The 43,694-nt window shown below is 36.3% G+C and carries 45 protein-coding genes, 1 pseudogene and 2 riboswitches; of the genes and pseudogenes, 38 read left to right on the plus strand and 8 right to left on the minus strand.

Annotation, left to right across the window (positions count from 1 at the left end; all coding sequences use genetic code 11):
- Nucleotides 1-94 precede the first annotated feature (94 nt).
- The 5 genes from RCH56_RS02960 to thiT all read left to right on the plus strand — a co-directional run bounded on the left by RCH56_RS02960 (nucleotide 95) and on the right by thiT (nucleotide 5,099).
- Nucleotides 95-451, plus strand: coding sequence for a DUF2089 domain-containing protein (locus RCH56_RS02960; protein ID WP_105301289.1), 357 nt, complete (start codon nucleotides 95-97; stop codon nucleotides 449-451).
- Nucleotides 444-1,496, plus strand: coding sequence for a DUF4097 family beta strand repeat-containing protein (locus RCH56_RS02965; RefSeq protein WP_306483513.1), 1,053 nt, complete (start codon nucleotides 444-446; stop codon nucleotides 1,494-1,496). The genes RCH56_RS02960 and RCH56_RS02965 overlap by 8 nt, the downstream gene beginning before the upstream one ends.
- A 305-nt stretch (nucleotides 1,497-1,801) precedes the next feature.
- The gene (locus RCH56_RS02970; RefSeq protein WP_306483514.1) at nucleotides 1,802-2,923 is read left to right on the plus strand and encodes an EpsG family protein; all 1,122 of its coding nucleotides are present in this window, start codon (nucleotides 1,802-1,804) and stop codon (nucleotides 2,921-2,923) included.
- An 11-nt stretch (nucleotides 2,924-2,934) separates the two neighbouring features.
- Entirely contained in the window at nucleotides 2,935-4,095 is a 1,161-nt protein-coding gene (locus RCH56_RS02975) for a YveK family protein (RefSeq protein ID WP_306483515.1), read from the plus strand.
- Between the two features lie 342 nt (nucleotides 4,096-4,437).
- A riboswitch (TPP riboswitch) is annotated at nucleotides 4,438-4,527 on the plus strand.
- Between the two features lie 26 nt (nucleotides 4,528-4,553).
- Complete coding sequence (gene thiT, locus RCH56_RS02980; RefSeq protein ID WP_306483516.1) at nucleotides 4,554-5,099, plus strand: energy-coupled thiamine transporter ThiT; 546 nt, start codon at nucleotides 4,554-4,556, stop codon at nucleotides 5,097-5,099.
- Between the two features lie 942 nt (nucleotides 5,100-6,041).
- Here thiT and RCH56_RS02985 read toward each other — a convergent pair.
- A complete protein-coding gene (locus RCH56_RS02985; RefSeq protein ID WP_306483517.1) occupies nucleotides 6,042-6,236 on the minus strand; it encodes a hypothetical protein in 195 nt (64 codons plus the stop codon).
- 325 nt (nucleotides 6,237-6,561) lie between these two features.
- Between RCH56_RS02985 and RCH56_RS02990 the strand changes: the two genes are divergently transcribed.
- A complete protein-coding gene (locus RCH56_RS02990) occupies nucleotides 6,562-6,876 on the plus strand; it encodes a hypothetical protein (protein ID WP_306483518.1) in 315 nt (104 codons plus the stop codon).
- 82 nt (nucleotides 6,877-6,958) lie between these two features.
- Here the strand turns inward: RCH56_RS02990 and RCH56_RS02995 are convergent, their stop codons facing one another.
- From RCH56_RS02995 to RCH56_RS03005, 3 genes are read right to left on the minus strand one after another with little or no spacing between them, the layout of a single operon-like run.
- The gene (locus RCH56_RS02995) at nucleotides 6,959-8,035 is read right to left on the minus strand and encodes a hypothetical protein (RefSeq protein WP_306483519.1); all 1,077 of its coding nucleotides are present in this window, start codon (nucleotides 8,033-8,035) and stop codon (nucleotides 6,959-6,961) included.
- Nucleotides 7,974-8,594: a hypothetical protein gene (locus RCH56_RS03000; RefSeq protein ID WP_306483520.1), complete on the minus strand. Its 621-nt coding sequence runs from the start codon at nucleotides 8,592-8,594 to the stop codon at nucleotides 7,974-7,976. The genes RCH56_RS02995 and RCH56_RS03000 overlap by 62 nt, the downstream gene beginning before the upstream one ends.
- A complete protein-coding gene (locus RCH56_RS03005; protein ID WP_306483521.1) occupies nucleotides 8,578-9,339 on the minus strand; it encodes an ATP-binding cassette domain-containing protein in 762 nt (253 codons plus the stop codon). The genes RCH56_RS03000 and RCH56_RS03005 overlap by 17 nt, the downstream gene beginning before the upstream one ends.
- Before the next feature lie 131 nt (nucleotides 9,340-9,470).
- Here RCH56_RS03005 and RCH56_RS03010 point away from each other — a divergent pair, with 131 nt between their 5' ends.
- From RCH56_RS03010 to fni, 22 genes are all read left to right on the plus strand, one after another.
- Nucleotides 9,471-9,842, plus strand: a complete 372-nt coding sequence (locus RCH56_RS03010) for a GntR family transcriptional regulator (RefSeq protein ID WP_306483522.1) — start codon at nucleotides 9,471-9,473, stop codon at nucleotides 9,840-9,842.
- A complete protein-coding gene (locus RCH56_RS03015) occupies nucleotides 9,829-10,512 on the plus strand; it encodes an ABC transporter ATP-binding protein (protein WP_306483523.1) in 684 nt (227 codons plus the stop codon). Before RCH56_RS03010 ends, RCH56_RS03015 begins: the two co-directional genes overlap by 14 nt.
- On the plus strand, nucleotides 10,513-11,277 hold the full coding sequence (locus tag RCH56_RS03020; RefSeq protein ID WP_306483524.1) for a hypothetical protein: 765 nt from the start codon (nucleotides 10,513-10,515) through the stop codon (nucleotides 11,275-11,277).
- Between the two features lie 164 nt (nucleotides 11,278-11,441).
- Complete coding sequence (locus RCH56_RS03025; protein WP_306483525.1) at nucleotides 11,442-12,335, plus strand: diacylglycerol kinase family protein; 894 nt, start codon at nucleotides 11,442-11,444, stop codon at nucleotides 12,333-12,335.
- Between the two features lie 98 nt (nucleotides 12,336-12,433).
- Complete coding sequence (locus RCH56_RS03030) at nucleotides 12,434-12,913, plus strand: CarD family transcriptional regulator (RefSeq protein WP_306483526.1); 480 nt, start codon at nucleotides 12,434-12,436, stop codon at nucleotides 12,911-12,913.
- 10 nt (nucleotides 12,914-12,923) lie between these two features.
- Nucleotides 12,924-14,027 carry a PIN/TRAM domain-containing protein gene (locus RCH56_RS03035; protein ID WP_306483527.1) on the plus strand — a complete coding sequence of 368 codons (1,104 nt, stop codon included), beginning with the start codon at nucleotides 12,924-12,926 and terminating at the stop codon, nucleotides 14,025-14,027.
- Nucleotides 14,020-14,724 carry a 2-C-methyl-D-erythritol 4-phosphate cytidylyltransferase gene (gene ispD / locus RCH56_RS03040; protein ID WP_306483528.1) on the plus strand — a complete coding sequence of 235 codons (705 nt, stop codon included), beginning with the start codon at nucleotides 14,020-14,022 and terminating at the stop codon, nucleotides 14,722-14,724. The genes RCH56_RS03035 and ispD overlap by 8 nt, the downstream gene beginning before the upstream one ends.
- Nucleotides 14,724-15,200: a 2-C-methyl-D-erythritol 2,4-cyclodiphosphate synthase gene (gene ispF, locus RCH56_RS03045; protein WP_306483529.1), complete on the plus strand. Its 477-nt coding sequence runs from the start codon at nucleotides 14,724-14,726 to the stop codon at nucleotides 15,198-15,200. Before ispD ends, ispF begins: the two co-directional genes overlap by 1 nt.
- On the plus strand, nucleotides 15,200-16,369 hold the full coding sequence (metK, locus tag RCH56_RS03050) for a methionine adenosyltransferase (RefSeq protein WP_306483530.1): 1,170 nt from the start codon (nucleotides 15,200-15,202) through the stop codon (nucleotides 16,367-16,369). The genes ispF and metK overlap by 1 nt, the downstream gene beginning before the upstream one ends.
- Nucleotides 16,370-16,377: 8 nt before the next feature.
- Nucleotides 16,378-17,427 (plus strand): rod shape-determining protein, encoded by a 1,050-nt coding sequence (locus tag RCH56_RS03055; RefSeq protein WP_306483531.1) that lies wholly within the window; start codon nucleotides 16,378-16,380, stop codon nucleotides 17,425-17,427.
- Nucleotides 17,427-18,116 carry a 2,3-diphosphoglycerate-dependent phosphoglycerate mutase gene (gene gpmA / locus RCH56_RS03060; RefSeq protein WP_306483532.1) on the plus strand — a complete coding sequence of 230 codons (690 nt, stop codon included), beginning with the start codon at nucleotides 17,427-17,429 and terminating at the stop codon, nucleotides 18,114-18,116. Before RCH56_RS03055 ends, gpmA begins: the two co-directional genes overlap by 1 nt.
- 254 nt (nucleotides 18,117-18,370) lie before the next feature.
- Nucleotides 18,371-19,030: a winged helix-turn-helix domain-containing protein gene (locus RCH56_RS03065; protein ID WP_306483533.1), complete on the plus strand. Its 660-nt coding sequence runs from the start codon at nucleotides 18,371-18,373 to the stop codon at nucleotides 19,028-19,030.
- 70 nt (nucleotides 19,031-19,100) lie between these two features.
- Nucleotides 19,101-19,216, plus strand: a riboswitch (FMN riboswitch).
- A 59-nt stretch (nucleotides 19,217-19,275) separates the two neighbouring features.
- The gene (locus tag RCH56_RS03070) at nucleotides 19,276-19,872 is read left to right on the plus strand and encodes an ECF transporter S component (RefSeq protein ID WP_306483534.1); all 597 of its coding nucleotides are present in this window, start codon (nucleotides 19,276-19,278) and stop codon (nucleotides 19,870-19,872) included.
- Nucleotides 19,873-19,953: 81 nt separating this feature from the next.
- Nucleotides 19,954-20,400 (plus strand): tRNA (adenosine(37)-N6)-threonylcarbamoyltransferase complex ATPase subunit type 1 TsaE, encoded by a 447-nt coding sequence (tsaE, locus tag RCH56_RS03075; RefSeq protein ID WP_306483535.1) that lies wholly within the window; start codon nucleotides 19,954-19,956, stop codon nucleotides 20,398-20,400.
- Nucleotides 20,381-21,073: a tRNA (adenosine(37)-N6)-threonylcarbamoyltransferase complex dimerization subunit type 1 TsaB gene (gene tsaB, locus RCH56_RS03080; protein ID WP_306483536.1), complete on the plus strand. Its 693-nt coding sequence runs from the start codon at nucleotides 20,381-20,383 to the stop codon at nucleotides 21,071-21,073. The genes tsaE and tsaB overlap by 20 nt, the downstream gene beginning before the upstream one ends.
- Nucleotides 21,039-21,479: a ribosomal protein S18-alanine N-acetyltransferase gene (rimI, locus tag RCH56_RS03085; protein WP_306483537.1), complete on the plus strand. Its 441-nt coding sequence runs from the start codon at nucleotides 21,039-21,041 to the stop codon at nucleotides 21,477-21,479. Before tsaB ends, rimI begins: the two co-directional genes overlap by 35 nt.
- Nucleotides 21,472-22,482 (plus strand): tRNA (adenosine(37)-N6)-threonylcarbamoyltransferase complex transferase subunit TsaD, encoded by a 1,011-nt coding sequence (tsaD, locus tag RCH56_RS03090; RefSeq protein WP_306483538.1) that lies wholly within the window; start codon nucleotides 21,472-21,474, stop codon nucleotides 22,480-22,482. The genes rimI and tsaD overlap by 8 nt, the downstream gene beginning before the upstream one ends.
- A gap of 1 nt (nucleotide 22,483) precedes the next feature.
- Nucleotides 22,484-22,837, plus strand: coding sequence for a hypothetical protein (locus RCH56_RS03095; protein WP_297378195.1), 354 nt, complete (start codon nucleotides 22,484-22,486; stop codon nucleotides 22,835-22,837).
- Nucleotides 22,830-24,230 (plus strand): S41 family peptidase, encoded by a 1,401-nt coding sequence (locus RCH56_RS03100; protein WP_306483539.1) that lies wholly within the window; start codon nucleotides 22,830-22,832, stop codon nucleotides 24,228-24,230. Before RCH56_RS03095 ends, RCH56_RS03100 begins: the two co-directional genes overlap by 8 nt.
- A 111-nt stretch (nucleotides 24,231-24,341) precedes the next feature.
- Nucleotides 24,342-25,613: a Glu/Leu/Phe/Val dehydrogenase gene (locus tag RCH56_RS03105; RefSeq protein WP_306483540.1), complete on the plus strand. Its 1,272-nt coding sequence runs from the start codon at nucleotides 24,342-24,344 to the stop codon at nucleotides 25,611-25,613.
- A 125-nt stretch (nucleotides 25,614-25,738) separates the two neighbouring features.
- Complete coding sequence (locus RCH56_RS03110) at nucleotides 25,739-26,959, plus strand: LCP family protein (protein ID WP_306483541.1); 1,221 nt, start codon at nucleotides 25,739-25,741, stop codon at nucleotides 26,957-26,959.
- Nucleotides 26,960-26,969: 10 nt separating this feature from the next.
- Nucleotides 26,970-27,980 (plus strand): type 2 isopentenyl-diphosphate Delta-isomerase, encoded by a 1,011-nt coding sequence (fni, locus tag RCH56_RS03115; RefSeq protein WP_306483542.1) that lies wholly within the window; start codon nucleotides 26,970-26,972, stop codon nucleotides 27,978-27,980.
- 55 nt (nucleotides 27,981-28,035) lie between these two features.
- On the opposite strand, the gene RCH56_RS03120 is transcribed toward fni, so the two are convergent.
- The 4 genes from RCH56_RS03120 to RCH56_RS03135 all read right to left on the minus strand — a co-directional run bounded on the left by RCH56_RS03120 (nucleotide 28,036) and on the right by RCH56_RS03135 (nucleotide 33,488).
- Complete coding sequence (locus RCH56_RS03120; RefSeq protein WP_015777160.1) at nucleotides 28,036-28,296, minus strand: hypothetical protein; 261 nt, start codon at nucleotides 28,294-28,296, stop codon at nucleotides 28,036-28,038.
- Nucleotides 28,297-28,305: 9 nt separating this feature from the next.
- Nucleotides 28,306-29,409: a toxic anion resistance protein gene (locus tag RCH56_RS03125; protein ID WP_306483543.1), complete on the minus strand. Its 1,104-nt coding sequence runs from the start codon at nucleotides 29,407-29,409 to the stop codon at nucleotides 28,306-28,308.
- A 1-nt stretch (nucleotide 29,410) separates the two neighbouring features.
- Entirely contained in the window at nucleotides 29,411-30,547 is a 1,137-nt protein-coding gene (locus RCH56_RS03130; RefSeq protein WP_306483544.1) for a 5-bromo-4-chloroindolyl phosphate hydrolysis family protein, read from the minus strand.
- Nucleotides 30,548-30,638: 91 nt separating this feature from the next.
- The gene (locus RCH56_RS03135; protein WP_306483545.1) at nucleotides 30,639-33,488 is read right to left on the minus strand and encodes an insulinase family protein; all 2,850 of its coding nucleotides are present in this window, start codon (nucleotides 33,486-33,488) and stop codon (nucleotides 30,639-30,641) included.
- A 168-nt stretch (nucleotides 33,489-33,656) separates the two neighbouring features.
- Between RCH56_RS03135 and RCH56_RS03140 the strand changes: the two genes are divergently transcribed.
- The 10 genes and pseudogenes from RCH56_RS03140 (at nucleotide 33,657) to RCH56_RS03185 (ending at nucleotide 43,635) form a co-directional block, all read left to right on the plus strand.
- A complete protein-coding gene (locus RCH56_RS03140) occupies nucleotides 33,657-34,643 on the plus strand; it encodes a Gfo/Idh/MocA family protein (RefSeq protein WP_306483546.1) in 987 nt (328 codons plus the stop codon).
- A gap of 77 nt (nucleotides 34,644-34,720) precedes the next feature.
- Nucleotides 34,721-35,710, plus strand: a complete 990-nt coding sequence (locus RCH56_RS03145; protein ID WP_306483547.1) for a PTS sugar transporter subunit IIB — start codon at nucleotides 34,721-34,723, stop codon at nucleotides 35,708-35,710.
- 11 nt (nucleotides 35,711-35,721) lie between these two features.
- Nucleotides 35,722-36,537 (plus strand): annotated as a pseudogene (locus RCH56_RS03150) (PTS mannose/fructose/sorbose transporter subunit IIC).
- A 12-nt stretch (nucleotides 36,538-36,549) separates the two neighbouring features.
- On the plus strand, nucleotides 36,550-37,488 hold the full coding sequence (locus RCH56_RS03155; protein WP_105301249.1) for a PTS system mannose/fructose/sorbose family transporter subunit IID: 939 nt from the start codon (nucleotides 36,550-36,552) through the stop codon (nucleotides 37,486-37,488).
- Complete coding sequence (locus RCH56_RS03160) at nucleotides 37,488-37,835, plus strand: DUF956 family protein (RefSeq protein ID WP_297378248.1); 348 nt, start codon at nucleotides 37,488-37,490, stop codon at nucleotides 37,833-37,835. Before RCH56_RS03155 ends, RCH56_RS03160 begins: the two co-directional genes overlap by 1 nt.
- 158 nt (nucleotides 37,836-37,993) lie before the next feature.
- On the plus strand, nucleotides 37,994-40,042 hold the full coding sequence (gene fusA, locus RCH56_RS03165) for an elongation factor G (protein WP_306483548.1): 2,049 nt from the start codon (nucleotides 37,994-37,996) through the stop codon (nucleotides 40,040-40,042).
- A gap of 28 nt (nucleotides 40,043-40,070) precedes the next feature.
- Complete coding sequence (locus RCH56_RS03170; protein ID WP_306483549.1) at nucleotides 40,071-42,059, plus strand: alpha-amylase family glycosyl hydrolase; 1,989 nt, start codon at nucleotides 40,071-40,073, stop codon at nucleotides 42,057-42,059.
- A complete protein-coding gene (locus tag RCH56_RS03175) occupies nucleotides 42,056-42,577 on the plus strand; it encodes a GDSL-type esterase/lipase family protein (RefSeq protein WP_306483550.1) in 522 nt (173 codons plus the stop codon). The genes RCH56_RS03170 and RCH56_RS03175 overlap by 4 nt, the downstream gene beginning before the upstream one ends.
- On the plus strand, nucleotides 42,570-43,421 hold the full coding sequence (locus RCH56_RS03180) for a mechanosensitive ion channel family protein (protein WP_306483551.1): 852 nt from the start codon (nucleotides 42,570-42,572) through the stop codon (nucleotides 43,419-43,421). The genes RCH56_RS03175 and RCH56_RS03180 overlap by 8 nt, the downstream gene beginning before the upstream one ends.
- Complete coding sequence (locus RCH56_RS03185) at nucleotides 43,408-43,635, plus strand: DUF951 domain-containing protein (RefSeq protein WP_015777174.1); 228 nt, start codon at nucleotides 43,408-43,410, stop codon at nucleotides 43,633-43,635. The genes RCH56_RS03180 and RCH56_RS03185 overlap by 14 nt, the downstream gene beginning before the upstream one ends.
- The last annotated feature ends 59 nt before the right edge of the window (nucleotides 43,636-43,694 follow it).

Genomic DNA, 43,694 nt, shown 5'->3' on the forward strand with positions numbered 1-43,694 from the left:
CATATTCAATAAATAAATTTAAGAAATTAAAATAATCAAACTTTACTTTACAAATATCAAAGAGCTAGTATAATTTTATCAAAAGGGAGGTTCTATGATTAATAAATGTCCAAATTGCGGTGATGAAATGGTGATCACCTCTTATAGATGCAATTCATGCTACACAGAAGTTACAGGTGAATTTGAAATTGATAAGTTTCAAAGATTAGATAAAGAAGATAAAGAATTTATTGAGTTATTTTTACAAAAAAGAGGTTCTATAAAGGATGTTGGAGAGGAGATTGGAATTTCTTACCCAACAGTAAGAAATAGAATTGATAGAATAGTCTCAAAACTTGGAGGAACTGTAGATAAGAAGGCAGGCAGGATTGATATCCTAAACATGTTAGATAATGGAGAAATTACTGCAGAAAAGGCTAAGAGCCTACTAGAGGAGCTTAAAGATGAATGATGAAAAACAAATGATTTTAAATATGCTCAAAGAAGGAAAAATCACTGTAGAAGAAGCAAGTGACCTCATAGAAGCATTAGGCAAAAATAACAGAAAAAACGATAATTTAACAGATAAAATTTCAGGTGCAGTTGATAATATAATAAAAAGAGCTACCGATACAATCCAATCTATCGACCTTGACCAAACTCTTGACTTAAGTCAATTTAATATTAAGGGAGATTACAACACCCAAAAGGAAACTAGAATCGATGATGAGATCAAACATATCGAAATTGACATAGTAAATGGTGATATAGAAATCGATAGATCTGATGATAATACAATTGTTATAAGTCAAAGTATCTGGGCTAAGAAGGCTGATCTTAATGATTTTCTAGATATTGAGGTCAAGGATGACCTACTTACAATCTCAATTAATGATAATTACAAAAACATACAAGCAAGTTCAGATATTAGGCTAAGCCTTGGAAGTAACTTATATGATTCCCTAGATATCAACCAAGTAAACGGCAAGGTCGACATATCAGATGTTGATTTTAATAATCTTGACTTGAACAATGTAAACGGCAAAGTTCTTTTGATAAATATCAAAGGCTCTGTCAATGTAAATAACGTAAACGGCAAGATTGATGTCAAAAATATATTTGGTCCAGTAGATATAGAAAATGTAAATGGACCAATCTACCTATACAACATTTCTGGAGAATATGCTGATGTTTCAACTGTAAATGGAAATATCAGAGTAGATGGACTATCCTCAGATAAACTTAAGGCAAAATCAAACGCAGGAAATATTAGAGTATTTAATATCAAAAATACCAAAGACATAGACCTAGATTCAGGATTTGGTAACATGGTAGTTGATACAACAGACTTTGATGGAGTTATTAGAGCCAACGTTGAAAGTAAGGCAATAAATATTACAGAAAAATTTGCCAACAAGATACAAGATGGCAAGGGCTATGAGATAAGCACAAGCACCGGGGAGCCTGACCTTAGGATAAAGATTGATTCTTCATTTGGAAAGATTTCTCTAAGATAGATAAATAAAACAAAAGACCCGCGGCAAGCGGGTTTTCTTATGCCTATTTTCCCGATTAGCGAAGGAAGATAAGCAAGAAGCAAAACTGAGGGTTAAGTTTTGCTTGCGGAAAATAGAGCCATAATTTAAGGAAGAGTACGTCTGTAATGAAAATTAATTTGTTTACTCTATCTTCTCTATATCTATAATAGAATAGCTTTGTTTCTTTACTTATAAATCCATGTAAAGTTTATGTAAAAAATTATATTAAAATTAATAGAGTTTTAGCTTTTTCATGTTATAATAAAGCTAAGAGAGAATATATTATGGGATTTGCCTTATTTACGACAATCGAGCTTTTGATTTTTCTAATCGGCCAAGCTATCGATTTCAAAAACAAAAAACAATTAAATATTCTAGCAGGACTGATGTTTCTTATCATGTTTGTCTTCGCAGGAGTTAGAGGCTCCGGTGATGCGGACTATTATAATTACTTGTGGTTTGTGAAAGACTTGGGAATAGACTACACAAGGCTTTTTGATTTTACATATCCTGTGGAGTTTGCCTTTAGGTTCTTTGCCCTTCTGGTAAACACCTTGGGTCTATCCAGGCAGTGGGTCATAGTAATAATGAACCTATGTTCGATTCTTCCTATAGCCTATATTTCAATCAAAGAGTCAGCTAACCCCTTCCTTTCGGCTATAATATTTTTGCCGATCTTTATCCAATTTGATATGCAAACATCAAGGACAGCCTCAGCCATAGGACTAGGATTTTTGGCAAGTTACTTTGTTTCTGAAAAAAAATACCTCAGGTCAATCCTATTTTTTATCTTTTCACTTGCCTTTCACAAGTCAGCAATGATAATGCTTCCCTTCTTGATTTTGCTTAACTTTAGGATAGGAAACTTATTTAAGATAATTACAGAAGGGTTTGGACTTTTCGTGAGTCTTTTCTCCCTAAGAGTCTTTAGTCTAGTAGCTATAATCGTATCCAAGGTGGGTCTTGGGGTTATCTCTAGAAAGATTGACACCTATGTATTTTCGGGAGGTATGTTTGCCTTTCCGATGAAGTTATATGATCCTAGGATTATCTTTGGCCTAATGCTTTTTGCTTTTTCTTTGATGTATTTTAACAAATACAGTTTTAAGAAAAATTCAATGATAGAGATAAGCTCCAAGGCTATGTGGTTTGGTCTAATAGTATTTCTAGTCTTTAGGTCATCTACGGCAGTAGCCTTTAGATTTGGGAACTTTTTTACAGTTTATCAAATGATATTTATTCCTGAGATAATTAAGGAAGCAAAAAAGGACGATAGGCTGGGGCTTGTGATTATTGCTCTATCTATAATACTTTTCGTCCTACCATATGCAGGATTTTTGATGATGAAGGCTCCTTCATACGACTTTTTCTTTACTAATCTTAATGCGATACATTCACTAAAATAAAAGAGGAAATTATGAGAAAAATTACTACAGAACATTTACTTAAACAAGCAAAACGAAATATCTTACTTATTATAATTCCAGCCCTTCTTGTATTTGGCCTGGTTTTGACGAAGACTTTGATCAAGGATTCCAAAAACTTTGAGGCTACATCCATGCTCATGGTCACTGGAGAAAGTAAAGATGATGCCATAAGTTATAACAACATAATATTAAATGAGAAGCTTGCCAATATCTACAGCAATTTCCTAGAATCAACCGATTTATATGAAGCCGTAAGCAAAAAGCTTGGCCAAGATTATAATCCGGAAGATATAAAATCAAATCTTGATTATGAGGTAAATCCTCAAGGTGGGGTAATATCTTTTACCTACATAGATACAAACAAAGACAGGGCAAGCGACACCCTAACTTTAATTACAGAAGAATTTAGGACCTATGCTCTAAATTTCTTGAATATGGATAATATTGAATACCTTCAAAAGACCAAGGTTGACGCTCCTTCAAAGATTAAGGGAATAATATTTTCCATCTTGGGTCTTGTCGCTGGAGCTCTTTTGGGAATTCTTCTAACCATAATAAAGGAGATTCTTACAGATAGGATAAGAGATGCGGAAGATATAGAAAATTTGGGTATTAGGGTTTTGGGAGACCTTACCAAGGATTCTAAGGCTGCGATTTATAAGACTAAGGCAAGTATAGACTATCTTACAGAAAACTCAGTTATTGGAATAACTTCCCTAAATCCTAAGAAGTCCACCTATGACTTCACTGAGAAACTAGCCCTTGCTATGTCTACATCCTTTGGCCTTTGCCTTATCGATTCTCTGGCAGAAAATAAGGTGGTGGACAAAAAGTATGAGTCAAGCGAAGAAGATATCAAATTAATCAGATACAAGGGAGTAGACTTTATCAAACTAAGAGAGAAATCTCTAGATATCCTAGATTCTTATGTATTTGAAGATAAGATTTACGAACTAAGAGATACCTATAACTATGTTTTAATCAGTGAATCAAGCCTTGATAGCTTGGAAGCTATGGTAGGCTTAAGATATGAGGATTATAGGATAGTTGTTGCTAACGATCCACATATGGGAAGGGAAGAATTAGTAAGAAAGATCAATTCCATAGAAGATATGGGATGTAAGGTTTTGGGAGTGGTTTACGATAAATAAAAAATTAATACTAGGGTTTAGCCTGATACTCATTACTTCTTGTAAGCATGATAAGCCCTACCAAAAACAAGATATAGAGATTAGACAAAGAACTTATAGAGAGAAAGAAAAAGAGTTAAGTCCAGAGCTTAGTTATCTAGTAAATGAAGACTCCAATATCTATGAGGATAAAGATGGTGAAGTTATAGTTGACACGCTAGATAAGGGATCTGTCGTAAAGATGATCGATCCAACAGACGAGAATTTTGCCTTAATTGATTTTAATGGCAATATTTCCTATATCGAAAAGTCTAAGCTTTCGGACTTTTGATTTGCAAATAAATATAAAAATGATATTATATAGATAAACACTAGGGGTGCCCCAAAGGCTGAGATAAAACCCTTAACCTGATCCAGGTAATGCTGGCGTAGGAAAGCTGTTATACCTCGCTGACATTGTGTTAAGGAGGTATTTTTTAATGAAGAAAAATTGGACAGTAAAGATGTTAGTAGAAGGTGGACTTTGTATAGCCCTTTCCTTCGTATTAGGATATATCAAGATATTTTCAATGCCACAAGGAGGCTCTGTCACAGCAGGTGAGATGATTCCTATAATCATATTTGCCCTAAGACATGGATCTCTTCCAGGTATTGTCGTAGGAGCCTTGTATGGTTTGGTTCAAATGCTATTTGGTGGATCAATCTTTCACCCAATCCAAGCTATCTTGGATTACCCAGTAGCCTTTGGAGTCTTGGGACTTGCTGGTATATTTTCAGCTGAGTTTGAGAAAAATAAAAGCATTAAACCAGTTCTTGCAGGAGCAAGCTTAGGAATAATCCTAAGGATGATTGCTCACACCCTAACTGGTGGAATATTTTTCGCATCCTATGCTCCAGAAGGACAAAATCCTTGGGTGTACTCTATAATCTACAACGCAAGCTACCTAGTAGTAGAGTTTATTATCACTGTAATAATTATCTATCTACTCAGAAATGTAATAACAAAAGATCTACAAAGAATATAATATTTAAAGTGAAAGCCCCTCAATTCTTCCTATGAATTGCGTGGCTTTTGTCTTTGTTCACATTAGTGATTTAAGCGAACGAAAGAGAGCGAAACAATAAAGGTAGTTGCAGAATTAATAAATCGTACCGTTATCGTTAGAAGAATCTTCGCGGAAATTTTGCCTTCATCAGCCGCTATAAATTACCTAAGAGAACATTCTAACGATGATACGATGATTATTCATAGTTTTGCACCAGCCCTTTTTGATTTGCAGATATTAGTTTACAGGTTCTATTTTACTTTGTTTATTTGTTTTACTTCTGGATGTTCCTTTTTCAACCACTTAGAAAATCTGCTATATTGTCTTTTATATCCTTCCTACGTGGATGTACTATAAATTCTGTTTTTTGTCGCCAATGGCGGATCTTAGTCTTTGTTTCTAGATTTCCCTTTTCCTTTGCTTTTTTGATGCATTATTAAAATGTTTTTATATATATCATTATCTATAGTATTTTGCTGTATTTTCTTACCCCATTGAGAGGCAATATTTTCTAAATATTCATCCATTTCTTTTTTCGTAAGTTCCTTAAATACTTTGTTTAGATTAGTTTTTGCTAAATCAATTTAACTTTTGTATTGATTATATTTTGAATATCTTCTGTGTTTGTAGAATGTAATTGGGCCTTTTGTTCCTCCTAGTTGTTTTTGTGGTTAAAAACATTGTATTAGTTTTGTTTTCAAATGACCTTTTTCTTTTAACACAATTATACGGACTCTATCATATAATGTATATATATAAATAAAAAACAACTTATTATAGGGTTTTTTAGTGTATTACCCACATAAGTGGCGATTAACTCTAACAAAAAACCACTAAAACGTGGGAATAAAAAACAACGCCCTAATTCGCATTTTAAGCGATTTTAAGAGCGTTGATTATATGTTTATTACTATGTTATATTTATTCTTCGTTGTTCTTTTTATTAAAATCTCTACTAAAAAAATAACAAAATGAAAAGAAAAACATTAAAGATACTACAAATCCTGGATAGGAAAATAATTTTTCGACATAATTACTCATAAATTTATTTCCTGAAAAAAATGATAGTATGGCTAAGCCTATATATAATAATATTTTTTTATTTTTTTTATTCATAATTACCTCCTATAAAAGTCTTTGTTATATGTATACCCTAAATTGGTTATATATATAAATAGAAGTGGAATATAAATAGAAATGGAGGATATAAAATGAAAAGAAAATTAAGAAAAATGTCAGCTTTATTATTAAGAATTGTTTTTTAGTTTCTCCTGTGGCTGAAGCTAAAGCATCATCAAAATAAACAACAATTGAGGATAAAGCAAATTATAATAAAGTAGAGTTCAATGATGGAACTCTATATTCTATTGATGATATATTTCCTAACTTAGATCAAAAAACAAAAGATAAAATTTTAGAGGAAACTCCAGAATATGTAGAATTGAAAAACAAAAACAGAATAAGCACATTCAGTGTAGATGATGGAAATAAGCTTAAAACTGAAATGGGTGAATTATCACCTCAAGAAGTTAGAGATTTAAAAGACCGTACAGATACTGCAAAAGAATCAGCTAATCTTATTGTCGGAATGATCAATTCTGAAGCTGGAGTTGCATTAACAATAGCTAATATGATATTTGGTAGCCCGATTGGTACTGCTGCTAAAAATTGTTGGGGATTAAAAATATATTTTGTAGCAGATAAATATAATCCAACAAGTTCAGGAATGAGATGGGAATACGAATATGTAAAGTAATTCAGGGGCTTTGAAGAGATACAAAAGCAAATTGATGAAATTTTTGGGTAATCAAAACTACCAGCTAGGCTGGTGGTTTTGATTAGTTTCTAACCTTAAAGGTCCTTGGGGCGAGTTTGTATACTAGGATTTGGCTTATTATTACAAAACAAATTATAAAGATGGAGACACTTATGAGAAAGACTCCGTAAGAAATCTTGCTTGTAACTTGGGGAAGGATAAAAAACACAGCTGCATAGATTAGATAATCTATTAGGATAACAGCCTTGCCTGTCTTCTGACCTTCCTGGTTGAAGGGTTTTAGAAGATAGTATTCCATAAGGGGAAGACTTACGAAAAACAAGGTCAGAAGAGCGATATATAGAAGGCTTAAAGCTTTTTGCCTAAGACTAAGAGTTCCATCAAAACTTGCAAGTATTATATAGCTAACTCCCAGAGCTAGGCTTGGGAGGGTCATGATTTTAAGAAGGGACTTAAATCTTTCCTTGTACATGGCAAGGACATTTTTACCTTCTCTATAGAAGCCGTAGGGCATAAGGCCCTTATCACAATTAAGATACATGCTTCTTAGGATATTATCTTGTTTTAGGAGTATATACATAGCTAGTGGGATGAGGAAGGTAGAAATATCATCCATATTTCCGTATAAATCGAAGCCCTTTACATACATATAGGCTGAAATAACCAGGCTTATTAGCAAAAGAATCGTACTTTTAATAAGAATCGGCTTTCTAATAATTCTCCTGTGTCTTAGGAAAAATACTTGGTTGAGATAGGCGAAGCTTTCTCCTTTTACTTTTCTCTTTCCTATATCTTTTTCCTTAATTTTTAGGGAATTTTCTTGATAGTCCGCCACCTCATCTAGGGCTATTTGATATTTTCTTGCTGCTTTTTCTATGATTTTCCCGTAAGAATTGAAACTTTTCATATAATTGTAGGCTGGTATAAAGGCTATCACAGATAGGGTGAGGAAGCCAAAGGAAGTTAGCCTACTAGGAATCTTAAAATAGCTTACACAGACATACAAGATAAGGCTTAGGATAAGGCCTATAGCTACTTGGATAAAGCCATTATCTAGGATTGACTTTTCCTTATCCTTAAGATAACTTAGCCAAAATATCGATGCGGCAAGCTCTGTCATAAGTATGGCAAGAGACATGGCGAGTGTATGTATCTATGATAGACACATCAGCCAAAAACTTAAAGGCAAATACAAAGACCAAGCTTCTTCCTACAAATCTTAAAATAGGTATGTAATAGAGATGGGCCTTGGCGATTTCCTTGGCGTCAAAGGCAAAATTTGTAAATAGCTCATAGATGGAATTCCCATTATCCACTATCATATTTCTAAAAATAGCAAAGGATAGGTAGATAAAACAAGGAACTAATAAGGATGCTGTATACTGATTCAAGCTCAAGGCGCCGATTTTACCAGCTAATAATTCTTCAGCATTAAATACTTTCCCAAAGAGTTTATTTGCATAGATCATCCAAAGGAAAGTGATGGCAAAGACCATGGCGGATTTGATTATTTGCCAGATTAGGGCGAAGACAGGATAGAAGAAAAAAACTATCTCTTTTAATTCGAAAAATCTATACTTATCGCCTAAAAATTTCCCCAAAAGAGGGATTTTCCTAAAAAAGTAAACTATCCCGTTGACGGTTTTAGCTAGACTTATTTTTTGTATGATAGAAAAAGTTCTAAGACTCTTGTTCATGGCCTTCTCCTAAGTTTTCTTCGATAGCTCTTATGTCCTTATCTAAAGCCTTGCCTGACAAGAGATCTATAATAGTATCTTCAAAATCCGGATCATCTTTGATTAGGCTGTCAACAGGATTTAGGCTCTCGTTGTGAAGAAGGACGATTTTGTCACATATATCCTTGGCAAGTTGAAGGATATGGGTTGAAAATATTATAATATGGTCCTTATGTATATCTCTAATTATTCTTTTCATCTGAAGTTGGATTACGACATCGAGACTTGTGAGAGGCTCATCCATGAGTATTACTTTTGGCTTTAGGATGAGAAACATTAGCATCTGTAGCTTGTTTTTCATCCCTGTAGAGTAATCCTGGATTAGCCTATTTGAATCATCCTCTTCGAGCTCGACAATTTCTAGATATTCGTCAATATTTTTAAGATCTTTGATATTTTCACGATTTGCTTCTATAAAAAAGCTAATAAACTCTCTTCCTGTAAGAAACTTGGGAAGTTCTGGCTCGCTTACCATGAAAAACACATCTTTAAAGTCGATAGGATTTCTATTCCCACCTTCTTCCAAGAAAATCTCTCCCGAATCTTTATCTAAAGACTCGTTTATTAGCTTAAATAGGGTCGTCTTACCAGCTCCGTTTCTTCCCAAGAGGGCATAGACTTCGCCTTGATCGAAAGTGTAGAATACATCTTTTAGGACTTCTTTTTTAGCAAAACTCTTACTTAGACCATTTATAATTAACTTCATAATCGCCTCCTTTTCTCAATTATAACAGAAAGATGGGGAGAGCAAAAGTTTATAAAAATATTTGCAGAATATTACTAGAGGTGGTATTATTGTACTAAGATAATAATACAATAATACAAAAAGGAGCTAAGATGGAATTTGATAACAATAGACCCCTTTACCTCCAATTACTCGAGGATTTCAAAATCAAGATATCTGTAGGAGATTGGAAGCGAGGAGAGAAGATCCTTCCAGTAAGGGATTTGGCTAAAATTTACGAGGTAAATCCCAATACGGTCCAAAGGGCCCTTCAGGAGCTAGAGCGAGAGGGTTTTTGCCTAAGCAAGAGGACCGCTGGAAGATTTGTGACAGAAGATAAATCATCTATTGATAAGTTATCCAACAAGGCCTTTTACCAACTGGCTGATGACTTTATTACAGGTTCAATTAATCTTAATTTGGGAAAGGATGAGTCAATAGGATTACTTAAGAAATATTGGGAGGAAGATTATGATAGAAATTAAGGACTTAACTATGGTTTATGGAGGACGCGCAGTCCTAGACCATGTGAATTTGAATATAGAGAAAGGGCAAATCGTAGGCCTTCTCGGCGAGAATGGTTCAGGAAAGACCAGCCTACTTAGGATACTTTCAGGTCTTGAGAGAAATTATATGGGTGAAGTTAAGATTAATGGAAAAAATCCAGGAGATGCGACAAACGCATACGTCTCCTACCAGCCAGACCACTTGCCAGTTGACCCATCCCTAAAGATTTATAAGCTTGGAAAGCTTTATGGGAATTTCTTTGCTGACTTTAAAGAGGAAAAATTCATGAATTTAATTGAAGGTTTCGGCATTGATAAAAATCTAAAAATCAAGGAATGCTCCAAGGGAATGAAGGAGAAGATTCAAATCGCCCTAAGTCTTTCAAGGAAAAGTAAAGTCTATCTTTTGGATGAGCCAATGAGTGGGATTGACCCAAAGTCTAGGAAGGTCATCCTTCAAACTATAATTGATAATTTCGATTATGAAGGAATCTTATTAATCTCTACCCACCTTATAGGGGAAATAGAAAAAGTCCTCGATAGGGCAATCTTTATTGATCAAGCGAAAATAATAGTAAATGAAAAAGTAGACGATATCAGACAGAATAAAAATATGGGTGTCGAAGAATACTTTACGGAGGTAATCTAGATGAAAAACTTACTCAAACAGATAATGAAAGAAGACTTTTTTGCAATCCTTCCTTGGTTATTTATTCCCCTCATAGGAGTTTTTGCAGGATTTTCCCTAAGCCATTTTACAAGGCTTGGAGGCTTCGATATAATCGCAGTTATAGCTACAATCATTCTAATGGCAGGCCCCCTTATAGCCCTTGTCATTCTCGTAGGAAATGATCACAATAGATTTTATGGAAAATATGCAGCCCTTTACTCAAGCTATCCTATAAGTTCTAATAAAATCACCCTAACGAGACTTATAAACTATATAATCCTAGGGATCTTTACTAGCCTAAGCTATCTTTTTAACATCTCCTTGGCTCTTCCATCAGATTTTGATTTAGTAGATTTCTTTAGGAAATTTGGAAGGCTTTTGGGAGAGCTTAGCCCAGGCCAATATCTAGATATATTAAAAGTATTGCTAGCTTTCCTTGGCTTTGGACTAATACTTTGCCTAACCCTTATGGCAGCTAATAGTATTGGTAATTCTTATAGTTTCAAAAAGCTAGGTAAGCTCGGACCGGTTTTTGTAGGCGTCATCCTTTTTGCTATAGAAAGTTTTATTCAAGTAAGATTGCTTGCTCGCTTCGCAGTAGATAGGACTATAGTAGCAAATCCTAATATGACTATAAACTTCGTAGATACAAATTATATATTTGAAGGAGTATTTATCATAGAGCTTGTAGTGATCTATCTTGCCACAAATTACTTCCACAAGAAAAAGCTTTCTGTAGAATAATTATAAAAATATTATAAGGTCTCTTACAAAATTCTAATCGTTTGATTATTATTTTTGTAGGAGGCTTTTATTTTTAGTTGAGTAATATTGAGACTAACAAGCTTTAAAAATAGCTAAAAGAAAGTAAAATTATCCTTAAGATTACTTATTTTTAAGGAGATAAAATGAAGGAATTATTATTTGTATATAATCCTAACTCAGGTCAGCAATCCATAAGTGATTACATAAGCTGGATAGTGGATTATTTTAGCGAAAATGGATATCTTGTAACAATATATGCCACCCAAGCAAGTGGCGATTGTAGGAAAATTGTAGGAGAAATCGGCCACAAGTTTGAAAGGATTGTAGTATCCGGTGGAGATGGAACCCTTGATGAAGCCATATCTGGTGCGGTTAAGGCAGGAATTAGCCCTAGATTTGCTTATATACCAACAGGCTCTACCAATGATTTTGCCAAGTCTCTTAATATTCCTTTGGACGTAAAGGAAGCAAGTAAACTTGCAATTAGCGATAAAATAAAGGCGATAGATGTAGGACAAATTGATGATAAGTACTTTGTTTATGTAGCAGCTTTTGGGACTCTATCTGATATTTCCTTCAATACAGATCAAGACCTTAAAAATATCTTCGGTAGGAGTGCCTATGTCTTCGAAGGACTAAAAAAGGCACTCCCATTTCAAACTATGGAAGCTAACAGAGTCAAAGTAGAACTTGATGGAGAAGAAATAGAGGGAGATTTCGTTCATTTTATGGTAACAAACTCCTACTCTGTAGGTGGTTTTACTAATATTTTGGGAGATAATGTAGGCCTTGATGATGGAATATTTGAGCTTACAATGATCAAGAAGCCAAATAATATTGCAGAGATTAACAAAATCATAAACTCTCTTACTAACAAAAAGGAAAATGAAATGGTGATAATGCGCCAAGCCAAGTCCTTTAGGGTAGTGACTGATAGAGAAGTATCCTGGTCCTTGGATGGAGAATATGGTGGATCAAGCACCGATGCAAAAATCGAGATTTTAAATAAGAGAATTATGATAAAAAATGGCTTATAAGATTGAAAGAGCCAGGTAATTGTGATATACTGTTCAGTCTAGCATTTACTAAAAGAGCCAAATAGGTTATAATATAATAGAGGACCTAGGAGGTAAAAATGTTTAAAATCGGCGATAAGATCGTATACCCAATGCATGGGGCAGGTACCATAGACTCAATTGAGAAAAAGGAGTTTTTGGGAGAAGTAAAGGATTATTTCATCCTAAAAATGCCAATAGGAGATATGGATATATCAATACCTACAAATAAGATCAATGAGATGAACATAAGAGATGTAATCACTAAGGAAGAAGGAGATGAGGTGCTTAAGATCCTCGACGACGACCCTAGTGATATGAGTAATAACTGGACTGTAAGATATAGACAAAACCAAGAGATCCTAAAGACCGGAGATGTTTTTGAAATAGCCAAGATGGTGAGAAATCTCGCGATTCTTGACAGTGACAAGGGGCTTTCTACTACAGAGAAGAAACTTTTAAACAGGTCTAGGAGAATTCTTGCAAGCGAGCTAGTGATGGTAGGTTCTCTAGAGAAAGAAGAAGCGGAAGCGATGATAGATGAGTCTATAGGACTCTAAGGAGAAGTAAATGAAAAGAATAATTCGATTAGTGCTTTCAATAATCGGAGCTGTTCTTGGCATTGTGATTTTAAGACTTATAAATGCCGGCACGGGATTTTTACCGGGCGCCGGCTTTGTAATGATTTTTGCTCACATTGCTGCAGCTTTATTGGGAGCATTAGTTTTTTATATGCTGACAGATAAATTTTCAGATAAGTTTTCAGAAGGCTTTAACCTATTTGAAGAAAACTTGAAGAAAGTCCCGGCAAATAAGCTGATTGTTGGAATTGTAGGAGCTATATTAGGATTTTTGATAGCAGCCTTGGTGACCAAACCCCTAACCGAACTAACTATTCCTTATGTAGGAAACTTAATTTTTGTGCTATTATCTATTTTATTATATATAGGTTTAGGATATTTGGGATGGAGAGTTGCATCTAATAATGCTGAGGATATATTGGGAATATTTCAGAAAAAAGAAAATAAGGATACTAAAGATAACAAATCCTTTATCTTTGAGAGAAATAAACGTACAGCAAGCCCTAAAATTCTCGATACATCAGTTATAATAGACGGAAGGATCCTAGATATTATAGAAACGGACTTTCTTGAAGGAGAACTCATAGTAAGTGAGTTTGTCCTAGAAGAGCTCCAACACATAGCCGACTCCCCGGATGATCTTAAAAGAGAGAGGGGAAGAAGGGGCCTTGATACTATCAATAAAATCAAGGAAAATAATAAGATTAAGCTAAAAGTCGTAAACAAAGACTACAAGGATATAAAAGAAGTAGATTCAAAACTCTTAAAACTTGCCATGAACTTAAATGGCAAGGTCTTTACCAATGACTACAATCTAAACAAGGTAGCTGATGTACAGGGTATCCCTATTTTAAATATAAATGACTTGGCAAATGCCCTAAAGCCTGTAGTAATTCCTGGAGAGATTATGAGAATTGATGTAATTAAGGAAGGTAAAGGCAAAAACCAAGGAGTAGGCTACCTAGATGATGGAACTATGGTTGTTGTCGAAGACGGAATAAAGTATATCGACCAGACGATCGATGCTACAGTTACATCTGTACTTCAAACATCCGCTGGAAGAATGATATTTGTAAGGCATAAGAATGATTGATGGGAAGTTTTTATCTGCAATAATTACAGCAGCAGGCTCAGGACTTAGGATGAGATCAAAGATAAATAAGCCCTACATAGAAGTAGGAGGAAGAAAAGTCCTAGAAATCACCCTAGATACTGTAAGTAAAATTAAAGAGATAGATGAGATAATACTTGTCATAAGAAAAGATGACGAGGATATAATAAAAGATATTTTAGAAAAATATGATGAAAATATAAGATATGTATATGGTAGCACAACCAGGGAACTTTCAACCTTTGAAGGTCTAAAAGCTCTTGATTCAAAAAGCGAATTGGTCTTAACTCATGATGGGGTAAGACCTTTTGCAAGCGAAGAACTTTTCCTAAAGACTATTAGTGCTCTAAGGAAAAATAAGGCTGTAATTACTGCTACCAAATCAAAGGATACAGTAAAGATTGTTGATGATGATATGTTCGTAGATTTTACCCCTAACAGGGACTATGTCTACAATATCCAAACTCCCCAAGCCTTTGACAAAAAGCTTATATTTGCCATGTATGAGAAATATCTTGCTAGCGAATTTAAGGTAACTGATGACTCCCAACTATTTGAATTTTTCGATAGGGATGAGAAGGTCAAGGTAGTTCATGGGGAATATTCGAATATTAAGATAACAACCCAAGAAGATATTATTTTTGCAAATGCATATCTTCAAATAAAAAAGGACGTATAATGAGAATAGGAATTGGATATGATGTTCACAAACTAGTTGAGGGAAGGGACCTATACCTAGGAGGGCTCAAGGTTGATTACGAGCTTGGGCTTTTGGGTCATTCTGATGCAGATGTACTAACTCATGCTATAATGGATGCCATTCTAGGAGCTCTTGCTAAGCCTGACATAGGTAACTTATTTCCAGATACAGATCCAGCCTATAAGGATATCTACTCCATAGAGCTTTTGGATAAGGTAGTAGCCCTTATGGAAGAAGAAGGATACAGAGTTGGAAATCTCGATACAGTAACAATCTGCGAGAGGCCGAAAATTGCCCCGATTAGGGAAGACATCAGAAAGATTTTGGCAAAACATTTAAAAACCGATATAGAAAATATTAGCGTCAAGGCTTCAACAAGCGAAAAGCTCGGCTTTACTGGCAGAGGCGAGGGAATTGAAGCGCGCGCAGTAGTTCTTTTAGAAAGAAGGAAATAATGAAAAGACTTATAACAAGTGAATCCGTAACAGAAGGACATCCTGATAAGGTATGCGATCAAATCTCTGATGCTATCTTAGATGAATGTCTAAAACAAGATAAAAACTCAAGAGTTGCTTGTGAGACAGTGACAACAACAGGTCTTGTCCTAGTTGTAGGAGAAATCTCAACAGAGGCTTATGCACCAATAGAAAAAATAGTAAGAGATACTATAAAAGAAATAGGTTACGACGATCCAAGTCTAGGATTTGACTATTCTAACGTAGCTGTCCTAACTTCTTTGATCGAGCAATCATCAGATATTGCTCAAGGAGTGGACTCAGCCCAAGATTATGAGACAAGTCACGAAGACTACGACAAAATCGGAGCTGGAGATCAAGGAATGGTATTTGGTTATGCTGATAATGAAGGTGATGAATATCTTCCCCTATCAGTAATCTATGCCCAAAAGCTATCCAAAAAGCTAAGTGATGTGAGACGTGACGGAACTCTTTCTTACCTAAGACCAGATGGAAAGAGCCAAGTAACTGTAGAATACGATGATGGGGTGCTAAAAAGAATTGATTCAATCGTAATTTCAGCCCAACATAGCCCAGAAATATCCCTAGAAAAAATCAAAGAAGATATCAAAAGAGAAGTAATTGATAAGGTGATTGATCCTTCCCTAATGGATGAAAATACCAAGATTTACGTAAATCCAACAGGAAAGTTTGTAATCGGAGGACCTAAGGGCGATAGCGGACTTACAGGAAGAAAAATTATAGTAGATACCTATGGTGGATACTCTAAGTCAGGTGGAGGAGCCTTCTCTGGAAAAGATCCAACAAAGGTAGATAGATCTGCAGCCTACATGGCAAGATATGCAACCAAAAACATGGTCGCAGCAGGCCTTGCCGATAAATTAGAGATCGGTCTATCCTATGCCATAGGAGTTGCAAGACCCCTATCAATCTATGTAGATAGCTTTGGCACAGGTAAGTATGATGACGAAAAGCTTCTAGAGATTGTAAAAGAAAACTTTGACTTTAGACCTCAAGCTATAATAGATAAACTCGACCTAAGAAGACCAATCTATAAGAAGACAGCAGCCTTTGGTCACTTTGGAAGAGATGACAGTGATTTCACTTGGGAAAGAGTTGATAAGATTGATGAATTAAAGAAATACTAGGAGATGATATGGCAAGACTAAGAAGATCTATAGCGATAGATTTAGGAACTGCTTCTGTCCTAGTGTATGTCGCTGGCAAAGGGATAGTACTAGAGGAGCCTTCTGTTATAGCGATAGACGTATTGACTGATGAAATACTTGCGGTGGGTAGCGAGGCAAAAAAGCTTATCGGAAGAACTCCAGGAAATATCAAGGCCATCATGCCTATGAAAGATGGGGTAATTGCTGACTTTAAAGCTACAGAAAGAATGCTTAAATATTTCTTGGACAAGGCAGTTAAGAAAGCCTTGCTCAAACCAGACCTCTTAATCTGTGTTCCTTCAAAATCAAGTCAGGTTGAAAAAAGAGCAGTCCTTGCGGCAAGTGATAACGCAGGAAGTCATAGGACCTATCTTATAGAAGAGCCTCTAGCTGCAGCAATAGGAGCAGGATGTGATATAACTGATCCAGGAGGAAGCCTTGTGATAGATATCGGAGGTGGAACTTGTGATATAGCTGTAATATCTATGGGCCAAGTTGTAGCTAGCAAGTCTGTTAATACAGCAGGACTTTCCTTTGATAAAAAAATAAAAGACTACATTAGACAAAGATATGGTATATTAATAGGGGATAGCAAATCTGAAGAGATCAAAATCGAAGCAGGACTTGTAGGAAGCGAGCAATCTATAGAAGTGACTGGAAGATCAATATCAAATGGACTTCCACAGAAAATCTTCCTTCCAGTTGCAGAAATCTATGACGCAATAAGGCCTGAGATTGATTTGATTATAAATGGGGTGAAAAAACTACTAGAAGTAACACCACCAGAGCTTCAATCTGATATATACGACAGAGAGATTATCCTTACAGGTGGGGGAGCTTATACCCTAGGTCTTAGACAAAGACTTTCGGAAAAGCTTCAAATCGAAGCGAGAATCGCAGATGATGCGACAGAGTGTGTTATCATAGGTACATCCAAGGCCCTAAACTGGATGGAATCCCTAGATGAGGAAAGAAATGATGCTATAAAAGGCAAACAAAAAGAGTTAGAAATGGATGAGAAATTAAGGAGAAGATAATGACAAAAAAATTAGTTCTAGTAAGACATGGCCAAAGTGAATGGAACCTTGCCAATAAATTTACAGGTTGGGTTGATGTAAACCTATCTGAAAAAGGGGAAGAAGAAGCTAAAGAAGCTGGTAGAAAAATCAAAGAAGCAGGAATAATGTTTGACCATGCTCACACATCAATCCTAACAAGAGCGATCAAAACTTGTAACTATGCCCTAGAATATTCAGGACAAATGTTTGTTCCAGTAGAAAAGTCTTGGAGACTAAACGAAAGACACTACGGTGCACTTCAAGGATTAAACAAGGCTGAAACAGCTGAAAAATATGGAGATGAACAAGTTCACATCTGGAGAAGAAGCTACGATACACTTCCACCAGAACTAAGCGAAGAAGAAGCTAAAAAACAAAGAGAACTTCCAATGTTCAAACACCTACCAGCTGACGTTGTTCCAACAGCTGAAAACCTAAAAGTAACTCTTGATAGAGTACTTCCTTACTACTTCGACCACATCGCTCCACAACTACTTGATGGCGAAACAGTCCTAGTAGCAGCTCACGGAAACAGCCTAAGAGCCCTAGCAAAACACCTAGAGAAAATCTCAGACGAAGACATCATGGGTCTTGAAATTCCAACAGGCCAACCACTAGTTTACGAACTAGATGATGAGCTAAACGTAGTTAAAAAATATTATCTATAAGATAAAGGAGGAAGATAGCTCCCTTCTTTAGACAAAGTTTAATATTATTTAATAAGTCTAAGTAAGGGAGTTATTGACTCCTTTTAATGTACCTAAATTTATAAATAAAGAAAAAGTGTATTAACTATGTAGGGTCAGCCTTAACAAATTGCTGTTTTTTTGCAGAATGTAACAATTTGTGGTAAAATTAACGCTGAAGGTGCGTGTTTGCGCTTTTCTTATTTTGGAATTAATCCTTGGATATGGAGGAAAGTATGAGGATTCTATCTGTAGAGAATGAGAATGGGGTATCCTCACTTATTAATTCTCGTTTTAATAAAAACGAAGTACTTGTAGAAAAAATCGATTCAATAGACGACCTTTTGTTTAGAGATTTAGAAGGAGTCGATCTAATCTTAGTCGATATGACCCACAACAAGTGCTTGCAAGTTATACAATTTATAAAACAAAAGACTAATATTCCTGTCATATACCTGACAGAAAGATATAAGAAAAATCCTTACGAGGAAGAAATAGAAGATAAGGACTTTGTGATTCATTCTGTGACCAGGCAGGAGTTTATTAAGGATGTATTTAGGAAGGTAGAAGAGCTTAGAGAGGCCAATATTATAAGCATGGGCATCTGTAGTCTCGAAGAGGACAATGGGATTTTTAGGATTGGCAATGATATCCTAGATTTAACCAAAAGCGAGATAGCAATCTGCTCAATTCTAATTAGGAATATGGGAAGTATCTTAAGTAAGGAAGAGATAGTAGATGCGATGGCCAAAAAAGGCTTTGATACGACTGAAAGGTCAGTCAGAGAGTACATAAGAAAGATTAGAAGTCAATTTAAAAAAGCAAAGCTCAGTCCTATAAAGACAGTAAGCAAGAAAGGCTACAAATGGGTCCTAGATAAATGTGAAAACGAATAGCATTTATCTTGCAAAGGATCTTTTATCTAGTATGATGAATTTAAGAAATAAACTAAATATTATCGCTTAGCGATATCTTCAGGGAAAGGTGAAATTCCTTAACCGGCGGTAAAGTCCGCGAGTCTATTTGACTGAATTGGTGCAATTCCAATACCGACAGTAAAGTCTGGATGAAAGAAGATTAATATTAATCTGCTTTTTTTGCCCTGATATCGGGCATTTTTTATTGCCCATAAGGAGGAAGTATGAATAGAAGTAAAACATTTAGTTTAAACTCAGTTGTTAAAGTTGGTATCTTGGCAGCCTTTGCCTATGTATTGATGTTTATCCAGTTTCCAATACCAATAGCCCCACCTTTTATGAAGGTTGACCTAGCTGATGTGCCAGCCCTTATCGGTGGCTTTGCTATGGGACCTTGGTATGGTGTTTTAATCCAACTTGTAAAAAACATCTTAAATCTAACTAAGACTACTACAGGTGGAGTTGGAGAACTTTCTAACTTTATAGTCGGAGCAGTTTTTGTCTATGTTTCATCAAGTATTTATAAAAATAGAAAGACTAAAAAGACAGCTATCTTTTCTTTGGCTCTTGGAGTTGTTGCGATGACTGCAGTTGCTACACTTTCAAACGCATTTATAGTTTTCCCAACCTATGCTAAGGTTATGGGCCTTGACCTAAATGCCTTTGTGGGAATGACAGCTAAGTCAAATGGTCTAGTTAAAAGCTACTTTAGCCTAATGCTTTTATCTATTGCACCATTTAATATTGTCAAAGGCCTTGTAGCAAGTTTTGTAACAGAATTAATTTATAAAAGAGTTTCCCCAATCATCAAAAGAAGATAAGAAGAGATTCTTAAGCTCAATCATTGTGGTTGGGCTTTTTTTATTGGGCCTTCTTTAGTATAATAGAAGCTAAGAGGAATTATGATTATTAAAAACTTAGAAGAATTAAAAAAATTTGCGAATAAATTCGCTTCTCTGTTAAAGGAGGGCGATGTTATAAATCTTAAGGGAGACATGGGAGCGGGAAAGACTACTCTAACTGGCTATATATCAGAGTACTTTGCCATAGAGGACTCTTCTTCTCCTACTTTTGCCATTGTAAATATCTATAAGGGGGATAAGAAAATCTATCACTTGGACCTTTATAGATTTGATGAGCCAGAAGATATCTTCGATATAGATTTCGAGGAGTATTTCTATCCGGAAGATGCCATAACAATACTAGAATGGGCAGAAAATGTAAGGCCTTACTTGCCTGAAGATATGATAGATATAAGGATAGAAAAATTGGGAGAAAATGAGAGAGAGATTACAATTGACTCTGGGTCAATTAGAGGAAGTGAAATAAATGAATATTTTAGCAATTGATACATCTACAATGATTTCTACCGTAACTGTGTCAGATGGGATAGAGATTATTGGAGATTTTAATGTCAACCAACAAAAAACTCACAGCGAATCCCTGGTTCCAATGATTGAAACCTTATTAAATCTTTTGGGAATGAAGGTAGGAGATATAGACAAGTTCGTTATTGGCAAGGGACCAGGATCTTTTACAGGCCTTAGGATTGGGATGACCATAGCAAAGACCCTAGCTCAAGCTACAGGTAAGGATCTTATTGCCATATCAACCCTCCTAGCCCTTGCTAACAATTCATCATCAGCTAGATTAAAGGTCCCAATGATAGATGCCAGGGGTAATAGAGTCTATGCGGCAGCATATGATGAAAACTTTAATGAAGTTATTAAGGAAGATTTGTATACCATAGATGACTTTGCAAGTAGGGTAAATGACCTAGGACGTGATGTTGAGCTTATCGGAACTTTGAATGAAAAATATGAGGATAAGTTTGATAAAGCTATAAGCCTTCCTTTAAATTTCAATAATTCTATAGGAAGGTCTCTGGTAAAGATTGCCATAGAGGAAGACTTTCCGAAAAAAGAGCTGTATGAGATTGTTCCGAACTACCTTAGAGCCAGTCAGGCAGAAAGAGAGTTAGCCAAAAATGATAAGAAGAATGGAAATAAAGGACGCCGATAGGGTTTACGAGATTGAAAATGCTTCATTCTTCGAACCGTGGACTAAGAAGAATCTTATAAAAGACCTTACTGCTAATTCGTTCTTAAACCACTACGTATATGAGCTAGAGGGTGAAATAGTAGGCTTTTACATAGCGAGCAAGGTCCTAGACCTTGTGGAAATCTTTACCATAGCAGTAGATGAAGACTTTAGAAAGCGTGGCATTGGCAGAAAACTCCTCTCTCATCTTATAGAAAATAGTAAGGAGAGTGGGGCTAGGGAAATTTGGTTAGAAGTTTCTGTCAAAAACTTTAAGGCTATAGGACTTTATGAAAAGTTTGGCTTTGAAAAAGATGGCATCAGGAAAAATTATTATCAAAAATTAGGAGAAGATGCCTACAATATGAAAAGGAAATTATATGAGTGATTTTTATACTATGGGAATCGAGACAAGCTGTGACGATAGTTCTGTTGCGATTCTCAAAAATGATAGAGAAGTATTGGTGAATTTGATATCATCACAGATTGATATTCATGCACTTTTCGGGGGAGTCGTGCCAGAGATTGCAAGCAGGAAGCATCTTGAAGCCATAAATCCCCTAATAGAGAAGGCCTTAGCCGATACAAACCTAAGCTATGAAGATATAGATCTTATATCAGTAACCAAGGGACCAGGGCTTATGGGATCGCTCTTGGTTGGGATTTCAGCAGCCAAGGGTCTATCCCTTGCGACAGGGACTCCTTTGATTGGTGCCAATCACATGCAAGGGCATATTTGCGCCAACTATTTGTCAAACAAGGACCTAGAACCTCCCTTCATAAGTCTAGTCGTATCCGGAGGTCATACCTACCTATGTAAGGTCAATTCCTATACTGACTATGAAGTCATCGGAAAAACCTTAGATGATGCAGCAGGCGAATCCTTCGATAAGGTTGCAAGAAAAATTGGACTTGGCTATCCAGGAGGTCCAAAGATCGATAAGCTAGCCAGGAAAGGCAATAAAGACGCTATAGACTTTCCTAGGGTGATGCTTGAGAAGGGATCTTATGATTTTTCCTTTTCAGGTCTTAAGACAGCAGTCCTAAACTACGCCCACAAGCTTGAACAAAGAGGCGAAGAAGTAAATAAGGCTGATCTTGCGGCAAGCTTTCAAGAAGCTGTTGTAGATGTTTTAGTAGATAAGTCCATGATGCTTCTTAAAGAAACAGGCCTAAAGACTCTCGCCGTAAGCGGGGGAGTTGCTGCAAATTCTAGGCTTAAGGAAAGACTTAAGGAAGAATGCGATAAGGAAGGAATCAAATTCTATCATCCATCTGTAATTTTGTGCACAGATAATGCGGCAATGGTTGCCATGGCGGGTTTCTTAAATTATAAAAACGGAGTCGTAGACGATAATTTCATGAAAGTCTACCCGAATTTGGAATTATGATATGCGAAAGAGAAATAAGAGAGAAAGAAATCTCATAAAAAGATATAACAACCTAGTAAAATTAAGCAGCCTCTTGTATTTTCTGGCAGGATGCGGCGTCCTTGCATTCGGCATTTATTATAGGGAGATTTTTGAGATAGTTTTTGGAGTCTTTGCCCTTGTATTTTCCTTCGCCAACCTTAAAAATAAAAACTATAGCCAAGCTTCTATCAGAAGACTTGAGCAGAATAGACTTTCTTTCATTATAGTGTTTATCATAATATATTCTCTGGTAAATCCTATAGGAAACATCCCCCTACTCTACGATCTCTACAAGAGAGATTTGGTATTAAATGGAGGATTTCTAGATGAATAAGAGATTAAAGCTTGTAACTATCATCCTATCTTTAATTCTCATGACTTCATGCGTTGGTAGAAGGCTTGATTCTATGAAAAGCAAAAGGGCCATGAGAGATTACGATAACTCAGGAATTATCCTATCTGATGGTAGCTTCTTCCCTGACAATATCACAGGCTTTACAGTTGATGAGTACCTAAAGTGGTATAAAAACCTTAACGAGCCCCTAAGACTTCAAGTCCCAAAGGCCCAAAGACCTAAAGAGTTAAGCAAGGAAGAAAGATTAGAAGATTTCGACTATTTCTTCAATCAAATTCAAAACAATTACCCCTTCTTTGGAGTTTTGAAGAGAAAACACAAGATAGACTTTCTAAATAATTATGATAAATACAAGAAGATGGTAGAAGGCTGCGAAAACGACGAAGACTTTAGGAAGGTTATGGAAGAGATTTGTGGAGATTTAAGGAATAATCATACAAGAATTGCCGATAAGGCCTATGTAGAAAAGACCCTCATATATTTTTCAAAAAACTGGAAGTCAGCTTCGATTTACTATGAATTTTTAAATCTAAACAGGCAGGTCGTAAGAAACAGATACGGCTTAGATGGAGTCCAAAGTGATGTAGAAAGTCCCTTGGGTCTTTCAAGAAGATCTGCTTTTTTTAAACCAGATACTACTAGTAACCTTGAATTCGAAGAAGCAAGCGATGATATAGCCATACTTAGGGTGAAATCTATGGCAGGAAGCGAGAAATATACTGAAGACCTCAAGGTCCTAAAAGAATTCTTAAAAAACAAACACCTCTACAAGGCCCTTGCAGTTGATATTAGGGGAAATGCCGGGGGTAATATGGAATATTGGCAAAACTTCCTCCTCCCAAAGCTTATCACTGGGCCAAAGTCTGTAACTAATAATCTATTTTTCAAAGAGTCCAACCAGGCAAAGCTTATGTTTTCTGACGATAGCTATAATGTCGAAAGACTTTCTAATGTGGATATATCGGCGATCAAACTCGATAATGAAGAAGACTTAAAGCGATTTGACTTTTACATGAAGGATATAATAACAGTAAACCCCGACACTTCAAGCAAGGACTATGGCTTTGATGGTTCTATGTATCTATTGGTAGATGGGAATGTATTTTCGGCAGCGGAAGGATTTGCTAACTTTATGAAGTATTCAAATACTGCAACCCTTATAGGAAATACAAGTGGTGGAGATGGGATAACCCTTGGGGTGATCAATTCTGTGATGCCTAACTCAGGCCTTGTCTTTACCTATACCAACACCCTAGGCTATGATCCAGCAGGGAAAATCAACGAGGAAAATCCAACGACTCCTGATATAATTTCATATTCCTACAGGGATAGCCTAACTACTATAGACAAGCTTCTAGGAGCTAAGGAGTAAAGAAGCTTCCAGGACTATAATATTTGTCTTGGAAGTTTTTATTTTTAGAAATTGACTAGTAATAGGTCTGTATGTATTATTATTAATAGAAAACAAATTAAGGAGCCAATAATGAGTGAGAAATTAGATATATTAGAAGCTACTAGAGATAGGTACAAGAAGGCTTGCAATAAGCTTAAGCTAGATTCTACTGTTTATGAAATATTAAAAGAGCCAGAAAGACTTATAGAAGTTGCTATTCCTGTAAAGATGGATGATGGTAAAACAAGGGTCTTCAAGGCCTTTAGATCAGCCCATTCTACCGCCCTAGGTCCATCCAAGGGTGGGATAAGATTTGATAAAAATGTTACAAGAGAAGAAGTGATGGCTCTTTCAATGATGATGAGTATCAAGGTCGCTCTTTTGGGACTTCCTTTAGGAGGTGGCAAGGGTGGTGTCATTGTAGATCCTAAAGAGCTTTCTGAAAGAGAAATCGAAAGCCTATCACGTGGTTTTGTTCGTGCTACTAATAATTATTTAGGAAGTAGAATAGATATTCCAGCTCCTGATGTAAATACAAATGCCAAGATTATGGGATATTTCATTGATGAATATGTAACTTTAAATGAGGGAAGGGAGGACATTGCGACCTTTACAGGAAAGCCCCTTGCCCTAGGAGGATCCTTTGCAAGAGACCAGGCGACAGGTTTTGGCGTAGCCCTTGCAGTAAAATATGCTTACGAAAGAAAAGATGAGAGCCTTGAAGGGAAAACATTTATTTGCCAAGGCTTTGGTAATGTAGGCTACTTCGCTGCTAAGTACATGACTGACTTTGGAGCAAGGCTAATTTCTGTAAATGCAAGTGATAGGAAGGCTCCTTCAGGTTCTTCTGCTATTATTAATGAAGATGGCCTAGATGTGGAGGAATTAAGGAAATTAAAAGAAGGTGGATCTTCAGTCCTAGACTACGCTGATTCTAAAAAGATTAGTAACGAAGAATTCTTTGCCCTAGATACAGATATAATCCTTCCTTGTGCTCTAGAAAATGTGATCACAGAGAAAATCGCAAAAACTATAAAGGCCAAGGTCATATCAGAGGGGGCAAATGGTCCAACAAGTCCAGGTGCAGCACAAGTCCTTGAAGATAAGGGGGTTACCCTTATACCAGATATCTTAGCCAACTCTGGTGGAGTCCTAGTAAGTCATTACGAATGGATCCAAAACCAAATTGGATATTATTTTGACTATGACAAGGTTAAGGATAAGGAAGAAGGAGATCTGCTTAGGGTCTTTGAAAGAATCTTCGATATGGCAGAAGAGGAAAATGTCGATTTGAGAGAGGCTTCCTTCATGGTGGCAATCAAATCCATGGCAGAAGCCCTCAAATACAAGGGAAGATATTAAAATCATAAGGGAGCTTAGGCTCCTTTTTTTAGAATATTAAGATTGGTTTTTCATCTTGTAGGAGTATTTATTTCGAATATAATAATAGCTAGAGAAGATTTACTAAAATTAGATAAGGAATGATAATGAAGATAAAAAGATTTGTGGCTGTAGTTTTTGTCGCAATAATAGCCTATTTTGGATCTAATACCATCCTTGATAGGCTTGAAAATAATGAACTTAAGAAAACCTATGGGGATGATTTCTCCTTTGATGACGATGCTATAGCAAGTAATGAACACGAACACCTATTTTTACTTGTTGGAGTAGATAAGAACTCAGACGATGATGACAATGATGATTTTACAAGAACTGATACCATAATGTTAGTCAAAGCTAATACTGAAACAGGTAAAATCGACATCTTATCTATACCAAGAGACTCCAGGGTTAAGATTAGACAAGAATTCGATAAGGTAAACCACGCTCACGCCTTCGGTGGAATAGAGCTTACCATTCAGACTCTAAGGAATTTCTTAGGGCTTGATATCGACTATTACGTCCAGGTAAACTATAAGGCTGTGGAAAATATAATAGATGCGTTAGGAGGGGTGGACTTCGATGTTCCTAAGGGAGTATCTATAGATGTAGGAAGCCTCAAGATTAGAGAAGGGATGAATCATTTCGACGGTCAACACGCCCTATGGTATTTAAGAACTAGGAAAATTTATGAAAACGGTGATATAGGTAGAGTTAAGGCCCAACAAGGCTTTATAAAGGCCATGGTAGATCAAATAGTAGAAAAGTCAGAAAATATCAATCTAACGACTTTTGTAACTAACTATTTAAAATATGTAAAAACTAACCTACCAATGTCAGTTCTTATGGATTTGACTAACAATATCGACAAATTCTCATCTGATAGTGTTTCAACATTTACAGTTCCAGGTAGAGAGCAAACTATGGAAGGGACTAGCTACTATCTACCAGAATTTGAGAAGACTTGGAGATTAGTAGATAAGGAGTTTGAAAACTTTAAGCTTAGAAATTGGGACAGGACCAAGGCGGGTATAGATGAGGATGGGAATATCCTAGATGGAAGAAAAAACCAAGTCAAAGAAGATCCAGTTCCACAGGCAGAAGTAGAGGCCCCTGTTAGGCAAGAAATAATAGAAGATACCGAACCACATTACTATGAACCAGCCCCTAGCTATGAGTACGAATATTATGAGCCAGAATATGTAGAAGAAGAGGTAGAAGAGGCTCTTCCTGAAGAAGCTCCTAAAGAAAAAGAAGAAAAGGAAGAAAGTCCAAAGGAAGCTGAGGAAAAGGTAGAAAAGTCTGATACTAGTGATAAAGATGAATGATAGGTGGGAAATGGAAGATAGAAGACGAAGAAAAGATGAACATATAGAAAATTATCTCAAAAGTGAAATCATAACAAATACCTTACTAGAAGATATCTACATTGAGCACAATGCTCTTTCTAATGTGAATATGGAAGAGATTGATACATCGATTGACTTTCTAGGGAGAACTATATCCATGCCCTTGATGGTTAACGCCATGACAGGAGGAGGAGAAGCTGGAAGTGATATTAACGAAGACCTATCCTCAATCTGTGAAGCAGTAGGCATACCCATGGCCTCAGGTAGTGAGGCTATAGCCATAAAGGATGAAGAAAGCCGTGATTCCTTCACTATCCTAAAGGATAAGAATATAATAAAAATAGGAAATCTAGGATCTGAGAGAAGCCTTGGAGATTTTATCTTCGCCAAAGATTTGATAGATGCAGACATTATGCAAGTCCACCTAAACATAGCCCAGGAGCTAGTCATGCCGGAAGGAGATAGGGACTTTAGTGGACTTGGTGAAAACATTAGAAATCTAGTAGAAAAGCTCGATATCCCTATTATAGTAAAAGAAACAGGATCAGGGATTTCTAAAAGTGTCGCCAGTAAGCTACTAGATATGGGAGTAGCATACATCGATGTAGCCGGAAAGGGTGGTACCAACTTCATAGAGATTGAAGATTTAAGAGATGTAGAAACAGACTTTTCTGAATTTTACGATTGGGGAATCCCTACAGCAAAGTCCATCATAGATGTAAGAAGTGTGTCGGAAGATGTCTTTATCATAGCATCTGGCGGGATAAGAAATGCGACAGATATCGTAAAATCAATTATCATAGGAGCTGACATGGCTGCTATGAGCGGAGAAGTCCTAAGATATCTCCTCCACGGAGGCTACGAGGTTTGCGAAGAATTCCTAAAAGATTTGCAATACAAGATGAAAATAATAATGTGCCTACTCGGAGTCAAAAACATAGAAGAATTGAAGAAAGTTGACTACAAGGTTATTGGCAGGCTTAAAGAATTATTAGACTAAAAATAGTCTATTAGAGGATTTTTTCCTTTAATAGACTATTTTTAAATAAAATATTTTAGCCTTGAAGGCCTTCGGCTTGTCTTTGCATATTTTCTACTACTATGTCGTGGATTTCTCCAAGGCTTGCTGCGTATTCCAAGACTTCCCAAGGTTTATTTGAGTGGAAGTGGATTTTTATTAGATCTTCATCTCCTACAGCAAGGAGGCTGTCTCCTTCTAGGTTTTCTGTTATATAGTCAAATATTTCGTCTTCATCTAGGTTCTCGCCTGCTATTAACATTTGGCAGTCGAATTTAAATTCTAATTGTTCAGTCATTTTATCTCCTTATTTGTTAAGATTTCTTTTTAGTTCCTCTTCTAAGCTTTTGATTTCAGCTTTGGCAAGCTCTCTATTCTTCTTACCCTCGATTTGGATATTTCTAACTTCCTCTATAGTTGAAATCAAAGCCTCGTTGGTATGTTTTATAGTATCTAGGTCGATTATTCCACGTTCTGTGGCCTTGGCTGTCTCGATTGTGTTTTGTTTTAGGGTATCTGCGTTTTTCCTTAAGAGATCATTGGTTAAGTCTGCAACTCTCTTTTGGGTCCTTATGGCTTGGTCGGTGTGATTCATACCGAGGGCTAGGACCATTTGGTTTTTCCAGAGTGGAATGGTGTTTACTATGGTTGTTTGAATTTTTTCTGCCATAATTGAGTTTGATGATTGGACCATCCTGATTTGTGGAGCCATTTGGATTGAGACCATTCTCGTAAGGTCCAAATCATGGAGCTTTTTCTCGAAGCGGTTGGCCTGAGCCTTTAGGTCGTTTACCTTCTGGGCGTCAAGAGGGAGATTAGACTCACGAGCCTTGGATTCAAGGGCAGGTATATCCTCGTTATATGTCGCCATAAGCTTTCTATTACCAGCTTCTATATACATTGAGATTTCCTTATAATAGTCTTCATTTAGCTCATACATCTGATCGAGCATGGAAATGTCTTTCATCAAGGTTATTTGATGGTTTTCTAAGATTTTGGATATATCACCAATGTTCTTCTCTGCTGATTGGTATTTGGATTTTAGGGCATCTAACTTGTTTACTTGTTTTTTAAAAAATCCCAAAGGTCCAGAAGTCTCTTCTTGATCCATTGACTTTATATCGACAACCAATTTGTCTAGGAGGCCTCCGATTTCTCCAAGGTCCTTGTTTCTTACGGTATCCAGGGTCTTTTCTGAGAAGTTTGAAATCTTCTTTTGGGCACCAGATCCGTATTGGAGGATTATATTTGTATCTTCTAGGTCGATTTTTTTGGAAAATTCATTGATCATCTTCTCTTCGTCAGGAGAAAATGTAATTTTATTTTCTACTAGATCAACTTCTTTATCACTTATAGTATCGAGCTTATCGTCTTCTGATACTCCGTCTAGTTTTAGTTCTATATCGCTCATATTAACTCCAATCATCTTCTGTTAGTCCCTCTTGTTTGAGCAAGAGGTTAATTGTGTCGATTTCCGTCTTTACATCCATGGTCCTGTCGTCTAGGAGGTCGATTTTCATCTTGTCGAAGGCTTCGGCTATGGTTTTGATTGATTCTTCGATATCTTCCATTGATTTTACTATCCTAGAATCGCTACTATTTACAAGCTCGAAGTCCCTGTAGGATTCGGCAAGCTTAAGGCTTGTTGGCAAGTAATAGGTCGAAAATTTGCCGAGACCTGTTGCCTTATCTGGATATTTTTCTATAATTTTTAGGATATCTGTAGAATTTTCTATTAGCTTTCCTAAAGACTCCTTAAAGCTAGGACTTTCTATCTCTTCGCTCTTCTCGCTTAACTTATCAAGAGATGAAATTGACTCGGCAATGATCTCTTGGGATCTTTCCTTATTTAGGTCCTCTACCGATAGGTTTTCCTCACTAGCTTCTACATCGTCAGTGAGGTTTTTCCTGTAAGAAGGAATCTTATCGAGCTTTTCCTTATATAGCTTGAAGGTTGGGATATCTAGGATAAATATCTTGCCATCTTCTACAATTCTTGCCTGTTTGAAGTAATTCTTCTTCATCATATAGAGGAGGTCCTTGGTGGTTTGCTCTTCACTTTGGGCAACCCCACTTGCCAGATCTCTAATGGACATTACCGTATTATCTCCAAGCTCTCTTAGAAATCTTACATAGTTATCGGATAGTCTCTTATACCTATTTCCTAATTTCCATAGTCCGTAGGGAACTGCTATAGTAAGGGCAAAAGATATAAGGGTAGCAAATAGCATAGTAAATCCGCCACCATAGGACATTTCTGTGAAGGAATCTATGGTTATTGCAAAAAAGCAAAGGGCAGAAATTATTGAAGCGATTTTTGCTAAAACGCTATATCCTGCTTGAGGTGGCTTTTGCTCACAAACTTTTGGATTTCTTGTCGCTGGCAAGTTTTTCTTACTAGAAGATGAGAAAGCTTTGATGGCTCCGTTGATTGAGTTTTTGATCTTTATTCCGATTTCTGCGAAAGGAATGTCATCAAAGTCGAAGTTTTCTATATCTTCTGCGTAGTTATAAAAAGATTTTTTGTGTTTTTTGTTTTTATCTGACATAATTCTTCCTTTTGTTTTCTTAATTACATCATACTACAAATCAAGATATTATAAAATTAATTCAAATATATTGTAATATAAATTAATTATATTAATCAGAAAGATCTATTACCTTATCGAATAAGTCTTTTTTCTCAAGGATTTTTCCTCTATTTCCGAAAACAAGGATATTATTGTAGGCGAGGGCCTTATCTAAAATATCTGCCAAGGCTCTTATATCAGATAAGTCTGCTTCTTTAATCTCTTTTAGGATTTCCTCTTCATCTTTAGGATTTTCCTTCTTGTAATTAACAAAGTCACTATCTGCCTTTTGGGAAGGAGACTTAGGTCTTAGAAACTTACCCATGGTGGATATTTGATGATTTGCGAAGTCCCTTTCGTCCATATCAAGATTTCTTGCGATTTCAGGTATCTCATCATAGTTTTCTAGAGTTTTTTCTATATTAGGGTCCCTGTAGGAGTAAGTTGAAAAAAGTGCTGACCTATCTATAATCATCCCTGCTCCGTAAGCTCCTCCCTTGGCTCTAATTAGCTCGTAGAGATAAGGATTTGATATTATTGAGCTTTCAAGAGATAAGCTTCCCTTATAGGAAAGATCTAAATCCTTAAGGTCTGCTGATTTGGAAATGTAATTTACACTTGCATCGGATGCTATGGCTTCCTTTATTGGAGTTTTGTTGAAAACTATAGATTTTTTATCGAAAGTTTTATTAAGGAAGGCAAATTCTTCTAATAAATTTTCCTTTAAACTTTCAAAATCCTTCCTATCTCCAGTAATATTTAAGGTCAGATCATTAGATAGGATTTTTCTATATAGATTTTCTAGCTCGATTCTAAAAGTATCAAAGTCTTCACTTGCTTTTTGGATAGCATCTTTTATGAAAAGATAGTAGTCGATTCCAGAAAGTTTCTCCTTGATATAAGATAGCTTATCTATATGGGAATTATTCCTATTTAAGGCTATGAGATGGCCCTGATCGTACATGGTTGACTCAAAGACTGACTTTCTTATCCTAAGAAGCTCGAGTATTCTTTTTTGATCATCAAAGATGGTATTTATCAAAAAGTCCTTCACTATTTCCACAGCTTTTTGGATATTTTCTCTAGTAGTCTTGAAAGTTACTTTAAAGTTGTTTTCTATTTTTTCATCATTTATCCTAATGCTTGCTATAGTAAAGTTTAGCCCTGTTAGATATTGCCATATTATATCATCTATATCCTTGTAGGAAATATTTTCCGTATCAATTGATCCTAATAGTTCTCCGATTAATTGGAGCTTTTGCATTTCATCTAAGCTTAAATGGTCTATATTAAAGTAAAGATTAGCATAGATCAGACCGCTTGTTTCAAGTTCATGGTAGACGAATTTAAACTTATCCTCATGGACTTCTCTAGGGATTTTAGGAAGAGTCGTAGGCACATCGCTTAGCTTAAGTCTTGGTATTGTAGCCTTCTCTTCTGGTGAGTTTTCCCTATTTTGATAATCTTTAAGGGCTTTTAGTTCACCTTCGATTTTTTTAAGAGTTTCAGGAGTCATTTCCTCGTTTAATTTACTGATTTTTTTATTAAATTCCTCATCTTGCTTTTTCCTATAATCACCATCAGCTCTTGCTATATGGACGAGCTTGGTCTTATTATTTAGGAAGTACTTCTGTATGAAATCCTCGTAATAACCAGTCCCGATTAGCTTTTTTAGCTCATCTAGAGTATCGACCATCCTATATACAGAAAAGACATCAGCATCTGGATTTGTCATAAGTAAATAGGAAAGTCCACGACTAGCATCGTTTAAGCTCTCCCTTTGGGCAAAATCAAAGATAGAAAAGGCAGACTTAAGACTTTCTATAGAAAGATTTTTGCTTGCTTCTTCTAAGCCCTTCTCTATTATTTCTACAAATTGATCGACCTTACCTCCGTCAGTCTTTTGGGCTTGGATTAGGACGGAGGACCTATTGCCGTAGCCTGGCCTTGCGTAGAAGTACTCTGGAGCAAGTTTCTCATTAATTTCATTTCTAATCTTTGATGAGTCCATATTAAAGATGGTATTTACAAGGATAGAAAGGGTGAGATAGTCTTTGCTATCGAGGGCAGAGCTTGCAAGAAAGGCATAGGAAAGATAGTCGGAGTCCTCCTCAATTTTGCTTGCTGGATAAGTGCCTTCGATTATTTCAGGATAGTAATTTTCCTTGACTTCTATCTCATTATCAAATTCCTTAAAGTCATACTTGCTTAGATACTCTTCGTCCAAGCGGGTAAGGAGTGGGTCGATGTCCATATTTCCATAGAAATAAATTAGTGAGTTCGATGGTTGGTAGTGGTTTTTATAAAAATCAACAAACTCATCATAGGTCAAATCACCGATTTCTCTAGGATTACCACCAGATTCATATTCGTAAGGGCTACCCTTATATAAAAGCGAATTTATATCGTTATAGATTAGACTTTCAGGATCAGACAAGGCTCCCTTCATCTCGTTATAGACAACTCCAGAGATGCCGGTGATTTTCCCATCTTCCATTTCATAGTGCCAGCCCTCTTGATCTAGGATTTCCTTTTTCTCTATGGCTAGGGGATTAAAGACTGCATCTAGGTACACATCAACTAGGTTAGAAAAGTCCTTATCGTTTTCACTTGATACAGGATAGACGGTCTTGTCAGGATAGGTCATGGCATTTAGGAAAGTCTCGAGGCTTGATGAAGCCATATCCATAAAGGGGTCCTTGGTCTTGTATTTTTTTGAGCCATTAAGGACAGAGTGCTCCATGATATGAGCCTTGCCCTTAGAGTCTGTCGGTGGTGTCTTAAAGCTTATAGCAAAAGTCTTATTTTCGTCACAAGTTTTAACATATATAATATTGGCCTTAGTCTTTTCATGTTCATAGAGAAAAACTGTTAGGCCTAAGTTTTCAAATTCTTCTTTCTTTAATAAATTGTAAGTCATATTTCCTCCATTTGTATTACTATACTACTTATGAATTCTAGTAAATAATAATATGGAAGGATCTTTTCGTTATATAATTAAAACTTATGAAAAGATATTGTCGCATTATAAAATTTAGGTTATCATATTAGAGTAAGTTTACTAAGAAAATCATTGAAAGGATGAGTTATGAAGCTTGGAATAATTGGTGCCGGCAAAATTGTCGGCGGATTTTTATCTTTTGCAGTAGATATTGAAGAAATCGACCTTGTAGCGATTGCTGCTACTAAAAGAAGCGAGGATAAGCTAAGAAAGCTTTCTACAAGATATAATATTGACAAGTTTTATGTGGATTATAGAAAATTAATAGAAGATGAGAATGTAGAGGTAGTCTATGTCGCTCTTCCCAATATCCTCCACTATGAAGTGATGGATTACGTAATAGAATTAGGCAAGGATATTATTTGCGAGAAGCCTTTCTGTGGAAACTTAAAGGAGAGTGAGGAAATTTTTGCTAGGGCCTTTGCTAAAGGACTAATAGTTCTTGAGGCAGCAAGCCATAGATTTATTCCTAATGCTCTAGCTGTAAGAGATGAGCTTAAGAAGTTGGGAGATATAAAAATCGTCTCATTCAACTATTCCCAATATTCTTCTAGATACGATAAGTTCAAAGAAGGGGATATCGCACCAGTATTTGATAAGTCGATGAATGGTGGGGCTCTTATGGATATCAATTTCTATAATGTAGATTACCTTTCTATGCTTTTTGGAAGGCCAAAGGCTGTGGAGTATTTTCCTAATATGGAAAAGGGGATTGATACATCAGGCATCCTTTACCTAGACTATGGGGACTTTAAGGCTATTGCCATAGGCAGCAAGGACTCAGATGCAAGTCTAGTTAATACTATTCAAACAGATAGGGGAAGTATAGAGATAACTGACGCTATCAATTCTTTTTCGTCCTTTAGGATTAAACAATCAGCTAAGAATGTTTTTAGAGAAGTAAACTTAAATCAACCTTGTCACAGGATGGTCTATGAATTTAGACAGTTTCAACAAATCATAAGTCAAAGGGATATGAAAAAGGCAAGAGCACTTTCTAAGATAAGTCTTGATACTTCCTGGATTTTGACAGAAGCTAGGAAGTTTGCTGCTATAGATTTCCCAAATGATTGAATAATTTATAGATTCTTGTGCAAAGTGTTATAATATAGATATGGTACGAATGTATTATTAGAAAGAAAGGAGTTCGTATGGTAGGAATAATACTCGCAAGCCACGGCGGTTTTGCCGATGGTATCAAAGAATCCGCTCAAATGATCTTTGGCGAGCAAGAAAAATTCGAATCAGTATGCCTACTTCCTTCAATGGGGCCCGATGATTTTAGAGCAAATCTCGAAAAAGCCATTGAAAACTTAAATACTGAAGAGATTCTCTTCTTGGTTGACCTTTGGGGCGGTACACCATTTAACCAAAGCTCAAATTTATTTGAGGGAAACGAGGATAAATGGGCAATTGTTGCTGGCATGAACCTTCCTATGGTCATAGAAGCTTTAAGCGAGAGATTTACTGCAGAGAAATCTCACGATATAGCAAAGGCTATAGTAGGATCAGCCAAAGAAGGAGTTAAGATTAAGCCGGAAGAGCTTAATCCAGTAGAAGAAGCTATTACAGAAGTCAAGGAGGATAATATCCCTAAGGGATCTATCCCAGAAGGAACAGTTCTTGGAGATGGTAAGATCGATATTGGTCTTGCAAGAATAGATACAAGACTTCTTCACGGACAAGTCGCTACGAGCTGGACCAAATCAGTAAAACCTGACAGAATCATCGTAGTAAGTGATAGCGTAAGTAAAGATGAACTAAGAAAAAGCATGGTAATGGAAGCGGCTCCTCCAGGAGTTAAGGCTCACGTAATTCCTATTTGGAAGATGAAGGAGATTATGGATGATCCACGTTTTGGGTCAACTCGTGCTTTATTATTGTTTGAAAAACCACAAGATGTCCTAGAATTTTTAGAACTAGGCGGAAAGCTAGATAAGGTTAATCTAGGATCAATGGCTTATAAACAAGGAGATATCAACCTTACAAATGCTGTTTCTATGAATGCTGACGATGTAAAATGTTTTGACAAAATTCTAGAACATGGGATAAAGATCGATGTCAGAAAAGTTCCAGCAGACAAGAATGAAAATTTCGACAATTTGATGAAAAAAGCTAAAAGAGAATTAAATATTAATTAATAGGAGAAATTATGAATATACTTAATGTTATTTTAATCGTCCTTGTAGCTTTTCTTGCAGGATGTGAAGGAATCTTAGACCAATTCCAATTTCACCAACCACTTGTTGCTTGTACCCTAATAGGGCTTGTAACAGGTCACCTAAAGGAAGGCATAATCTTGGGCGGTTCTTTACAATTGATAGCCCTCGGTTGGGCAAACGTAGGTGCGGCAGTCGCCCCAGATGCAGCTCTCGCATAAGTAGCTAGTGCTATTATAATGGTCCTTGCCCTAGAAGGAGGAAGCGAAAATGTAACTAGTGCGATCAATACTGCTATTACGCTTGCAATCCCACTTTCTGTAGCAGGACTATTCCTTACAATGATAGCAAGAACTCTAGCTATCCCAATGGTTCACGGAATGGATGCAGCAGCAGAAAACGCTGACTTTAGAAAGATTGAAGTTCTTTCATGGATGGGTGTATGTATGCAAGGACTTAGAATTGCAATACCAGCCCTCGTTCTTTGCTTTATCCCACCAAAGGTAGTAACTGATGCCCTAAACTCTATGCCAGACTGGCTAACAGGAGGAATGGCAGTTGGTGGTGGAATGGTAGCAGCTGTAGGTTATGCCATGGTTATCAACATGATGAGCACAAAGGAAACTTGGCCATTCTTTGCCCTAGGTTTTGTCTTCGCTGCAATCGATCAAATCACCCTAATAGGCCTTGGTGTTATAGGTGTTGTACTTGCGATTGTATATATGACTCTTAAAAATCTTGCTACAAGTAACCAAGGTGGAGGACAAGGTTCAGGCGATCCTCTAGGCGATATCATAAACGATTATTAAAAAGGAGCAATTATGACTGAAAACATAAACAATAATGAAGAAAGAATTGTCCTAAATCAATCTGTTCGTAGGAAGGTATGCAACCGTCACCAATTCCTCCAAGGAACTTGGAACTACGAGAGAATGCAAAATGGTGGTTGGGCCTTCTCAATGATTCCTGCTATCAAGGCTTTATATAAGGACAAAGAAGATCAAAAACTAGCCCTAAAAAGACACCTTGAGTTCTACAACACCCACCCATACGTATCAAGTCCAGTAATGGGAGTAACCCTTGCTATGGAAGAAGAAAGAGCAAATGGAACTCCAATTGATGATGCGGCAATAAACGGTGTTAAGGTTGGTATGATGGGACCACTTGCAGGTGTAGGAGATCCAGTATTCTGGTTTACCCTAAGACCAATTCTAGGAGCTCTAGGAGCATCCCTAGCTCTTTCAGGAAACCCACTAGGTCCAATAATATTCTTTGTATTTTGGAATCTAATAAGATATATATTTGAGTGGAAGACTCAAGAGATGGGCTATAGGGCAGGTAACGAAATAACAAAAGACCTATCTGGAGGACTTCTAGGTAGAGTTACCCTTATGGCTTCAATCCTAGGTATGTTTATAGTAGGAGCCCTAGTGCAAAGATGGGTATCAATCAACTTCACAGTAAATGTATCAGAAATTACTCAACAACCAGGTTCATATATCGACTGGGCATCTCTTCCAGCTGGAGCTGAAGGAATCAAAGAAGCCCTAACTCAATACCATAACATAGGTGCTACAGCCCTAGATCCAGTAAAGGTAACAACCCTACAAGATAACTTGGATAGCTTGATTCCAGGTCTTGTACCACTTTTACTAACTTTAGGAATCTGTAAACTTCTAAAGAAAGATGTATCTCCAATTGCTATAATAGTTGCTCTATTCGTAATAGGAATCATCGCTAGATTCTTTGGAATTATGTAATGGTTCAATCGCAAAATACCAAAGTCGATTTAACTATCCCTGCCACTAACCTAAATGGCCTTACTTCTCAAGGTAAGGTCATGGTTGGTGATAGGGCTTTTGAATATTACAATGACAGGAACAAGGCTGATTTTATCCAAATACCTCGGAAAGAAATTAGGCTTGTGACTGCAGCTGTTATCTTTAAGAAGAAAATCACGAGATTTGCCATTCATACCAAAAGCAATGGAGATTTTATTTTCTCTACTAGAGATAACAAGAAAACCCTAAGAGCTATAAATAAATATATAGCGGACGATAAACTAAGGAAGTCTCTAACTGTATTAGATTATCTAAAAAGAAAATAATCCTTTAAGCCCCTGATTTGGGGCTTTTTTCATTGACTTTGTGAAAACATTTTCTAATTAGTGGATAAATTTTTCGTTTTGCTATATAATTATAGTATAAATTTTAAAAAGAGCATTTTATTATACAAAAGAATAAATGTTTTCACAAAGGAGTAAATATGAAAAATTATGACACATCAAAAATCAGAAATTTAGCTTTAGTCGGTCACTCCAAAGCAGGTAAGACCTCTTTGACAGAATCACTATTATTTAAAACTGGTGTGATCGATAAAAAGGGAAAGGTTGAAGAAGGGACAACTGTTTCAGATTATGAAACACAAGAAAAGAAGAGAAATATTTCCCTCCAAACTTCAATAGTTCCAATCGAATATGATGATTTCAAGATTAATTTTATAGATTCTCCTGGATTTTTTGATTTTGAAGGTGAAGTTTTGCAAGCTCTAAGAGCAGCAGAATCAGCACTTTTTGTTATAGATGGGGAAAGTGGTATAGAAGTAGGAACTGAAAAATACTGGAAATACACCCAAGAGATCAACCTACCTTCTATAATTTTCGTAAATAAATTAGACAAAGAGAACGCCAACTTCAACAAGGCTGTTTCAGATCTGCATATAGAATTTGGCAAGAAAATTATCCCTCTAACCTTGATGTTAGGTGAAGGAGAAGACTTCGAAGGTATTATCGATGTAATCGATAAAAAAGCCTACACTTATGAAAATGATGAGAAAAAGGAAGTGGAAATTCCTGAAATAAGAATGGCAGAGGTTGAAGAAGTCTACAACCAAGTCATAGAAGCTGTTGCTGAATCAGATGATAGCCTAATGGAGAAATTCTTTGAGGGAGAAGAATTCTCAGAAGAAGAATTTATGAAGGGTTTATCAAAGGCGATACTAGAAGGAGATGTAGTTCCTCTTATAGCAGGTTCTAGCGAAAAACAAATTGGCCTAACTTCACTTCTTGACTGCATAATAAAATACATGCCAGCAATTGACGATGAGGCAGCAAATATAGGCTACAGGGTAAAAGAAGGCTATGAAGCATTCGAACCAAATAAAGATGCACCTTTCTCTGCTGTAGTATTTAAGACAATAGCAGATCCATTTGTAGGTAAAATTTCTATCTTTAAAGTCCTATCAGGAACTATAAATAAAGACGATAAGATATATAATGTAAGTAAGGACGTGGAAGAGAAAGTAGCAAATCTCTTTGTCCTTAGAGGTAAGGAACAAATAAAAGTAGATAAGCTAGTAGCAGGAGATATAGGAGCCTTCTCTAAGGTAGATTCTGCATCAACTGGTGACAGCTTAGCTACTAAGGAAAACAAAATAGAATATAAGAGAATCAAATATCCTCAAGCTGTTTTATCTTTCGCTATCAAGGCCCTAAGCAAAAATGACGAGGATAAGATTTCAGAAGCCTTACAAAAGCTTGCTGAAGAAGATCCAACCTTCAAGGAAGAAAGAAATCAAGAGACAAGCCAATCTATCATATCAGGACTTGGTAATGTCCAACTAGAAGTCTTGATGGATAAACTAAAAGATAACTACTCAGTAAATACAGAAGTCGTAGAATACAAGATTCCTTATAGGGAAACTATTAAGTCCAAATCAGATGTTCAAGGAAAGCACAAGAAACAATCCGGTGGTGCAGGCCAATACGGAGATGTATTTATAAGATTTGAACCGATTGATGAAGACTTCGTATTTGACGAAGAAGTATTCGGTGGAGCAGTTCCTAAAAACTACTTCCCAGCTGTAGAAAAAGGTCTAGTAGAATCCCTAGCAGAAGGACCACTAGGCGGCTATAAAGTTACTGGAATCAAGGCGACTTTATATGATGGATCCTACCACCCAGTAGATTCAAATGAACAAGCCTTCAAAACTGCTGCAAAAATTGCTTTCAAGAAGGGTATAGAAGAAGCAGATCCTATTTTACTAGAACCTGTAATGAAACTTGAAATAAATGTTCCAGATGCTAACATGGGTGATGTGATGGGAGATATGAACAAGAGACGTGGAAGAATCCTCGGTATGGAGCCACAAGCAGACGGAAGTCAAGTAATCCTTGCCGAAGCTCCACTAGCAGAAGTTCTAACTTATGCAATTGATTTAAGAAGTCAAACATCAGCACGTGGTTCATTCTCAATGGAATTTGTAAGATACGAAGAAGTACCAAAAGAGATAACAGCAAAAGTATTGGAAAAATAATTATAGAAAAGAAAGTAAGGAGTATGCTATGGCAAAGTGGGAAATATTAAATATAGATCCTTGGCTTAAAGATTACGAAAATGATATTAATTTGAGGATGGAATCTTACGAAAGGCAAAAAGAAAAACTTTTAGGAGATGGAAAAGGACTCACCGAATTTGCCAATGCACATAACTATTACGGCTTTCACAAGACAAAAACTGGCTGGATATATAGGGAATGGGCTCCTAATGCAGATGGTCTCTACCTTATAGGTGACTTTAATGGATGGGACAGACGTTCCCATCCTCTTACAAAAATAAATGAAGAAGATTGGGAAATCGAGATAAAGGGAATAAGGACTCTCCCTCACAAATCAAGGATCAAGGTCTTGGTAGATGCAAATGGAGCCATAAGAGATAGGATTCCTTTGTATGCTACTAGAGTTGAGAGAAACGAAGATCTTGACTATGCGGCCCTTATCCAAAATCCTAGGAAGAAATTCAAATGGGAAGATGATGACTTCAAAATCCAAAAAGACGATCTTTTAATATATGAGGCCCATATAGGAATGGCTGGAGAAGAGGGAAAGGTTTCTTCTTACAAGGAATTTGAGAAAAATGTCCTTCCGAGAATAAAAAAGGACGGATACAATACAATCCAACTTATGGCCATAGCAGAGCACCCTTACTACGGGTCTTTTGGCTATCAAGTATCGAATTTCTTCGCTACAAGCTCTTGGTATGGAGAAAATGACGAATTAAAATCACTGGTAAATTCCTGCCACAAGGAAGGCATCAATGTGATAATGGACTTGGTTCATTCCCACTCTGTAAAAAATACAGCTGAAGGCATCAATGAATTTGATGGAACAAGCTACCAGTTCTTCCATGATGGAGATAAAGGAAATCACCCTGATTGGGATTCCAAATTATTCGACTACAAAAAACCAGGAGTATGCCATTTTCTCCTATCAAATATAAAATATTGGCTAGAGGAATACCATTTCGATGGATTTAGATTTGATGGTGTAACTTCTATGATTTACAAAGATCACGGAAGAGGAGAGGTGTTTGACTCATATTCCAAATACTTCTCTATGAATACAGACATAGAAGCCATAAACTACTTACAGCTTGCTAATGAGCTTATAAGTGAAATTAAAAAAGATGCCATAACAATAGCTGAAGATATGAGCGGTATGCCAGGAATGTGCCTTCCTATAGAATATGGAGGAGTTGGCTTTGACTATAGACTTGCTATGGGCATGCCGGATTTCTGGGAGAAATCTCTAGAAAAACGAGACGAAGATTGGGACCTATCTAAGATGTGGTATGAACTATCAACTCACAGACCAGAAGAAAAGAGAGTATCCTACGTAGAAAGCCACGACCAGGCTCTGGTAGGATCAAAGACTACAATATTTAGGCTAGCCGATCAAGAAATGTATTGGAATATGAGAAAAGATGACCATAACATGATTATCGATAGGGCGATTGCCCTTCACAAGATGATAAGATGGATTACAATATCCATGGGTGCTGATGCTTATCTTAATTTCATGGGTAACGAATTCGGACATCCTGAATGGATCGACTTTCCGAGAGAAGGTAATGGATATTCCTATCATTATGCTAGACGCCAATGGTCCTTAGCTGACTCCAAAGATTTAAAATATCAATTTTTAAACAATTTCGACAATGCCATGCTTGAATTTTCTAAGAAAAACAGTCAGCTAGCGGGTGAAACATACAGGTTGTGGATAGATAATGATAGGAAAATTATAGCCTTCAGAAACAAGGATATAGTGTATATATTTAACTTCCACCCAGAAAACTCCTACGAATCTTTCCAATTGCCAATCCACGATATAGGAGAATTTAAGGTTTTTATGGATACAGACGAAGGAAGATTTGGAGGGTTTGATAGGATAAGTCACGACTTTATCTATCACTCAGAAAAGCTTTCTGGAACTGACTATGACGGTATCAAGATCTACATCCCATCAAGAACGGGTCTTGCCTTGAAGAAGATATGACAAAGATAATATGCTTAGGCGATTCATTCACACAAGGCTATCTTGTAGAAGATAAAAACTATACCCGCTTTCTCGAGAAGGCGGGCTTTCTAGTTAGAAACCTAGGTGTTAATGGATCAACAACTGAGGAAATGTTAGCAAGATACAAAAAATTTAAGGCGGATGAAGATAATGATATATTAGTGGTGTTTGGTGGGACTAATGACTTTTTGAATGGAGTATCTGCAGAGTTTGCCTATAGAAATCTAAAAAGTATACTAGAAATGTCGGATGTTTCAAAAAAAATTCTGATAATCCCTAGTTATGTTGAAGAGGAAAGCATATTTCCAACCTACAAAATGACTAACGATAAAATAGACTTACTCTATGAGATTTTCAAAGAAGATTTATCACATAGGAAGGATACTTATATGATAGATGCAAGGAAGGTCCATGGAAGATTTATTGACGGCATACATTTAGCTAGTGATTTTCACGAAAAGTTAACGGAAGAGATATTAAGGATAATAAATGATTGATCAAATAGAAGATACACAAGTTGTAAGAGATTTGATGAAAAATAGGATCATATTCGCCCTTGTAGCCATAGCAATAATTTTCATTGCTAGCAAAATTATATTGAAGGTCCTAAAAAAATTGGTTAATAAGTTGCTAGAAGGAAAAGCTGTTCAAAAATCATCTCTTAATCAAAACATGGTAAACACCATATCAAATGCTATATATTCAGTTATAAGAGTGGTGATAATATTTATAGCAATAACCCTAATACTAGATTTGTTTGGAATAAACACCTCAACCCTAATAGCAACAGCAGGAGTTGGAGGTGTGGCGCTAGCTTTAGGGACTCAAACTGTCATTGAAGATTTCATAAAAGGAATCCTAATCATAGTAGATGATAAGATAAGAGTTGGAGAATGGATAAAGGTAGCAGGTATAGAAGGAGAAGTTGAAGACTTAGACTTTAGAGTAACAAAAGTAAGAGATTTTAACGGATCGCTTCATATAATACCAAATTCACAAATAACCAGTGTCCAAAATTTTAATAGGGGAGAAATGATTGCTGATACGACATTTTCAGTATCATATGATACACCTCTAGATGAAATAAAAGACATGGTCGATGATATCAGTATGAAGCTAGCAAACAAAGAAGAAAATAAAGGACTATTTAAAGAGAGATTTAAGATTTTTGAAATCAATTCTCTAGAAGCCTTCTCTTATAAGGTGAGAATTACTGCAACAGTAAAAGATGGTGAGCAATGGCAAATAGGAAGACAGGCTCGTGAGATGATAAAATATGAAATGGAAAAAAGAAAAATAAAAAGCGCCCTAGTGGAGTATGAAGAAAATGAAGAAATATAAAGTAGACGATATAGTAAGTCTAAAAAAAGGTCATCCATGCGGAGAAAACTTATGGCAAATCCAAAGAATGGGAGCAGACATAAAACTAAAATGTCTAGGTTGCGATAAAAATATATGGATGAAAAGATTAGACTTTGATAAAAAAATAAGAAAAATAAAAGATAAAGATGGAAAGATGGTAGCCATAGTCAACTATAATCCCGAAGAAGAATAAGTAAAAATCGCCGTTTAAAAGAAATCGGCGATTTTTTTAATAAAAAATTTGACAAAAGG

The organism is Anaerococcus sp., assembly GCF_030825785.1.
Taxonomy (GTDB): Bacteria; Bacillota; Clostridia; order Tissierellales; family Peptoniphilaceae; genus Anaerococcus.

Coding starts and splice junctions, on each gene's coding strand:
- RCH56_RS03110 (WP_306483541.1), top strand. CDS start 25,739: ATGAAGATAAAAAGATTTGTGGCTGTAGTTTTTGTCGCAATAATAGCC.
- ispD (WP_306483528.1), top strand. CDS start 14,020: ATGATTGATGGGAAGTTTTTATCTGCAATAATTACAGCAGCAGGCTCA.
- RCH56_RS03010 (WP_306483522.1), top strand. CDS start 9,471: ATGGAATTTGATAACAATAGACCCCTTTACCTCCAATTACTCGAGGAT.
- gpmA (WP_306483532.1), top strand. CDS start 17,427: ATGACAAAAAAATTAGTTCTAGTAAGACATGGCCAAAGTGAATGGAAC.
- RCH56_RS03160 (WP_297378248.1), top strand. CDS start 37,488: ATGGTTCAATCGCAAAATACCAAAGTCGATTTAACTATCCCTGCCACT.
- RCH56_RS03140 (WP_306483546.1), top strand. CDS start 33,657: ATGAAGCTTGGAATAATTGGTGCCGGCAAAATTGTCGGCGGATTTTTA.
- RCH56_RS03100 (WP_306483539.1), top strand. CDS start 22,830: ATGAATAAGAGATTAAAGCTTGTAACTATCATCCTATCTTTAATTCTC.
- RCH56_RS03070 (WP_306483534.1), top strand. CDS start 19,276: ATGAATAGAAGTAAAACATTTAGTTTAAACTCAGTTGTTAAAGTTGGT.
- tsaD (WP_306483538.1), top strand. CDS start 21,472: ATGAGTGATTTTTATACTATGGGAATCGAGACAAGCTGTGACGATAGT.
- RCH56_RS03025 (WP_306483525.1), top strand. CDS start 11,442: ATGAAGGAATTATTATTTGTATATAATCCTAACTCAGGTCAGCAATCC.
- RCH56_RS02965 (WP_306483513.1), top strand. CDS start 444: ATGAATGATGAAAAACAAATGATTTTAAATATGCTCAAAGAAGGAAAA.
- rimI (WP_306483537.1), top strand. CDS start 21,039: ATGATAAGAAGAATGGAAATAAAGGACGCCGATAGGGTTTACGAGATT.
- RCH56_RS03130 (WP_306483544.1), bottom strand. CDS start 30,547: ATGTCAGATAAAAACAAAAAACACAAAAAATCTTTTTATAACTACGCA.
- RCH56_RS03135 (WP_306483545.1), bottom strand. CDS start 33,488: ATGACTTACAATTTATTAAAGAAAGAAGAATTTGAAAACTTAGGCCTA.
- fusA (WP_306483548.1), top strand. CDS start 37,994: ATGAAAAATTATGACACATCAAAAATCAGAAATTTAGCTTTAGTCGGT.
- RCH56_RS03020 (WP_306483524.1), top strand. CDS start 10,513: ATGAAAAACTTACTCAAACAGATAATGAAAGAAGACTTTTTTGCAATC.
- RCH56_RS03065 (WP_306483533.1), top strand. CDS start 18,371: ATGAGGATTCTATCTGTAGAGAATGAGAATGGGGTATCCTCACTTATT.
- metK (WP_306483530.1), top strand. CDS start 15,200: ATGAAAAGACTTATAACAAGTGAATCCGTAACAGAAGGACATCCTGAT.
- RCH56_RS03035 (WP_306483527.1), top strand. CDS start 12,924: ATGAAAAGAATAATTCGATTAGTGCTTTCAATAATCGGAGCTGTTCTT.
- RCH56_RS03155 (WP_105301249.1), top strand. CDS start 36,550: ATGACTGAAAACATAAACAATAATGAAGAAAGAATTGTCCTAAATCAA.
- RCH56_RS03180 (WP_306483551.1), top strand. CDS start 42,570: ATGATTGATCAAATAGAAGATACACAAGTTGTAAGAGATTTGATGAAA.
- RCH56_RS03125 (WP_306483543.1), bottom strand. CDS start 29,409: ATGAGCGATATAGAACTAAAACTAGACGGAGTATCAGAAGACGATAAG.
- RCH56_RS02970 (WP_306483514.1), top strand. CDS start 1,802: ATGGGATTTGCCTTATTTACGACAATCGAGCTTTTGATTTTTCTAATC.
- tsaB (WP_306483536.1), top strand. CDS start 20,381: ATGAATATTTTAGCAATTGATACATCTACAATGATTTCTACCGTAACT.
- RCH56_RS03185 (WP_015777174.1), top strand. CDS start 43,408: ATGAAGAAATATAAAGTAGACGATATAGTAAGTCTAAAAAAAGGTCAT.
- RCH56_RS02985 (WP_306483517.1), bottom strand. CDS start 6,236: ATGAATAAAAAAAATAAAAAAATATTATTATATATAGGCTTAGCCATA.
- RCH56_RS03000 (WP_306483520.1), bottom strand. CDS start 8,594: ATGAACAAGAGTCTTAGAACTTTTTCTATCATACAAAAAATAAGTCTA.
- RCH56_RS02975 (WP_306483515.1), top strand. CDS start 2,935: ATGAGAAAAATTACTACAGAACATTTACTTAAACAAGCAAAACGAAAT.
- RCH56_RS03105 (WP_306483540.1), top strand. CDS start 24,342: ATGAGTGAGAAATTAGATATATTAGAAGCTACTAGAGATAGGTACAAG.
- RCH56_RS03095 (WP_297378195.1), top strand. CDS start 22,484: ATGCGAAAGAGAAATAAGAGAGAAAGAAATCTCATAAAAAGATATAAC.
- thiT (WP_306483516.1), top strand. CDS start 4,554: ATGAAGAAAAATTGGACAGTAAAGATGTTAGTAGAAGGTGGACTTTGT.
- RCH56_RS03120 (WP_015777160.1), bottom strand. CDS start 28,296: ATGACTGAACAATTAGAATTTAAATTCGACTGCCAAATGTTAATAGCA.
- RCH56_RS03055 (WP_306483531.1), top strand. CDS start 16,378: ATGGCAAGACTAAGAAGATCTATAGCGATAGATTTAGGAACTGCTTCT.
- RCH56_RS03175 (WP_306483550.1), top strand. CDS start 42,056: ATGACAAAGATAATATGCTTAGGCGATTCATTCACACAAGGCTATCTT.
- RCH56_RS02960 (WP_105301289.1), top strand. CDS start 95: ATGATTAATAAATGTCCAAATTGCGGTGATGAAATGGTGATCACCTCT.
- ispF (WP_306483529.1), top strand. CDS start 14,724: ATGAGAATAGGAATTGGATATGATGTTCACAAACTAGTTGAGGGAAGG.
- RCH56_RS03005 (WP_306483521.1), bottom strand. CDS start 9,339: ATGAAGTTAATTATAAATGGTCTAAGTAAGAGTTTTGCTAAAAAAGAA.
- RCH56_RS03170 (WP_306483549.1), top strand. CDS start 40,071: ATGGCAAAGTGGGAAATATTAAATATAGATCCTTGGCTTAAAGATTAC.
- RCH56_RS02995 (WP_306483519.1), bottom strand. CDS start 8,035: ATGTCTCTTGCCATACTTATGACAGAGCTTGCCGCATCGATATTTTGG.
- RCH56_RS03030 (WP_306483526.1), top strand. CDS start 12,434: ATGTTTAAAATCGGCGATAAGATCGTATACCCAATGCATGGGGCAGGT.
- tsaE (WP_306483535.1), top strand. CDS start 19,954: ATGATTATTAAAAACTTAGAAGAATTAAAAAAATTTGCGAATAAATTC.
- RCH56_RS03145 (WP_306483547.1), top strand. CDS start 34,721: ATGGTAGGAATAATACTCGCAAGCCACGGCGGTTTTGCCGATGGTATC.
- fni (WP_306483542.1), top strand. CDS start 26,970: ATGGAAGATAGAAGACGAAGAAAAGATGAACATATAGAAAATTATCTC.
- RCH56_RS03015 (WP_306483523.1), top strand. CDS start 9,829: ATGATAGAAATTAAGGACTTAACTATGGTTTATGGAGGACGCGCAGTC.